This is a genomic window from Caballeronia mineralivorans PML1(12) (assembly GCF_001028175.1).
GTDB lineage: Bacteria > Pseudomonadota > Gammaproteobacteria > Burkholderiales > Burkholderiaceae > Caballeronia > Caballeronia mineralivorans.
Window position 1 is genome coordinate 1 of the sequence record NZ_AEJF01000063.1, and the last position, 57,671, is coordinate 57,671.

Consider the following 57,671-nt stretch of genomic DNA (forward strand, 5'->3'; position numbering starts at 1 on the left):
CGCGGCCGCGGTATCGCGCGCGGCGCCTTGCAGCTTGCCCATGTGCGCGGTCGGTGCGAACGGTGCATTTGCTAGCGGCGGCACCCGGTCGGGTTGCGTCGCGATAAAACCAATCTCGCGATCGTTCCAGGTTTCAAGCAGCTTCGGGTCCGGCAGGCAACCGATCAAACCCGGATGGATCAGCCCCGCAAAACTGACGCCGGGAATGTGGCGTGAGTCGGTGAAAAGTCCGTGAAAGTCCCAGATACTTTTCTGCGCATGCGGGAAATGCTCGGTGAGAAAACCGCCGCCGTTCTGCTTTGAGAAAAAACCGTTGAACCCCCACTGGCTGTCCGCCTTGGTGCCAATGTCGAGCAGGTCCACCACCAGCAGATCGCCTGCCTCGGCACCGTGAACGCCTACGGGTCCAGAGAGAAAGTGGACGATCGACAAGTCGATGTCGCGCACGTCATCGGCGGAATCGTCGTTCTTGATGAAACCGCCGGTCCAGTCGTAGGTCTCGAGCACGAAGTCGTCGCCGGGTTTGACCCAGCATGCCATCGGAACGTCCGGATGCCAGCGGTTGTGAACCTGCTCGTTGTCGAAAGCAGACTGGTTCAGGTCGACCTTGATAAGCGTATCGGGCATGTAACTCTCCTTTTATAAGTACCGGCTGTACCGGCGAACAAATGGCCTGATCGTCAAACCCGCGTCAAACGGACAGGAATTGCCGGATGCGGGCGGTATCGGTGGCGTCGCGTGGGCTTTCATGGACCAGCCGGCCGCCTTCGATCACGAAGAGCCGGTCCGCCACGTCCATTGCAAAACTCAGCACCTGCTCGGACACAACAATGGTGATCTCGCGCAGCTTGCGGATCTCGTGCAGCGCCCGCGCGATGTCCTTGATGACCGAAGGTTGAATACCTTCGGTGGGCTCGTCGAGCAGCAAGACCTTGGGCTCGCTGACGAGCGCCCGGGCGATGGCAAGCTGTTGTTGTTGCCCGCCGGACAAGTTGCCGCCCTTGCGGTTGCGCATTTCGTAGAGCACTGGAAAGAGGGCATAGATTTCGTCTGGAATCCTTCTCGATTTAATCTGCTCCATGCCGGTTCGAATATTTTCCTCCACGCTCAACGACGAAAATATCTGCCGTCCCTGGGGCACGTAAGCAAGTCCTTTGGCCACGCGCCGGAAGCTTTCATCCTTCGATACATCCGCGCCGTCCAGTTCTATCGCACCGCCTTTTACGGGCAGCACGCCCATCAGCGCCTTGAAGAGCGTGGTCTTGCCCATGCCGTTGCGGCCCATGATCGCCACGATCTCGTTGCGGGCTGCTTCGAACGAGACCCCATGCAGCGCCTCGCTTTGTCCGTAGCTCACGAACACATCCTTTACGTGCAACATGGCCGTCGTCTCCTCAATGTCCCAGATACACGTCGATCACGCGCGGGTCGTTCTGCACCTGGTCCATCGGACCTTCGGCAAGGATCTTCCCCTGATGCATCACGGTGACCTTGTGCGCGATCCGCGCGACGAACTCCATGTCGTGTTCGATGACGATCATCGATCGGTTCTGGCAGATCTTCGTCAGCAGCTCGGCGGTGATTTCCCGTTCGCGCACGCTCATGCCGGCAATGGGTTCATCGAGCATCAACAGCTCAGGGTCCTGCATCAGCAACATGCCGATTTCGAGCCACTGCTTCTGCCCATGCGACAGCAGGCCGGCTTCGGTCGGCAACAGCGCAGCGAGCCCGATCTCATCGGCGACCTCCTGCACCCGCTCGCGAACATCGGCTGTACAGCGGAACGCCAGCGCCCCGAACACACCGCGTCCACGCGGAAACGACACCTCCAGATTCTGGAACACGCTCAGGTTTTCATAGATGGACGGCGTCTGGAACTTGCGCCCGATACCCGCCCGCACGATGCGAAACTCGGCCATCGATGTCATCTCTACGTTCTTGAACTTGATCGAGCCGCTGCTTGCCGCTGTGCGTCCGCAGATCAGGTCGAGCAAGGTCGTCTTGCCCGCACCGTTGGGTCCGATCACGACGCGCAGTTCGCCGCGGTCCACGTAGAGATTGAGGGCATCGATGGCTTTAAAACCGTCGAAAGACACACTCAGGTCTTCGACCGCCAGTAGGAAGTCGGTATTGCTCATCACGGGCTCCCGAGGGTCGAACGGCTGCGGCTATTCCGGCTGACACGGCGCAAGACAGAAGCGACACGCGGCTTCACATGCGTCTCGTACAAGCCCGCAAGGCCATCGGGGAATGCCATCACCACGCCTATATACAACGCGGCCATCAACAGCAGCCACAGGTTCGGAAAGCTCTCGGAGAAATACGTCCGGCCAAAGTTCACGAGCAGCGTGCCGTACACCGCACCCACCAGCGACATGCGCCCGCCGACGGCTGCATAGATCACCATCTCGACCGACGGAACAATGCCGACGAAGGACGGCGACATGAACCCGACCTGCAGCGTGAACATCGCGCCGCCGATAGCCGAGAGCAGCGCAGCAAGGCAGAACGCGAAGACCTTGAACATGGCGACGTCGTAGCCGGAGAAACGCACGCGGTCTTCCTTGTCGCGCATGGCGAGCAGCAGCGTGCCGAGTTTGCTTGTCTGCACCAGCCGGCAGAACAGGATGGCGAGCAGCAGGAGCACTGCATTGACGAAGTACAGGACGATCTTCGCGGAGTCGGGACGGATGTCCCAGCCGAGCATCGTCTTCAGGTCGGTGATGCCGTTCACGCCGCCCGTGTACCCCTGCTGACCGATGATCAGCACCGAGAGAATCAGCGCGATGGCTTGCGTGATGATCGCGAAGTAGACACCGCCCACGCGCCGCTTGAACATCGCAAAGCCGATCACGAAGGCGAGCGCCGTCGGGATGATCAGCACCGCCGCGATCGCGAAAGGCAAGTGCTCGAAGGGCTTCCAAAACCACGGCAGCGCCTTGAGCTGGTTCCAGTCCATGAAGTCGGGAATGCCGGGCGTCGACTGGATTTTCGTGCTGACCGGGTCCGATGCTTCGAGCTTGAGAAACATCGCCATGCAGTAGCCGCCGAGCCCGAAGAACACCCCCTGGCCGAGACTCAGCACCCCCGCATAACCCCAGGCCATGACGAGGCCGATGGCGACGAATGCATAGGTCAGGTACTTGCCTACCAGGTTGAGACGGAACACGTCGAGCATCAACGGCATGACCACCAGTAAAACAAGCGCGAGCAGCACGAAGCTGCCGAAGCCTCTGTAAGCGAGCCAGTCGCGCAGCGCTGCCAGTCGCGATGGAGCGGGAGCGGGAGGCGAATCGGTAACGCGGTTCATGGCGAACTCCGGTGTGAGGGGGACGGATTCAGCAGGCTCAGACACGCCGCACCTTCGACGCGAAGAGTCCCTGCGGACGCGCCATCAGGATCAGCACGACGGTCAGCAACGTAATCACGCGCGCTGACGAGCCGGTAAGAAAGAACTCGCTGATCGACTGGGTTTGCGCAATGCCGAAGGCAGAAGCGACGGTGCCGAGCAAGCTGGCCGCGCCGCCGAACGTGACAACGAGGAACGAGTCGACGATATACAGCGACCCGCTCGTTGGGCCGGTCGAACCGATGGTCGTGAACGCTGCGCCCGCCACACCTGCCATGCCGCAGCCGATCGCAAACGTGAGCCGGTCAGTGCGCTTTGTATCGATGCCGGCGGCGTTGGCCATCGTCCGGTTATTGACGGTGGCACGCACCCGCAGGCCCCAGCGTGAGCGATACATCGCTGCCAGCACACCGGCCGTGAGTACGATGGCAAGGCACATCACAAACAGGCCGTTGATCGGGATGTCGAGACCCGGCGCGGGCGACCACGATCCCATCAGCCAGTCGGGCAGCGTCGGGCTGACCTCCTTCGGGCCGAAGGTCGAGCGGAACATCTGCTGCATCGCGAGGCTCAGGCCCCAGGTAGCCAGCAGCGTGTCCAGCTGGCGCCGGTATAAGTGGCGGATCAGCAGCCATTCCACGATCCAGCCGAACACGAATGCGATCCCGAATGCGGCCACGATGGCAATCGGCAGGAACATATTGGTGGCGACAGCGCCCATCGACTCGGCCCACTTCGAGAAGACATACACCGTGTACGCCCCGATGGTCATGAACTCGCCGTGCGCCATGTTGATGACGCCCATCTGTCCAAAAATCACCGCGAGGCCGAGGCCCATCAACAGCAACACGCTAAAGAGGCTCAGGCCGGCAAAGCCTTGCATCAGCGTAATGTTCAGAATATCGGTGGCCGACATGGCGGGTTCCTTCAAGCAAAGTGCCGGGCGTGGCACACGTTCGTGCACCACGCGGAGGACTGACGGATTACTGATAACCCTTCGGGAACGGATTCGGCTCGATCAGATCCGGCGACTCCGCGACCACCTTGAACTGCCCATCGGCTTGCGCCATGCCAATGCGCGTCCGGCTCCACAAGTGATGGTTCGGGTGGATCTTCACGTAACCTTCGGGCGCTGTTTTCAACTCGATGCCGGGGGAGGCCGCCACGACCTTGTCGACGTCGAAGCTGCCTGCTTTCTCGACCCCGGCTTTCCACAACCAGGGTCCGAGATAGGCTGCCTGCGTCACGTCGCCGATCACGGATTTCGGCCCGTACTTCGCCTTGAACGCGACGACAAACGCCTTGTTGTTGGCGTTATCGAGCGACTCGAAATACTTCATCGCGGAATAGAAACCCGCGAAGTTTTCCCCGCCGATGCCAAGCACTTCGTCCTCGGTCACCGAGATGGTCAGCAGGAATTGTTTGTCGGCGGTAATGCCGGCTGCTTTCAATTGTTTGTAGAACGCGACGTTCGAACCGCCGACGATGATCGCGTAGATGCAATCGGGCTTCGCGATCTTGATCTTGTTGATCAGCGAGTTGAAATTTGTCTGACCGAGCGGGTAATACTCTTCGCCGACCACCTTCAGGTGCAGGTGTTCTTCAATATGTTTGCGCGCAATCTTGTTCGAGGTGCGCGGCCAGATGTAGTCCGAGCCAATCAGGAAAAACGACTTGGCTTTCTTCGTCTCGGATGCCCAGTTCAGTCCCCACAGAATTTGCTGGGTCGCCTCCTGGCCGGTATAGAACACGTTCTTCGATTGCTCCAGCCCTTCGTAGAAGGTCGGGTAATACAGCAGGCCGTTGTCACGCTCGAAGATCGGCAGTACGGCTTTGCGCGACGCCGAGGTCCAGCAGCCGAACACGCAAGCCACGTGATCGTTTTCCAGCAGCTTCTTCGACTTCTCGGCGAAGGTCGGCCAGTCGGACGCGCCGTCTTCCTGAATGATCTTGATCTTGCGGCCGAGCACGCCGCCCGCTGCGTTGATTTGGTCGATGGCGAGACGCTCGGCCTGGATCGAACCCGTCTCGGAGATCGCCATGGTGCCCGTGGCGGAATGGAGCTGGCCGACGGTGACTTCGGTATCCGTGACCGCGAGCTTGGTCGTGTTCACCTGGGCGGTCGACATCGACTGGCCGAAGGCGAAAGCGGGCGCGGCGAGCGCCGGCACGGCAGCAATTCCCAGCAGCAGCTTGCGGCGGCGTTGGGAGATCGCCTCTCGGCTGTCGGAGGATCCGGCTGTGTCGGGCGCGTCGTGCTGGTCGTCAAAAGGCATGGAACATTCTCCTGGGAGGCTCGTAGTTGGCTGCGTGGGCTAGGGTTCCGGCGCTATGGCGTTGCGCTGGCATGGGGCAGAAGTTAAGTGGCCGATACGCGCGCCGAAATACGTCTTTTGACGTACAGCGCGGGTATTTATGGATCGCTAGACTCACGACGCGACGCGTGCAATGTTTGCTTCGGAGGAGGACCACCGCTCCAGCAGCCGCGACGTGTTTTGTGCCCATTCGGCCCCAACCGGCATCCGCGAGAGCCATGGACCCATCCGATTCCCCCGCCGCGGCGCCTGCGCTCGGCACCCAGCGCATCGTCAAGATCCGGCGTGACTACAACGCCTGGGTCGCCGACGAAACGCTCGAGGACTACGCGCTGCGTTTCACGCCCCGGTCGTTCCGAAAGTGGAGCGAATTCCGCGTCGCGAACACGGCGTTGGGCGCAATCTCGTTCCTCGCGCTGGAAGCTATCGGCGGATCGCTAGCCCTGAACTACGGCTTCGCCAATACGGTGTGGGCGATCGTGGTGACCTCGGTGCTGATTTTTTTGACCGGCTTACCCATCAGCTATTACGCGGCGAATTGCGGGGTCGATATGGACCTGCTGACGCGCGGCGCGGGGTTTGGCTATCTCGGTTCGACGGTCACGTCGTTGATTTATGCAGGCTTTACATTTATTTTCTTCGCGCTCGAAGCGGCCATCATGTCGCTTGCGCTGGAGATGTATTTCCACATGCCGATCGCGGTCGCGTACCTGATCAGCGCGTTCGCGATCGTGCCGTTCGTGACGTTTGGCATCACGCTGATCAACCGCTTGCAGAGCTGGACGCAGCCTGTATGGATCGTGCTGCTGATTGCTCCGTATATCGCCATCCTGATCCGCGAGCCACATCTGTTCTCGGACTGGGCGACCTTCGCGGGCTATACGCAAGGCGGGCGGGAATTCAGCCTGATGCCGTTCGGCGCGGCCTGCACGGTGATCTTTGCGCTGGTGGTGCAGATCGGCGAGCAGGTCGACTTCCTGCGTTTCCTGCCGCCGCGCACCGCGAAGAACCGGGTGCGCTGGTGGTGCGCGATGCTGGCCGCCGGTCCCGGATGGATCGTGCCGGGCGCATTGAAAATGCTGGGTGGCGCGTTCCTGATGTTCCTCGCGTTGCAGAACCAGATCGATCCGTCGCATGCCACCGAGCCGACGCAAATGTATCTGGTCGCGTTCCGCTATGTCTTCGATTCCCCCGGCTTCGCACTGGCCGCCACGACGCTTTTCGTGATCGTCTCGCAGGTCAAGATCAACGTGACGAATGCGTATGCGGGCTCGCTCGCGTGGTCGAACTTTTTTGCGCGGCTCACGCACAGCCATCCCGGCCGGGTCGTCTGGCTCGTGTTCAATGTGTTGATCGCGTTGATGCTGGTCGAGCTCGGTGTGTTCGGCGCGATCGGCAAGGTGCTCGCGCTGTATTCGAATGTCGCGATTGCGTGGATCGGTGCGCTCGTCGGCGATCTCGTGATCAACAAGCCGCTCGGCTACAGCCCGAAGGACGTCGAGTTCAAGCGCGCTCATCTCTATGACGTCAACCCGGTTGGCGTCGGCGCGATGCTGGTTGCGTCGATTGCAGCGGCACTCTCGCAAGCGGGTTATCTCGGCGAAATCGCGCAGGCGTTGGCACCCTTTATCGCGTTGGCGGTTGCGTTCGTCTGTGCGCCGTTGATCGCGTTTGCTACCCGTGGACGCTTTTATATCGCTCGCGGCAGCGCCGATCTCGAAGCGGGTTCAGTGCTGCGCTGCGTGATCTGCGAGAACCAGTTCGAGCGTGAGGACATGGCGTCATGCCCGGCCTATGCGGGCGCTATCTGTTCGCTGTGCTGCTCGCTCGATTCGCGTTGCGGCGATACGTGCAAGCCTCACGCGCGCTTCTCGTCGCAATTGACGGTCGCATTGAAGCGGGCATTTCCGACGCTTGCGCCCACGTCGCAGACGCTGCGCGTGGGGCGTTATCTGATCTATCTGACCGTCACGTTGTCGCTGCTTGGCGCGATGCTTTACCTCTCGTATAGCCAGACCGCAATGACTCTCGCGACCAGCAACGAAAGCGCGCTGGATACGCTGCTGCGCGGTTATCTCAAGGCATTCTTTGCGCTGGCGCTGGTCGGTTGCATCGGCGTGTGGTGGCTCGTGCTCGCCAAGGAAAGCCGTGCGGTGACGCAGGAGGAATCGAAACGGCAAACGCTGCTGCTGATGCAGGAAATCGAGGCGCACCGCCTGACCGATGCCCGCCTGCAACAGGCCAGTGCCGCCGCCGATGCCGCCAATCGAGCCAAAAGCCGCTACGTGACCGGCCTGAGCCACGAACTGCGCACGCCGCTCAACAGCATCCTGGGCTACGCACAGTTGCTGCTGCGCGGCTCAGGCGCTGTCGATGCACCACAACGCGATGCGCTCGCGACCATCTATCGCAGCGGTGAACATCTGCTGGCGCTGGTGGATGGCCTCCTGGATGTTGCGCGAATCGAGGCCGGCAAGTTGCAGCTTGACGTCTCCGAGGTGGCGCTGCCCGACCTGTTGACGCAACTCGGCGCAATGATGGAACCGCAAGCGGCGGAGAAGGGACTGGCATTTCATCTGGAGACAAGTGGCCGCATACCGGACGTGGTTCGCGCCGATGAAAAACGCGTCCGCCAGATCCTGATCAACCTGCTGGGCAATGCTGTCCGCTTCACGTCGCATGGATCGGTCAGATTGCGCACGAGTCATGCGTGGGGTCTCGCGACGTTCGAGATAGAAGACACCGGTTCGGGCATTCCCGACGAACAACTGGAAGCGATCTTCCTGCCTTTCGAACGCGGCGAGGCGGCGCGGCCCAACGATCACGGTACCGGCCTTGGGTTAACCATCTGCCGCTTGCTGACGGAAATGATGGGCGGCCGTCTGGACGTGCAGAGCCGCGTAGGGTCCGGCACGCGCTTCGTTTTGCAACTGTTCTTGCCGGAAGTACGCGATCCACGTGTGCTCGTCACGCGTCCGAGCAACGTGCTGGGGTACCCGGGGCCGCGCCGCTCCATCCTTGTAGCGGACGACCTCACGGACCAGCGTCGCATTGTCACCAGCGTGCTCGAACCGCTCGGCTTCACTATGATCGAAGCAAGCAGCGGGCCGCAGGCGCTACAACTTCTCGCAACGCATAGCGTCGACCTGATCGTGATGGACGTCGCGATGCCATCGATGGACGGCTTCGAAGTAAGCAAGCTCATTCGTGAGCATCGGCTGAGCGAAGCGCCCATTCTCATCTTGTCAGCGAACGCGTTTGCGGGGGATCTGGAAAAGGGCGCTGCTGCCGGCTGCGACGATTACCTTGCGAAGCCGCTGCACTTGCCCTTGCTGCTCGACAAGGTCGCAGCCTTGCTCGGGTTCGAGTGGCTGACCGATACGTCCGAGCATGCCGCCGCCGCGGCGCCCGCGCAAACCATGCTGCCGCTGCCCACGCCGCTCGCCCATGAGCTTCGCCGCTTCCTTGAACTCGGGTACATGGAAGGCTTCGCGGCGCAACTCGATGAAGCCGGGCAAAGCCATCCCGAACTCGCCGATACCCTTGCGCCGCTGCGCGAATCGGCACGCCGTTTCATGCTTGACGACCTTGACCGGCAATTGCGCGCGGTCGATGGGGTGACACCCAATGGAGCGACACCCGATGCAGCCTGATATTCCACTGGGACGCCCAGTGGTGCTTATTGTCGATGACACGCCGGACAACCTCGCAATGCTCTCGAGCGCGCTAGTAACCGCGGGTTACGCGGTGCTGGTCGCGCTCGATGGCGCCTCGGCGCTCGAACGCATCGCGCGCCTCACGCCCGACGTCATCCTGCTCGATGCAATCATGCCGGGGATGGATGGATTCGAAACCTGCGAGCAGATCAAGAATAACGATCTCTACAAGCACATTCCGGTGATCTTCATGACCGCGCTGGCCGACACGCAGCATGTGGTGCAGGGCTTCAGGGTTGGCGGCATCGATTATGTGACCAAGCCGATTCGCCCCGATGAAGTCGTCGCACGGATCGCCGCGCACGTGCGCCGGGCGGCGAGTCAACGTCACGCGGACATCGTGCTCGAACTGAATTCGCGCGCGGCGGTGATTGCGACGGCTCAGGGCGAGGTCCACTGGCATAGCGCGCTGGCGCCGTCACGGCTCGCGCATTTCTATGGCAGCGACAGCAACACGGCGATGGCGGCAACGAGCCCGCTGACGCGCTTGCCCGGACCGTTGACGAACTGGCTGCTGGATTATTCCGCCGCTCCGGACGAGGACCGGGCACAGACCGTCGAGATTCTCCCGGGCGGCGAGCGGTTGGTCGCGCGCGTCGCGGGCGCGGCGAATCGCGAGACGTGGATCGTGGTTTTCGAGGAGCACGCCGACGGCCGAGACACAGTAGACCTGGCGATGCGTTTCGGGCTGACGCAGCGCGAGGCGGAGGTGTTGTTGTGGTTGTCGCGAGGCAAGACGAATCGGGATATCGGCGAAATTCTGGGGATGAAACCCCGGACAGTGAACAAGCATCTTGAGCACATTTTCGAGAAGCTGGGTGTGGAAACACGTACCGCGGCAGCGGCTACGGCGCTGAGTGGAGGGCGGTAAGTGGATGAGGCAGTATAGACAGGGGTGGATTGTGGTTTCGGGTTCTCATCGGGATACTGACAAACCAGGGTTAACCCAAATATAACTCGCCTATAAGCTTGATTGTCTCAAAGGAGCCTGTGTTCATCGGGTAAGATCATGCCAAACCCGTTTCCAGCCCCTTCCTTCGTCCACACCAAAAAAACTCTTGTATATACCGATTTTGTTGTCCTAGACTCGAGGCTATTCTCTTGTATAGACAAGATGCAGCCGAAGCCCAAAAAGGACGACCGATGATCAAGCTCACCCCCGGCAAACTGACGCTGCCCCAACTGCGCCGTATAGCGCGGGAACGCGTCCAACTGGAACTGGACCCGACGAGTCACGCCGCCATCGATTCCTGCGCGAAAGCGGTGGAAGACATCGCTGCGAAGGGGCTGCCGGCCTACGGCATCAACACGGGTTTCGGGCGGCTGGCGAACACGCACATCCCCGCCGATCAGCTTGAACTCCTGCAACGCAATCTGGTGCTGTCTCATGCGGTGGGAGTGGGTGAGCCTATGGTGCCGCCGGTGGTGCGGTTACTGCTGGCGCTGAAACTGTCGAGCCTCGGGCGCGGCCACTCGGGCATCCGGCGCGTTGTGATGGACGCGATGATCACGCTGTTCAACGCGAATATCCTGCCGGTAATTCCGGTGAAAGGCTCAGTCGGCGCATCGGGTGATCTCGCACCGCTCGCGCATATGTCGGGCGTGTTGCTGGGCATCGGCGAAGTGTTTATCGAAGGCAAGCAAGCCCCGGCACTCGATGGCCTGAAGGCGGCCGGTCTCGAACCGCTCACGTTGCAGGCCAAGGAAGGGCTCGCGCTGCTCAACGGCACGCAGGCTTCCGCCGCGCTGGCGCTGTACAACATGTTCGCTATCGAAGACCTGTACCGTACAGGGTTGGTATCGGGCGCACTGTCGGTCGATGCGGCTGAAGGTTCGGTGAAACCCTTCGATGCCCGCATCCACGCGCTGCGCGGCCACGCCGGACAGATCGATGCCGCCGCTGCGTATCGCACCTTGCTGGAAGGCTCTGGCATTAACATCTCGCATGCTGGTTGCGACAAAGTGCAGGACCCGTACAGCCTGCGATGCCAGCCGCAAGTGATGGGCGCGTGCCTCGACCAGATGCGTCATGCGGCTGATGTCTTGCTGATCGAAGCGAACGCCGTATCGGATAACCCGCTGATCTTCCCGGACACCGGCGAAGTGCTTTCGGGCGGCAACTTCCACGCGGAACCCGTTGCGTTCGCCGCCGATAACCTCGCCATCGCCGCTGCGGAAATTGGTGCGCTGGCGGAGCGTCGGATTGCGTTGCTGATCGACGCGACACTCTCCGGTTTGCCGCCGTTTCTCGTCCGCGATGGCGGCGTGAACTCGGGCTTCATGATTGCTCACGTGACGGCTGCGGCGCTTGCTTCAGAGAACAAGACCTACGCGCATCCGGCGTCGGTCGACTCATTGCCTACGTCGGCGAATCAGGAAGATCACGTTTCCATGGCAACGTTCGCGGCCCGCAAGCTGGGTTATATCGCGGAGAACGTGGCGCATATTCTCGCGATCGAGTTGCTCGCTGCCGCTCAAGGTGTAGACCTGCGCGCACCGCATCAGACGAGTCCGCGTCTGCAGCCGGTCATGCAATCGATTCGCGCGGACGTCGAACATTACGCGCTCGATCATTACTTTGCACCGGATATCGTGGCGATTGCGAAGCAGGTAACGAACGGGACGATCGCGGGCTTCTGCCCACTGCACTTCGAATCTGAAGGAGCGGTTTAAACGCGCTTTGCAGCGGTGGTCAACTCTGCCGCTGCATGCTGTCGCCGCCGAACCGGCATCCCAGCCGATACCGCGTCCCCGGATGCACGAAGCGCGCGAACGTCACCGCGACATGGTTCGCCCAGGTTCGTCGCACGAGCGTCAGGCAAGGCTGGTCCGGACCGATCTCAAGCAGTCGCGCATCCGCACGCGAGGGCAGCACCGCGTCCACCACGTGCTCGACCTCGTGCGCCGGCACGGTGTTGAACAGATACTCCGAGGGTCGCACCGTCGCGAAATCCTGCTCGAGAAAATGCGGCGCGACTTCGGGATTCACGTAGCGGTCTTCAAGCTGCACCGGCACGCCATTCTCGCGATGCACGCACACCACATGGAACACCGATGCTCCCGGTGCGAGGCCGAGTGCGGCGGAGACATCGCTGGCTGCTGCCTCGCGCGCGGCCAGCACGATCGCATAACTATACTCGTGTCCGCGAGCGCGAATTTCGTCGCCTATATGCGCGATCATCAGCAGCGTGGACTGCGGTTTTTCTTCCGCGATAAACGTTCCCACGCCTGAAAAACGCGTCAATACGCCTTGCTCGGTGAGTTCACGCAACGCGCGGTTGATCGTCATGCGCGACACGCCGAGTTCGCCGACCAGCGTCATCTCAGATGGAATCCGGTCGCCGGGCCGCCATTCGCCAGAGAGAATGCGCGTGCGGATATGTTCCTTCACGCGCTCGTAGCGCGCGAGCGGCGCGGCTGAAGATGCTGGGTTCGAAAGACCGGTTGTATTCATGTCTCGCTCAGGTTTCGTTAAGTCGCGCAGGTTCGGTGGCCGCCGGAACCGTGCTCGCCGGCGGTTCCTCACGACGCGCCCAGAACGCGTTCCGGTCGAGATAATTCTGCAGGAACTGTCGAAGCCTCGGTTGCTGCGCGTTATGAAACACGTCCTCGGGCGATCCTTGCGCGGCGATCTTGCCATGGTCGATGAACACGACTGTATCGGCGACTTGCGCGGCGAACCCCATTTCATGCGTGACGATGACCATCGTCATGCCGTCGTTCGCGAGGTTCTTCATCACCTGCAGCACTTCGCCGACCAGCTCTGGATCGAGCGCGGAGGTGGGTTCGTCGAAGAGCATGATGTGCGGTTCCATCGCCAGCGCGCGGGCGATCGCCACACGTTGCTGCTGGCCGCCGGAAAGCCGCGCCGGATGATTGTCCGCACGGTCGGCGAGGCCGACCTTGTCGAGCATGGCGAGCGCCCGCTTGCGGGCTTCGGCCTTGGGCAGCTTGCGCACGCACACCAGCGCCTCGGCCACGTTTTCAACGGCCGTCATGTGCGGCCACAGATTGAACTGCTGGAACACCATGCCCACGTTACGCCGAACGCGGTTGATCTCGGCTTGCGGCGCACGCATGCGCTGGCCGTTGCGGTCGGTGACATAACCGATCAATTCGCCTTCAATATAGATCTCGCCTTCGCTGTATTCCTCGAGGAACGCGAGCGAGCGCAGCAAGGTGCTTTTCCCCGATCCCGACGGTCCGATGATGCAGGTCACCTCCGACTTGCGCACGGCGAGCGAGACGTCGTCGAGGACTTTTAGCGCACCGAAATGCTTGCCGACATGCCGGGCATCGACAAGATATTCAGCCGGCGAAGGCGTGTTGCCAGAATTCGGTTTCTTCATGATTCCACGCTCAGGTTGATTGGGACCAAGGCACGTTCACCGCGTGAGAAAGCGGCCTACGCGGACCTCGACCCACTGTCCGGCTCGCGACGCCAGTTCCACGAGCACGAGATAACACACGCACAGCGCGAGCAGGGTTTCGACGAACGCAAAACGCTCCGAGCCGATACCGGTCAGCACAAACGTCAGTTCCGGCACGGTGACGACCGACAGCACCGCGGTTTCCTTGCTCAGCACAATAATCAGGTTCGTCAGCGCCGGCACGATAATCACCAGCATCTGCGGCAACTGTACGCGCATGATGACTTGCAGCCGCGTGAAGCCGAGGCACTCGGCGGCTTCTATGTGACCGCGCGGCACCGACGTAAAGCCGGAGCGGAACGCTTCAGCAAAATAAGCGCTGCCATAAAGCCCCAGGCCGACGATGCCGGCCGTCAGCGGCTCAAGCGAAAGCCCAAGCGACGGGCCGCCGTAATACAGCACGAAAAGCTGCACGAGAAACGGCGTCCCGCGGAAGATCTCGATGTACGCGCGCAAGAACCGGCGCACCCATGTGCCGCAGAATATCTGCAGTAACGCGATGGCGAAACCGATCACCATGCCGATCATCACACCGCCGATCCATACGGCGATGGTCGTCGCAAAACCTTCGGCGAGCGCGGGGAGCGAGTCGGTAAGAACAGTGGGGTCGAATTGAATGGCCATGCTTATGTCTGCCTATGCCTGCTTATGCCCGTGCCATGCGGCGTTCGGCGCGATGACCGGCCAGCGACAACGCACCGTTGATGACCAGGTACACCAGCCCCGCGGCAACATATGCCTCCAGCGGCCGATACGTACTGGCCGCAATATTCTGCGCGGTGCGCGTGATGTCGGCGACACCGACCACCGAGATCAGCGACGACGCTTTCACCAGCATCACCATCTCATTGACGAGCGACGGTGTTGTCATGCGCAACGCCTGAGGCACTTGAATACGCAGCACGGCGTGCAGGCGCGACAAACCGAGCAATTGCGCTGCTTCGAGTTGCCCATGCGGAATGCCGATAAATCCGCCGCGCAGGATTTCGGCGAGATAAGCGGCTTCGCATAGCGATACAGCGGCCGCAGCAGCCACGAGTGGCGGCACGTTGATGCCGATGAACGGCAGGAAATAGTAGGTAAGCAGAAGCTGCACGAGCAGCGGCACGCCGCGAAAGAAGCCGACATACGCGCCCCCCAGCTTCGAGGCGAAGGAGTTCTTCGAGAGCCGCGCGCTGCATACCGCGATCGCGACGATAAAACCGACCACCAGCCCGACGAGCGAAATCAGGACCGTGGCTTGCGCGGCCTTGATCAGGTAGGGAAGAGCATCCAGCAAGGCATGAAGGCTGAACATGGGCTGTCCGGCAAAGTGCAAGGCGCCGGAGCGCCTTGCGGGGCATCAATGGTTCAACGGTCAATAGACGGTTAATAGTTGGGCGTCGGCATGGTGGTGGGTGTGTCCATCGTCACGCCGAACCACTTCTTCTGCAACGCGGCGAGACGCCCATCGCCATGCATCTTGACGATTGCCTGATCGATAGCGTCGATAAGCGGCTTGCTGTCCGCGTCCTTGCGGCCGAGGTAACCGAAGTACACCTTGGTGCCGAACGGCGGCTGCACGACAGCAAACGTGTCGGGACGCTGACGCGCCACATACGCAATGTTCGGCAGCGAATTGCCCACAGCGACAATCCGCCCGGCAGCGAGGTCCGCATAGGCCTGGTTGTTGTCGATGTACTCACGCACGCTCGTCTTGCCCGGCAGCGTGGCAACGTACTGCTTCAACTGGTCGAGCTGCGCGGAACCCTTGCCGCCGCCGACTGCCTTGCCGGCGACGTCGGCGTTGGTCTTGATGCTCGTGTCGTTGGCGCGCTTAAGCAGCGCAACGGTGCCATCTGCAATAGGCAGCGTGAAGTCATAACGCTCCATGCGTGCTTTGGTGATTGTGACCGGGCCGCTGACAATGTCGAACTTGCCGGCTTCGAGTCCGGGCAGCACGCTCGGCCACGGCAAGTCGATGGAGCGCACCTTGACGCCCAGGTCCTTCGAGAGCTCGGCGAAGAAGTCCTTGTTGAAACCTTGTTGCTGGCCGTTTTCCAGGAAGTCGAACGGTGCGAACTGCATCTCGGTTCCGACTACCAGTTCACCAGCCTTCTTGACCTTCGCCAGCTGGTCCTCCGCGTGAGCTGAAACCGCTGTCGCGACCAGCGCGGCCACGAGCAGACGACCCTTCCACTTCGAGAACAAATTCATTGTTGGACTCCCCTGGTTAAAAGTGCACCCGGCTTGGGCAAAGGTGCGAACCGGTGCGCCGACCTGCATGTGGTGCGCTTCAGTATATACCGTCAATTCGCGTTGCCAAGCGTGTCAAAAATACTTCGCGCCGCTAATTTTCAAGGCCAATGAAGTTCGCGAAAACGCCGGGTTGCATTCGTCTAATTGGCGGTATATACAGACACTGGATCTGGATTTCAGCAGGCGTTCATGGCTTGTCCGCAGACGATTGCGGCTGAGTCGAGACGCTGGATTTCCGGTCGTGGCGGGTCCCGTGTATGTACAGCATGGCGGCGCGCAGTGAAACCATTTTGATTGTCGGCCGCACGTCTTGCACCGGTCCGGCATGGTGCCCGTCGAATCACGCAGAGGCTCGTCCGGACCTCGCGGTATAGACGGTTATGGAACTTCGGAGCAACCTGGATGACCTCGACTTCTCACATCCCCGTCGTCGACCTGGCGGCCGTTCGTGCGTTGGATCCCGTGGGGCTACGCGAAGCCGCGGCCGCGATCCGCGACGCCTGCACGAGCATCGGATTCTTCTATGTCAGCCATCACGGCGTGCCGACCGATGTGCTTGAAGGCGCGGTGAAAGCCGCGCGTGAATTCTTTGCCTATCCGCCGGAGGTGAAGCGGCGTGTCGCGGTGAATCATCGGCATCGCGGTTTTAATGCGCTTGGCGACGCCGTCATGTATCAGGCCACCAAGCCCGATTACAAGGAATTTTTCAGCATCGGACTGGAACTGCCGGAAGACGATCCCAGCGTGCTCGCGGGCGAGGCGTTGCGCGGTCCGAACAATTGGCCTGACTTCATGCCGTCGCTGCAACCGGCGCTGTATAGCTACTACGAAGCGATCGGCGCGTGCGGTGCGGACTTGTTGCGTGCGGTAGCGGTGAGCCTGGATATCGATGAAGCGTTCTTTGTAAGCAAATACACGAAACGCATGCAGCGCACGCAGATGGTCTATTACCCGCCGCAAGCGCCCAAGTCGGATGCCGACCAGTTCGGCGTTGCACCGCATACGGACTACGGGTGCATCACGCTGCTGTGGCAGGACAACGTGGGCGGTTTGCAGGTGAAGGAGCTTACGACCGATAGCTGGATCGACGCGCCGCCTATTCCGGGAACGTTGGTCGTGAACGTCGGCGACCTGCTTGCCCGCTGGTCGAACGACCGTTTCCGCTCGACGCTGCATCGCGTGATCAATCGCTCCGGGCAGGAACGTTATTCGATAGCGACCTTCTACGATCCGACCTACGGCGCAAGCGTGGACCCGCGCGATCTCGGTCTTGGCGGTGCGCAGCCGCTATATGAACCGGTGGCAGCGGGTGACTACATCCTCGGGCGGATCAACGACTCGATGGGTTACAGAAAGAAGCGCGCGAATGGCTGAGCACACCATGAAAGCGATTGTGCAAATGCTTATCGATGCGCTCGGCGCCGAGTCCGTGCGTTGCGGCGATGCCATCGAACCACGTTATCTCGGTGACTGGAGCGGTCGCTCGACGGTGGCGCCCTTAGCGGTTGTATTGCCGCGTTCGACCGGCGAAGTCGCCACCGTGTTGCGCCTGTGCAATGGAGCGCGTCAGAGCGTCGTCCCGCAGGGCGGCATGACCGGGCTGGCGGGCGGTGCGATTCCTTCCGGCGCCGATATCTGCTTGTCGCTTGAGCGGCTTGTCGGTATCGAAGAAATCGATCGTGCGGCGGCGACCATGACGGTGCTCGCCGGCACGACATTGCAGACCGTGCAGGAAGCCGCGCAGGAAGCGGGCTTCGAATTCGCACTCGATCTCGGCGCGCGCGGCTCGTGCCAGATCGGCGGCAACCTCGCCACGAACGCCGGCGGCGTTCGCGTGCTGCAGTCCGGCACGGCCCGCGATCAGGTGCTTGGGCTCGAAGCCGTGCTCGCCGACGGCAGCGTGCTGAGCTCGATGAACAAGATGGTGAAGAACAACACGGGTTACGACTTGCGCAACCTGTTCATCGGTTCGGAGGGAACGCTTGGGGTCATCACGCGTGCGGTATTACGGTTGAAACCACGCCGTGCTGCGCGCAATACCGCGCTGTGCGCGCTGAAGGATTACGACGGCGCGGTCGCGTTGCTGCGCTCGCTGCAATCCACTTTCGGCGATGAAATCGGCGCGTTCGAAATCATGTGGCCGGAGTTCTACGACTTCGGTGTTTCGCTGACACGCTTGCGGCAATCGCCGCTCGGTCAGGCCTATCCGCTCTATGCGCTGATCGAACAGGCCGGTTTCTCCGACGATCACGGCGAGCGTTTCGCCGCGGCACTCAATGCACAGCTTGAAGCGGGCGTGGTGCTGGATGCGGTTGTTGCACAGTCGCAAGCGGAGACCCAGGCGCTGTGGGCGATCCGCGAGGCGACGGCCGAGTTGCCGGTCAAGCTCGAGCCGATCAATTTCGATGTGAGCTTGCCGATAGGCGAGATCGGCCATTTCGTCCATGCCTGCCGCAAGGCCTTCGCTGCACGCTGGCCGACGCATTACGGTTTGTATTTTGGGCATATCGGTGACTCGAATCTGCATGTCACGCTCGATGCACGTTCGATTCCCGGCGTGACGGTGGAAGAGGTCGACCTCGCGCTGTACGGCATGGTTCGCGACTACAGCGGATCGATATCGGCGGAACACGGCATTGGCGTGCTTAAACGGCCGTTCCTCGGCTACTCGCGTAGCCCCGCCGAACTCGCCTGCATGCAGGCGATTAAACATGCTCTCGATCCGCACGGCATTCTCAACCCCGGCAAGGTGCTGCCTGCTGCGGGTGATCGAAACGCTCGCAGCGAACAAGGAACTCAATGAGCGTGACCGCTTTTATAGAAAGCCTGCGTGCTGAAGTGCGCGGCCTGCCTGCGTACAACGCGGGTTTATCGGGGGAATTCGTGCGGGCGCGTTATGGCGTTTCGCATGTCGCCAAGCTCGGCAGCAATGAAAACCCACGGGGCGCGAGCGCGGCCGTGCTTGCGCACCTTGCCGAGTTCACTACTACCGGTACGCTTGCGCTCTATCCCGATCCTTCATGCAGCGCGCTGCGTTCGCTGATTGCGGAACGACTCGCGGTCGATCCCGAGCAGTTGCTGTTCGGCAACGGCTCCGAAGATTTGCTCGCCATTGCCGCGCACACGTTTCTCGCGCCCGGCGATGAAGTGATTACCGTGATCCCGTCGTTCGGTTTGCACATCATCTATCCGCAGAGTGTTGGCGCGAAGGTCGTTACGGTGCCGATGCGTGCCGACTTCGAATTCGATGTCGATGCCCTGATTGCCGCTGTTTCGCCTCGTACGCGGATGTTGATCGTTAGTAATCCGAGTAATCCGGTCGGTTGTGCAATGGACGCCACTGAGATGCGTCGGCTGTTGAACGCGGTGTCGCCCGGGACGCTTGTGTTGTGGGACGAGGCCTATTTTGAATACGCCGCCGATGAGGACGGTTACCCGGACAGTCTCGCGATACTGCGTGAATCGGGCTTGCCGTGGTTGTTGCTGCGCACCTTTTCAAAAGCTTATGGGCTGGCGGCGTTGCGGGTGGGATATGGCGTTGCATCGGCACTGGAACTAGCTGATCTGATGAATCGCGTGCGCACGCCGTTCAACATCAACCAGATCGCGCAGCAGGCGGCGGCTGTGGCGTTTAACGATCAGGCGCATGTCGTGGCTAGTGTGGAGGCTGCCCGTGCGGGGCGCGAGTGGATGCGCGCTGCGTTGGTCCGGCTCGGTATAAATCCGGCGCGTTCGTGCGCGAATTTCCTGTTCTTCGATTGCGGCGAGGATGCCACGAAGCTCGCTGGCCGGATGCTGGAGGATGGAGTGATCGTGAAGCCGTGGCGCGAGGCCGGTTATGAAACCTGCATGCGAGTAAGCGTTGGTAGCACGGCGGATAATGCTCTGTTTATCGAGTCGTTCGAGCGGCGACGGGGAAGGTGATTCGTCCGCGCCGGCGGAACCTTGCCCGCCGGCACAAACGAACACTTACTCCACGTTCTCCTCCAACTGCGCTTCAAGTCCAACAATCTTCTCGCGCCGCTCCTTCGAAAGATTGGCTATCGGCGGCCCCGCGAAACTCTTGCGTACGCCTGCGCCGTACCAGATCAGCATCAGCACTGCGAGCAAGCCGAGAATCACATAGATCACTTTCTGATTCGGCGGCTGGATGCCGACGTAAGCAAGAATCAACGCGCCGATCACCGCTGCAACCGCAAACGGCTTCGACCACATTCCCAACTGAAACGGCCCTTTCTCAGTCCACGTCTTGCCTTCGGCAAAGATCCCGGCAGCCACCGGCATGGCATACGAGATGAACAGGAACACCGCGCTGCCCGCGCTCAATACCGAGAATGCATCGCCGTATAAGGTAATGACAATGGCCAGCACCGCCGACACCCAGATCGCAATCCCCGGCGTCCGGTGTGCATTGACCTTGCGCAGGAACTTCGATCCCGGCAGACCGCCATCACGCGCAAACGCGAACATCATCCGCGATGTCGAGGTCACTGCGGCAAGCCCGCAAACGTAGTTGATAAAAAATAGCAGCAGCTCGATCACGATCCGCAACGGTCCTGGAATCGGCGCAAGGATCGCTTCGAAGAATCCCGTACCCTGCTTGATCGCTGCACCAATGTCCGGCATCACAAGCACGAACGAGCAGACCAGCACATAACCGAACAAGGTCGACCAGAGCACCGACTTGACGATCCCGCGCGGCACGTTGCGCGCTGCATCGTGAGTTTCCTCGGACGTGTGTGCGGACGCATCGAAACCGGTGATCGTATAAGCGGTCAGCAACAGGCCGGAGAGGAATGCCATCGCCATGGTTTGCGCGGGCCATTGGCCGCCATCCACGCCGGTGAAATTCGTGAAGGTCACGAGCCGCGAGAAGTCCACCTTGACCGGCGAATAGATCACCAGCGACGCCACCAGGATCACGGTCACGACGAAGATGAGATAGCCGGAGACATCGGTGATCTTGCTTGCGATCCGGATACCACGGTGATTCAGGAAAGCCTGCGACGCCGTGATCAAAGTAAGAAATACGGTCTGATGCCACCAGCCAAGCGACTCGGGCTTGACGCCCAACATCGGTGCGATCAGGGTGCGAAAGAATGGGTCCCATGTGCCGAAGTTGATGGCCGCGACCACGAACACGAGGCCCAATAGATTGAACCACGCAGTGAGCCAGCCCCAGGTTTTGCCACCCAGGATCGAGCTCCAGTGATAGAGCCCGCCGGCCGTCGGATAAGACGAGGCAATCTGCGCCATCGCGGCTGCAACCACCAGCGCGAAGACGGAGCCGAGCGGCCAGCCCAGTCCGATCGATGCGCCGCCGGCCGCGCTCAGCCCGAGCTGGAACGACGTGATCCCGCCGGACAGGATGCAGATGAGCGAGAATGATACGGCGAAATTCGAGAACGCCCCCATGCGGCGGGAGAGCTCCTGCGCATACCCCATTTTGTGCAGCAATGAAACGTCGCTATCCGCGCTTTCTGGCGGTGGAACTACCGTATTGATGTCCATGATGGTCGATCCTTATGGCTGAAGCTGCTGGGTAGACGTTTGATAAAGAAAGTCGCGAACCGGGGTGGCTAACTCACGCGGCCGTAAAGCAGTTATCGACGTAGAGATGCGCGCCGTTGATGAAACTCGCGTCGTCGCTGGCGAGAAAGAGTGCCGCCTTGGCGACTTCCTCGGGCGCGCAAAGACGGCCCTGCTGAAGCGAGAGCGCCGCTTCGCTCGCATCGAAACCGTATTGCGCGAGCGCGGCGATTTCACGCTGCCCATGCGGGGTATCGATGAAACCGGGGCACACCGCGTTGCAGCGAATGCCACGCTCGCGATACTCCACCGCAATGGCCCGCGCAAACATCGCGCATGCGCCCTTGGTCGTGCAATAAAGCACTTCGAGCGGGGTGGCCGCCGTCGACGAGATCGACGCCGTGCAGACGATTGATCCGCCACCGCCGGCGAGCATGTGCGGGAGCACGGCGCGTGTCATCGTGAACATGCTCTTGACGTTGACGTCCATGAGCCACTGATAGTCGTCGTCGGTGGTATGGAGGAACGGCTTGACGACGATGCTGCCCGCATGATTGAACAGCACGTCGATCGTGCCGAAGCGCTCGGCGATCCGCGCCACCGCGGCGTTCACCTGATCGGTCTTCGCGACATCCGTCTTGAAGAACTCAGCCACGGCGCCGTTCTCGCGGATCTGCGCGACGACCTGCGTTCCGGCGTCGGCGTTGATATCGACGACTGCGACCTGCGCGCCTTCCTTGGCGAACAGCAGGGAGGCCGCGCCACCGCACCCGGTGGCCCCGCCCGACACGATCGCGATCTTGCCCGCGAGTTTTCCGCCAACAGACTCGGATTTGCCCATTCCTGACCTCTCGTTATTTATCCTTTTTTTAGGCTAGGCCCGACACAATTTGCGCACTATCCGAAATTGGCAATGGACTGGAATAGCGCCTGAAAAAACCGGAAACGGCGTCTTGCCAAGACCAAGGAGCCGGCCGGGCAGGGTTTTCAGCGATGGGCGTCCACACGCACAGCGCTTACCGTGGCGCTCGGACAGCGGCTGGAATGGTCAGAATGACCGTCAGGGAATTTTGGTCGTTTACACTTTTTTGACGCTACCGTCCGCCAAGGAGTTTTTATGCAAGCGGTCCATCCGGTGCGTCCGGCCGTCGATATCCATTGCTGCCGGAGCATTGACGAGCAAGCCCGGCTGCTCGAAAGCTGGAACCAGACCTACTGCCAGATCTCGCGGGGCGTTTTCGACGGCTCGGTCAGTTCCGTGCGTGCGGGCGCGGTGCGCATACTCGTCGAACGCATGAACCGGACGGTGTATCAGCGCGGTTGCGTGGACCCGTCGAGGATCGCCGTCGGCATTCCGTTTCAACTCGAAGGGCACGCGCTGCTATGCGGGCAGGTGAGTCATCTCGACGGCCTGCATGTCTTCTCCGGGCCAGGCGGATTCGAGTTTCTGTCGCCCGATAAACACGTGGTCGTGAATCTCGAGATCGCGCCGCTCGAGCTGACCGACCCTTTGCTTCGCCTTGCAATGGACCAGGTCCAGCAGGCACTCGGTAACGAACCCGGTGTGCTCAATGCAGATCCCGCCCGGTTGCAGGCGTTCAGGACTACGCTGGCGAGGTTGCTGGACACGGTCACGTCCACACCCTCGATGCTCGCCGACGCAGGCGTGTGCGCGAGTTTCGAGCGGTCTGTGATCATGGGGCTATCCGAGTTGCTGCTCGATGTCGGCGAAGCGGATACGCGGTCCGGACCGTCGCGCAACTGGAAGCTGGTGGGCACTGTTCGCGAACTGGTGGAGGCGTCGGCGGATTGTCCACTGTCGGTCGCTGAACTGTGTTTGCGGCTGGGTGTCAGCCGGCGCACGGTCCAGTACGCATTCGACGAAATCCTTGGCACGAATCCGGCGTCGTACCTGCGCGCCGTGCGGCTCGATCGCGTTCGCAAGGACCTGCTGCATGCCGGCTCGGTCACCGACGCGGCAACCCGCTGGGGTTTCTGGCACTTCGGTCATTTCTCCAACGACTATCGCGAGCAGTTTGGCGAATTGCCGTCGGAGACGTTGCGGCGGTTGCGCAGCGGGGCGGGACGGGCTTGAGGGCGCGTTCGTACCGAAATATGAAATAGCCGCTGAGGAACGGCCTAAACTAAAAGGTCAGACCTCAACTTGCGAGGAGACCATGCGCTCCCTCCTGCTCGCGTTCGCATTGGCGTGGTTCGTTCCTTCTGCCGGCGCACAACAGCCACCGTTATACGAACAATCCGGCGACTTCGTTGCAACCGGCTTCCACTTTGAAGACGGCTCTTCGCTGCCCCAGGTCACGCTCCATTACGTCACGCTCGGCGTTCCCCATTGCGACGGCAAGGGACATTTCACCAACGTCGTCTTGCTGCTGCACGGCGCCACCGACACCGGCCGCGCATTCCTCACGGCAGCCATGCGCCGCGAGCTGTTTGGTCCCGGCCAGCCGCTCGATGCCAGCCGCTATTTCATTATCATTCCGGACGGGCTCGGACGCGGCGGATCGAGCAAACCCAGCGACGGACTGCGTGCGAAGTTTCCCCAATACGGCTACAACGACGTCGTTCAAGCGCAGTACCTCCTAGTCACGCAAGGATTGGGCATCGACCATCTGCGCCTCGTGCTCGGGACGTCGATGGGCGGCATGCAGACGTGGGTGTGGGGCGAACGGTATCCGGACATGATGGACGGCCTCATGCCGATCGCGAGCCAGCCTGTTGCGCTTAGCGGGCGCAACGGCTTCTGGCGGCAAATGATCATCGACGCTATCCGGCGCGACCCGGAGTGGAACGACGGCAACTACACACGCCAACCCATTCAATGGTTGCGCGCCATGCCGGTCTTTACGCTGATCACGAGGAACCCGGCGCGCATGCAGGCGTTATCGCCCACGCCCGGCACGGCCCGATGGTCCTATGACGTGGCCGTCTACAGCGGTCGCCAATACGATGCAAACGACGTACTGTACTGGTTCGAATCGTCGTGGGACTACAACCCCGAAGCCGCACTCGGGCAGATCAAGGCACCGCTCTTCGCGCTCAATTTCTCCGACGACCTGCTGAACCCGACCGATCTCGGCATCATGCAGCGCCTGGTTCCGCGAATGCCGCGCGGGCGCTTTGTCGAGATGCCGGAGAGCGAGAGTTCTTACGGGAATCAGACGATCGAGCATCCCGAGGTCTGGAAAAGCTATCTCGCCGATTTTCTCGAGACCTTACCGCCGGAAGCGCATTGAGCGTGAGGCGGGGGAATGCGGGTTAGCCCATCATTTTCTTTTCCTGCGGACCGATCCATTCGCGATCGAAGCGACCCTCGGCAATGGATCGTAGCGCCGCCGCTTCCTTGTTCGCCTGCAGCTTCGCGCCTTCGATTACCGCCGCCACGTCCTCGGGCGCTATCGCCAGGACACCATCTTCGTCGCCTACGATGATGTCGCCGGGATGCACCACCATGCTGCCGACCGTGACCGGCACATTGACCTCGCCCGGACCGTTCTTGTACGGGCCGCGATGCGTCGCAGCGCGCGCATAGACCGGGAAATCGTGTTCGCGAATCGCGCCCACGTCGCGAATCGCACCGTCGATCACCAGGCCCTGCACGCCGAGGCTTTCGGCAAAGGTCGCCATGATCTCTCCCATCAGCGCTTGCGTGACATCACCGCCGCCGTCGATCACCAGCACGTCGCCGGGCCGGCAAAAATCGAATGCGCGATGAATGGCGAGGTTGTCGCCGGGACGGGTACGCACGGTCACCGCCGTCCCGGCCATGGGCTTGGGCTTGTGATAAGGCACGAGCCCCACCGTGCCGCTGATACGCGCCATGTTGTCGCTGAGCAGCGAAACGGCGAGGCCGCGCAGTGTTTCCAGAATCTCGGGACTGGCTTGCGCGGCGGACGCATGACGGCGCCATCCAGGTTGGTTCATGACAATGATCTCCTTCAGGAAAACTGACGATTAATCTGGTTCGACAAACGCCCGTACACGGCACGCGCATTGTCTTCGTAGATGCGCCGGCGATCGGCCGGCGTGAGCCAGGCAATGGCGTCGATATAGCGGCGGGTGTCGTCGTAGTAGTGACCGCTCTCGGGGTCGATGCCCTGGACCGCGCCGATCGTCTCCGATGCAAACAGGATGTTCTCCACTGGGATCACTTTCGCCAGCAGGTCAGTGCCGGGCTGGTGGTACACGCAGGTATCGAAGAACACGTTCTTGAGCAGGTAATCTTTCAGCAGTGGCCGCTTCATGTCTTGAGCAAGCCCGCGATATCGGCCCCAGTGATAAGGAACGGCGCCGCCGCCGTGGGGGATGATGAAACGCAAGTCCGGGAAGTCGGCGAACAAGTCCGCCGTTAGCAATTGCATGAACGCCGAGGTATCGCCATTGATGTAATGCGCGCCGGTTGCGTGGAAATTGGGGTTGCACGACGAGGACACGTGAATCATGGCCGGCACGTCGAGTTCCACCATCGTTTCATACAAGGGGTACCAGGAGCGATCGGTCAGCGGCGGCCCGGTCCAGTAACCGCCCGATGGATCCGGATTGAGATTGCAGCCGATGAAACCAAGCTCTTCAACACAACGGCGCAACTCGGGAATGCAGTTCGCAGGCGCCACGCCGGGCGCTTGCGGCAACTGGCAGACACCCACGAAGTTGCGAGGAAACATCTGGCACACGCGATGAATCAGGTCATTGCTTTCCTGCGACCAGTGCGCGTTTGCGTCGGCGATGGCCAGGTGATGGCCCATGCCGGCGGCGCGTGGCGAGAAGATCGTGAGATCGGTGCCGCGCTCGCGTTGAATGCGCAACTGCCCTGTTTCGATGCTGTCGCGGATCTGCTCGTCCGTGATGACGGGACGCGGCGGCGGGGACGTGCCGTCTTTCAGCGCCGCTATCTGGGCGGCGCGCCAGGCTTCATGCTCGCGCGGAGAGGTCGTGTAGTGACCGTGACAATCGATAATCATTGCTGGGTTCCAGGTCAGGGCTCAGTGAAAGTTTCCGGCACGGGAGTCGCCCGCCGGCAGCGCGTCGATCTCCTCTTCCGAAGGGGTGACGCGCATGACCAGCGCGATGATGGTTGCCACCACCAGGAAGGCGGCGATAGTCAGGAGCGCGAGCTTGAAGTTGCCCGTGGCAGTGCGAACGAGCCCGATGCTCCAGGGACCGACCAGACCACCGAACTGGGCGACAGTGTTGATGAGAGCGATCGTCGCGGCACCGGCAGCGCCGGTTCTGAACGAAGAAGCGAGGCTCCAGAAAAGCGGATTGCCGGCGTAGATGAAAAGCCCCGTCACGCACAGGAGCGCATACGCGACCACCGGGTTCGGCGCATAGGCGCTGCCCGCGATAGCGAGTGCGCTCATGCCGTACACGAACGCAAGATGTTTCTTCCGGTCGCCGGTCCGGTCGGAGCTGCGGCTGATCAACAGTGTGCCAAGAACACCCAGGAGCGGCGGGGCGGCGGACAGGAAACCCACTTCGAGGTTGCTCAGGTTGCCCAGGCTCTTGACGATCTGCGGCAACCAAAGGAACAGGCCGTAGATGCCCACGAGCGCGCAGCCGAACAAACACGCGAGGCTCCATACGCGGATGTCGCTGGCTACGCGCAGCATCGGAAAATGCTTGTCGGCGCCAAGGGCCTCGCGTTCCTTCGTCAGGGTGGACTCGAGCCACGCCTTTTGTGCTTCGGTCAGCCATGCGGAGTCGGCGGGACGCTCCGTCATCAGGCGCAGCGTGAGCAGGCCAAGGAGCATGGCCGGGACGCCCTCTAGGATGAACATCCACTGCCATCCCTGCAGGCCGAGCGGTCCATTCGCGTAGGTCATGAGCGCGGTCGAAATGGGACCGCCGAGTACCGCGGAGAACGATCCGGCAATGATGTAGCCACCCACCGCGCGCGCCCGGTAGCGCACCGGGAACCACTTCGTCAGATACACCGCCACGCCTGGAAGAAAACCGGCCTCCATGACACCCAGCAGGAAGCGCAACACATAGAAGCTCGACTCGTTGAAGACGAAGGCTGTCGCGGCGGCAACGGCTCCCCAGGTCAGCAGGATGCGCGCGATCCAGCGCCGCGCGCCAACGCGATGAAGGAGCAGGTTGCTGGGCACTTCGAGCAACATGTAGCCGAAGAAGAAAATGCTTCCGGCGAAGCCGAACACAGCTGGGCTGAAGCCAAGCTGCTTGTTCATGTCGAGCGCGGCAAACCCGATGTTTATTCGATCAAGATAGTTGAAGAACATCATGGCGAAGAGCAACGGCATGAGGCGGCCGTAGACTCGGCGCATGGTCGCGGTTTCTATTGGATCGATCATCAACGTCTCCTCTTGTAAAGCGCCCGTAGGGTCGGGCGTCGTTCCGGCTTGTCTTGCTTTGCAGGATGAATCGAATGCCCGGTCGTCGCCCGCTCGCAGGCTGCCGTCGGCATGACCGGTTTTCAACAGGGTATGCGTGCAGACATGCTGCGTTGTTCAGGCATTTGTAAGCATCGCTAAGGGTTGCCGCCAGTTGCATCCAGAGAGCGACGGGAATAGGACGAACCAAGGGCCGGATAAGCGATGTCCCGGCAGCGAACCGAAAGTCGGCAGTAGTAGAAAACCCTAATCCCGGTGCCGGATGACCCGGCACTTACCGTTGAATGTCAGCGCGGTGGACGAACGCGGTAAGAACAGCCGGAACCTATCTGGCATGACTTATTCCTGCACACGACTAATCCTGAATGAGTCATGTTACGAACCGGCATGCCGCACGTCCAAGACCGTCTTTTTATCTTTTTATAATAATTGTCTTATAGTTCTGGCAAGTCTTGCGGCAAGTCTTGCGCGATGGGCGACAAACATGTGAGGAAGGCTTGCAGATGGGGCGAACTGTCGTCGCTGCGAAAGCTTGCCGCAAGCGTCGTGGTTTGCGACGCCAACGGTCCGCTCAGGCGGCGGTACACCACGTCGGAGCGGCCATGCCGCGCCACCGATTCGCCAACGAACGTCACGCCCAATCCCGCAGCAACCAATGCGATGGCCGTCTGGATCTCATAAGCCTGATGCGCGATGTGCGGCGTAATGCCCGCATTGCGATAGAGCGATTCAACGAAGCGCGAGAACTGCGCATTCTGATGCTTCGGGTAAAGCACGAGGGGTGTGTCGGCAAGCTGCGTGATGCGTATCTTCTTCTCGCCCGCGAGCGGGTGGTCAGGCGGGAGAACGGCCATCACGCGTTCGCGCAGCAGCGGCAGCGTGGTACAGCCCGCTATGGCCGGGATCTGCCGCCCGATGCCGATGTGAATTCGCGTCTCGTGCAGCGCATCGGCTTGCTCTTCGGTGAGCATTTCGAAGAGCTTCAGTTCTACCTTGGGGTAAGCCCGATGAAACGACTTGAGCGCGGGAGGCAGCACGCTGTACATCGCCGAACGGGTGAAACCGATACCGAGCCAGCCACGCATGCCAAGACCGATCTCGCGGGTGCCAAGCGCGGCCTGGTCGAAAGAAGCGAGAATCTGGCGGGCCTCGATGCAAAGATAGCTGCCGGCCTCAGTGAGGCGCAGAGGGCGGGTCCCACGGTCCACGAGTTGCGTGCCAAGCCGCTGCTCTAGCGCGCGGATCTGCTGGCTCAAGGCGGGCTGCGCAACGTGCAGCCGCTCTGCGGCGCGGCTGAAGTTGAGTTCTTCGGCGAGGACGACAAAAGCCTGCAGGTGTCGGAGGTTCATAGCGGCGTGAATGACAGGCGAGGCAACGTACAAACGAAGAACGCGTCTAAAGGCAAGAACGACGTCACGGAACCCGCGGAGGTTATCAAAAGACGCACACACGATACGCAGTTTGGCGCTTTGTCGGGTGTGTGGGCTTTCGATGGTGCTGGCATCAACGCGCGCGAAAAACGCCTGCCCTAAAGCACATTCAGCATGGCCAATGCCGTCTCTTGCAAGTGGTGCACGACCCGATTGATAGCCGCCTCTGTCGTTTCCTTGCCCATCGGCATATTCGTACTGAGCGCAGCGACGACCTCGCCGTGCCGGTCCTTCATCGGCACCGCGATACCGCGCACGCCCACTTGCAACTGCTGTTCGATGACCGCAAAACCGTCGGCCCGGGCTTGTCGGATCTTCTCTTGCAGACGTACTTTGTTCGTCAAGGTATGAGGCGTGAACGGCGCCAATACAGTCGTGTTCAACCACTCATGAACCGCTTCTTCGTCGGGCTTGTACGCGAGCAAAACAACCCCGGGCGACGTAAGCGGCGCAGGCACTCGGGCGCCCAGCACGAACCCCGTCGTCATGACTCGCGAAGTCCCATTGCGTGCGATAAAAACCAGTTCCCATTCATCGAGCACGCTGATATAAACCGACTCGTTGAGCGTCGCGCTCAGTTGCTGCAAATACGGCTGAACCAGCTTCGGCAACCGTGCCGAATCGAAATACGACCAGCCCACCCGCAGCACGCGCGGCGTCAGTCCGAACAACTTGCCATCGCTTTCGACATAACCAAGGCTCTCAAGCGTCAGCAGATGCCGGCGCGCCGCCGTCCGCGTCATGCCCGTGCGGGCAGCGGCTTGCGTCGGTGTCATCCGGGCATGTTCGCTGTCGAAGGCCTCGAGCACCGCAAGCCCTTTCTCAAGTCCCGCGATCCAGTCGCGCTTGTCCAAAGGCGGTCGTTTGGTCATAAGCAATAACCCTCATTCCGTGCGATCAATGATGATGTGTGAGCGATTATCGCCCACTTGCCGGAAACATTCCTTCGTATCAACCGGGCCAATCCTTATCCTTTATTCCACTAGCTTAATGAACGAATGGAGACATCATGAGAATTACCGGCACGACCCGGGTGTTTTATTGCATCGCCGATCCAGTGGATCAGGTGCGTGCGCCGGAGGTCTTCAACGAGGTGTTTTTGCGGCATGAAGTCGATGCCGTGATGGTGCCTTTGCGAGTCACGGCGGCGCATCTCGCTGCAACGCTGCGTAACCTGCTCGCCTCACCGACGGTCGGCGGCGTGTCGCTGTCCATCCCGCACAAAGCGGCTGCGGCGGCAACCGTGGACCGCTGTTCAGCGGCTGCGCTGGCCGCGAATGCGGTCAATGCCGTCAGGCGCAATACGGGCGGCGAGCTCGAAGGAGATTTGTTCGATGGCGCGGGTTTTATCCGCTCGCTGGATCGCGCAGGACTGGCTTATGCGGGCAAGAGGATCCTCATGCTGGGCGCAGGCGGCGCTGCGTCGGCCGTGGCGACTGCGCTGGCGGCAGCGGGTGTTGCCGAGCTCGCGCTCTTCGACCCCGACCTTTCCAAGGCGCAACATCTTGCTCGCGTGCTGAGGCGCGATTTCGGCATCGCCGCGAGCGATGTGCCGACCAACGATCCGCAGGGTTACGACGTGATCGTCAATGCCTCGCCGCTCGGTTTGAAGGAGAGCGATCCGCTTCCTGTCGATGTCGGCGCGATTCGCGAGCATGCCGTCGTGTGCGACATCCTGATGAAGAACCAGCCCACGCCGCTGTTGCGTGCGGCCCGTGCACGGGGCCTGGTAGCGGAACCCGGCTTTGACATGCTCATCCAGCAAACGCCGCTTTATCTCGAGTTCTTCGGTTACCCGGAGCTCGCGCGAGCCGTGCGTTCGGACGATGCCTATCTGCTGGACCTGATCACGCCGGCCGCGCTGCGGCGTCGCCCAGATGCCGCGCTTTGCCCTCAAAACACCGGTGTCATGGCTTAGTGCTAACCCGAAAAACGATCGTTAATCGCACATTCTCGTTCGATAATCGTTTTAATTTTCACGGCAAACATTGATCGGGCGCGGCCGTCGCCCTATGCTCCACTCACTGCAGCGCGGCATGCGCTTTTGCCTGCAGGACTCACGTCCCGCAGCCCAACATCAATACACATTAGAGACAACGAATGACTATCGCTATCCAGCCCTCAGACGTCGCGACCGTCGACCGGGAGAGGAGTCGCGCACGCAAGGCGGCGCTCGGCAGTTTTGTCGGTGCAGTGGTCGACTGGTATGACTTCCTGCTCTACGGCATCATCGCCGCGATTGTTTTCAACACCGAGTTCTTTCCGAAAGTCAGCCCTGCAATGGGCACGCTCGCGGCGTTCGGAACCTTCGGCGTGGGCTTCTTGTTTCGCCCGCTGGGTGGTTTTGTGTTCGGTCACTACGGCGACCGGCTCGGCCGCAAACGCATGCTTGTGCTGACCGTGATGATGATGGGCCTGTCGACTGCGCTGATCGGCTTGCTGCCCACCTTCGCATCCATCGGCTGGTGGGCACCGGTCTTGCTGGTCGCCCTGCGCGCAATCCAGGGGTTTGCCGTCGGTGGTGAATGGGGCGGTGCGGCACTGATGGCGGTTGAGAGTGCGCCTAGTAAAAAGAAAGCGTTCTATAGCAGCGGCGTGCAGGTCGGTTACGGCGTGGGACTGGTGCTGGCAACGGGCATTGTCTCGATCCTCAGCCAGACCATGGACGACGCGACCTTCAAGACCTGGGGCTGGCGCATCCCGTTTGTGTTTAGCGTGGTGCTCGTGCTGATCGGCCTGTGGGTCCGGTCGAGCATGGAGGAGTCGCAGGAGTTCGTTAAGAAGGTGATCGAGAAAGGCCAGCAGACCAAACGCCTGCCTATCTTCGAAGCGTTGCGCCAGCATCCGAAAGCCTTCTTGCTGATTATCGCGTTGCGCCTCGCTGAACTCTTCACGATGTACATCGTCACGGCGTTCGCTCTCAGCTATTCAACGACCAACCTCGGCATGCCGCGTCAGTTCTTCCTGAACATCGGTTTGCTCGTGGGTGCGGTCAGCATCGTGACCATTCCGTTCTTCGCACTACTCGCCGACCGTTTCGGCCGTCGCCGGATCTACATGATCGGCGCGGTCGTCGGCATGTTGAGCGCCGTGCCGTTCTTCCTCGCACTCGACGCCCGTTCGACAGTCTGGATCGTAGTCTTCGCCGTGATGCTCGCGAACATCGCGCATGACATGGTAGTGAGCGTCCAGCAGCCGATGTTCACCGAGCTGTTCGGCACGGAGTATCGATACAGCGGCGCAGGCGTCGGTTATCAGGTGGCGAGCGTGGTCGGCGGCGGGTTCACGCCGTTCGTCGCGGTGGCGCTGGTGAGTTTCGCTGGCGGCTCGTGGCATCCGGTTGCGGCGTATCTGGCCATCGGCTGCTTGTTGTCCGTGCTGGTCGCCAGCCGGATGAAAAAGACGTAAGGGCAGGGGCGCGTTGTTGCCCCGCATGGCCGCACTGGCAGACGAACACCTCGTTCAATGGAATGACAATCATGACTGATCCCTGCATCATCTCGGTCGCGATCACGGGCTCCGTGCCGCGCAAGAAGGACAACCCGGCGGTGCCTATTTCGATAGCCGAGCAGATCGAAAGCACACACGCGGCCTATGAAGCGGGTGCCTCGCTCGTGCACCTGCATGTTCGCGACGAGCAAGAGAATTCAAGTTCGGACCGCTCGCGTTTCGAAGCGCTTCAGAACGGTATTCGCAAACGTTGCCCGGACATCATCATCCAGTTCTCGACGGGTGGCCGCGGACGCTCGTTCGAACAGCGCGGCGCGATGCTCGACCTGCGCCCGGACATGGCCTCGCTCGCCACGGGCTCGGTTAATTTCCCGACTACGGTCTATGAAAATCCTCCCGACTTCGTGCGCTCGCTCGCGAAGTCGATGCTCGATCACCACGTCAAGCCCGAGATCGAGATCTTCGATCTGGCCATGCTCTACAGCACCGTCGACCTGGTCCAGCAGGGCTTGCTGACATCGCCTGTGCATGTCCAGTTCGTGATGGGCGTCAAGAACGCGTTGCCGGCCAAGCGCGAGATTCTCGAATTCGAAGTCGAGCGGTTGCGCGCCGAGTTGCCCGATGCAACCTGGACGGCTGCGGGCATCGGCCGGCACCAGCTAGAGGTGAACCACTGGACGCTGGAGCTGGGCGGCCACTGCCGCACCGGTCTTGAAGACAACATTCGCTGGGACAAGGACACGCTTGCCACGAGCAACGCGCAACTGGTGAGCCGTGTGGCGTCGTTGTGCGGCGACTACGGCCGTCCGGTTGCAACGGCGGCGCAAGCGCGCGAACTGCTGCATTTGCCGGCGCTTTAGCGGGTCCCTTACCGGCCATGGAACTACCGCGACGTTGCCATGCCGGTGACGCTTCGCATGTTGAAAGAGAACTTACGATGCTACGTTCAATCGCCACCGTCTCAGTCAGCGGCACATTGGTCGAGAAGCTCAAGGCCATCAGCCGCGCCGGGTTCGACGGCGTCGAGATCTTCGAAAACGACTTGCTCTACTTCGACGGCTCACCCGCCGACGTCAAGCGTATCTGCGCCGACCTCGGCCTGAAGATCATGTTGTTCCAGCCTTTCCGCGATTTCGAGGGTGTCTCGGCCGACCGACTGGCACGCAACCTCGAGCGGGCACGGCGCAAGTTCGAACTGATGCACGAGCTGGGTACGGATCGCGTGTTGGTCTGCAGCAATGCATCGGCGGATTCCATCGGCGGCGACGCATTGATCGTCGATCAGCTCGGGCAGTTCGCCGAACTCGCGCGCGCTGAAGGCGTGATGGCGGGTTATGAAGCGCTCGCCTGGGGGCGGCACGTCAATTCGTACAAACATGCGTGGCGGCTGGTCGATACCCTCAATCACTCGAACCTCGGGTTGATCCTCGACAGCTTCCATACGCTTTCCATCGGCGATTCAGTCGATGAGATCGCACGTATTCCAGCGGACCGGATCACGTTTGTGCAGATCGCGGACGCGCCGAAGATGGCAATGGACGTGCTCGAATGGAGCCGGCATTACCGCTGTTTTCCGGGGCAAGGCGATCTGGATGTGGCCGGCTTCACGCGTCAGGTGCTGGCGTCGGGCTACGCGGGGCCGCTCTCGCTGGAGATCTTCAACGACGGTTTTCGAGCGGCGCCCAACGCGGCGACGGCGGTGGACGGTTATCGTTCGCTGCTGTTCCTGGAGGAACAATGTGCGGGCGCTTTGAAGGAAACGTCGAAGGAGACGTTGTTCCATCCGCCCGCTGCGCCCGCACACACCGGTTTCCAGTTCCTCGAATTCGCCGTCGATCCGGCCGGTAGTCCGACGCTTGCGCAATGGCTCGAACGCTTGGGCTTTCGCGCGGCAGGCCGGCATCGCTCGAAGAATGTCACGCTGTACGCCCAGGGCGACGCGTGCATTCTCCTGAACGAAGAAGCCGATTCCTTCGCGAGCGCTTTTCATCAGGCGCATGGCTTGTCGGTCTGCGCGTCGGCGTATCGCGTCGATAACGCCGCGCAAGCCTTCGAGCGCGCGGCCGCTTTCGGCTACGCGCCTTTTTCCGGCAAGGTCGGGCCTAACGAGCGCGTGGTGCCCGGCGTGCAGGCGCCGGACAACAGCTTGCAGTACTTCGTGGACGAGGCGCCGGGCGAGCCCACGCTCTATGAAACCGATTTCAACCTTGTCCATACGCCGAAGCAGGACCGGCCCGACAACCTGCGCCGCATCGACCATGTGTGCCTGAACCTGCCCGCTGACACGCTCGATACCTGGGTGCTTTTTTTCAAGGCGACGTTCGGTTTCGATGCCGAGCCGTCGGTACTCTTGCCGGACCCGTACGGCCTCGTCAGGAGCCGCGCGGTGCGTAGCCGCGACGGTTCCGTGCGGATCGTGCTTAACGCGTCGGCGGACCGGCACACGGCGGTAGTGGAGTCTTTGTCGACCTATCGCGGCTCGGGGTTGAACCACGTTGCTTTCGCGACCGATGACATCTTTGCGGCGGTTGCCGGGTTGCGCGAGCGGGGCGTGCCGCTCCTGCACATTCCGCGCAACTACTACGACGATCTCGAGGCGCGCTACGATCTCGACCCGGCGCAGCTCGCGCAAATGCGTGAAAGTGGCATCCTGTACGATCGGGACAACGCTGGCGGAGAGTTTTTCCACGTCTACACGGAGCAGTTCGCCGATCGGTTCTTTTTGGAAGTGGTGGAGCGCAGGGGCACTTATGACGGTTATGGTGCGGTGAACGCACCGGTTCGGCTCGCGGCGCATGCCCAGCGACGTCATCAGGAGCGTCCGGCCGCAGCGCAGTGAGAGGACAGGTGGTCCGAGACGGTGCCGGACAGTTTGACGCGCTGATGCCTGAGACGATAATCTGTTTCGGCGCACGCACGCGTGGCTTGCACGTGGGGCTTGCTACTTGCGGCGACCGGCGCACGGGCGCGCAGACGAATATGGACCGGACTTTCTCAGAGGTGATTTTCAATGAACAACGATGCTTCCCTGCCTGGCGCTGCCTCGGCGCAATCCCCGCAGGACAGCGACAATCCGCTGGGCGTCGCCGGTCTTGAATTCGTTGAATTTTCGAGCCCGGACCCCGCCCGGTTGCGGACGCTTTTCGAGCAACTTGGCTTCACGCTGGTGGCGCGCCATGTCAGCAAGGACGTCACGCTGTTCCGGCAGGGGAGCATGAATTTCCTCATCAATGCCGACGACGATTCGTTCGCGTCACGGTTTGCGGAAACGCATGGCGTGGGCATCTGCGCCATCGGGCTGCGAGTGTTCGATGCGCAGACCTCGCACGAGCGTGCCGTCGAATTTGGGGCGTGGGATTTCGAGGGTGAGCGGATCGGGCCGAACGAGTTGTTGATTCCTGCGATCCAGGGGATCGGGGATTCGCACATTTACTTCGTGGACCATTGGGAAGGCCGGCAGGAGCCGAGCGAAAAAGCCTTGTCGATCTACGATATCGATTTCGCGTGGCTCGACCCGAAGGAAACGCGCGCGATGCTCAACACCAACGATTCGGGTTTGAGCAAGGTGGACCATTTCACGCAGACGGTCGGTGCGGGGCGGCTTGCGGACTGGCTCGAATTTTATCTGCAGGTTCTTCATTTCAAGGAGATCCATGCGGTGCATCCGGACTGGAAGGTGGCGCAGGATCTGCCTGTGATTGTGTCACCTTGCCAGACGCTGAGCATTCCCGTTTATGAGGAAGGGACTTACCGCACGAGTCTGATGCAGGACTATTTGCCCGATCACACGGGCGAGGGCGTCCAGCATATTGCGCTGACGGCAACGGATATCTTTGCGTCGGTGGATATCTTGCGGTCGCGGGGTATTCGTTTTGTGCAGCCGCCTGCGCGGTATTACGAGCAACTCGATGAACGTTTGCCCGGGCATGGGCTGGACGTGGACGCGTTGCGGTCGAGGGGCATTCTGGTGGACGGGACGATTGCCGCGGATGGGGCCGCGCGGCTCTTTCTGCAAACCTTTATTCAACGCGATCGCGGCGATATGTTTTTCGAAATCGTCGAGAGGCGTGGGCACCATGGATTTGGGGAAGGGAATCTGATCGCGCTGGGCAAGGCCCGGGATTAAGCATTTCGTTCGCGCCGGCGGACGGGGCCGCCCCCGCACAGCGGCTAATAGTGATAACTCCCGCCGGATGTGCCCTCCAGTCTGAAAGTGCCTAACCGTCGGCTGACGGAACCCGTCGATCTGGACGAGCGTTTGCGCAGGACGCCGACTGCTGCGAGAGAACTCGTACACAGCCAGCCGATCGGCTTCGATCAGGTGTGGCGGCATACCGACAAAGCGGACATGTCCGGATAAGTGCAAACCCCAATAATGCGCGATTATCGAACGAATGCGTTCGATAATCGATTTCTTTCAGTAGCAAGACGTTGCCCTTAACCGAACATGACTTTATTGTGTGGACATGCTGATCCAATAAGCCAAGCGCGGCATGTTCCGTCGGTACGGAGCCTTATTTTCGGCTGAAAAATTCCCGCAGTAGCAGAATCGTTCCGACCGTCATCAGGAAGTAGCGTAACAGGTTAGGAAAGCTTATTAATGAATGTTGCAAGTGTTTCCCGGGTTCACCCAGGTAACCGCTTGCAGCAACGACCCCACGAAAAATCGAAGGAGGAGACGCAGATGAAGCAATCCCGACAGGCAGGAGCCGCGGTCGTCATCACGGTAGCGATGGCGACGTCCGCACATGCGCAGACCAGCGTGACGCTGTACGGCATCGTCGATAACTCGCTGACTTATCAAAGCAGCCAGACGACCCTCGGTTCCACCAAGGGCGGTCGTTCGAACATCAAGATGTCGTCGGGCGTATGGGCGGGCAGCCGCTTCGGCCTGAAGGGCGCCGAGGATCTCGGCGGCGGCACCAAGGCGATCTTCCAACTGGAGTCGGGCTTCAGCAGCACTACCGGCGCACAGCAGTACACCAATGCAGAATTCGGCCGGCAAGCATGGGTGGGCATGACGAACCCCACATACGGAACGTTGACGGCCGGACGCCAGTATACGTCTTACTATTCGCTGCTCTCGCCGTATAGTCCGACCACTTGGCTCACCGGTTTCTACGGCGCGCATCCGGGCGACGTCGACGGACTGGACACCATCTATCGCGCGAATAACTCGCTGGTGTATACGTCGCCCAAGCTGTATGGCATCACGTTCAGTGGCTCGTATTCGTTCGCAGGCGTACCGGGCAGCGTGAACCAGGGTTCGACCTGGAGTGGCGCGGTCCAGTACACCAACGGTCCGTTCGGGATTGCAGCGGGCATCTCGCGCATCAACAACTCGACTTCGGGCGGCGGCGCATTCGGCACGGATTCGACCACGAACTCGGGCGGGCAGTCGGGCGTGTCGGCACTGACCAACGGCTACCAGACAGCGCAGGCGCAACAGCGTATCGCCGTCGGCACGGGTTATGCGTTCAACAGTTCGTGGGATGTGTCGGCGACCTACTCGAATGTGCAGTACATCCCCGGTATCCACTCGCTGTACCGCGATACCGCGATCTTCAACACGGCCGGCGCCGTGCTTCACTGGCACGCTACGTCCACGCTTGATCTCGCGACGGGATACAGCTATACCCGCGCGACGAAAGCGAACGGCATCCAGGACGTCGCTCAATATCATCAGTTCAACTTGTCCCAGTATTACTCGCTGTCGAAACGAACCGGCCTGTATGCGCTGGAGGCGTACCAGCGCGCCAAGGGCAAGACGCTCGGCACGGCGGGCGCATCTAGCATTATCGATGCGACCGCTACATTGGGTGACGGCTTCCAGTCGGCTCCGTCGTCGTCGCAAAGCCAGTTCGCTGCCGGCGTGGGCATCATCCACCGGTTCTGAGGACCGGGTGTGCGGCGGGCTCGCCGCTCGTCGCACGTAGCGTTGCGGTGATAGCGCATACACAGCCCGCCCGGGTGAATACCCGGGTTGGCCGCAGCACAATTCAGCGTTGATCCCCGGTTATACGCTAGGATCGCCACCCCCAATAACATCGCTCGCTGACCAGGTTCGCAGGGCGGGAATATCATCACTTTGAGTCAGGAGACGCCTCATGCAAGACGTTCATAACTCCCCGGCGGTGCACACCGGCGCCGCGGTCCGCACGCGCTCGCGTACGCGGTTCGTGATCCTCGCGCTGCTCGCCGTGGGCACGATGATCAACTATCTGGACCGCACGGTCCTGGGCATTGCGGCACCGACGATGACCAAGGAACTCGGTATTGACGCGGCCGTGATGGGGATCGTCTTCTCGGCGTTCTCATGGACCTATGCGCTGGCCCAGATTCCAGGTGGCATCTTTCTCGATCGCTTCGGTAGCAAGGTCACGTACTTCCTTGCATTGACGTTCTGGTCGTTCTTCACGTTGATGCAGGGTTTTGCGGTGGGCCTCAAGTCATTGCTGCTGTTTCGCTTTGGCCTGGGTGTCAGCGAGGCGCCCTGTTTCCCGGTCAACAGCCGCGTGGTCGCCACGTGGTTTCCGCAACACGAGCGCGCCCGGGCGACTGGCATCTACACGGTAGGCGAATACCTCGGCCTCGCGTGTTTCGCGCCTGCGTTGTTCTGGATCATGGGGAGCTTCGGCTGGCGTGCGTTGTTCTTGGTGGTCGGTGTTGTCGGCATTGCGTTCGGGCTTGTGTGGTGGATCTTCTATCGCGAACCGCATGACTCGAAGACGGTGAATCAGGCGGAGCTCGATTACATCTCCGCAGGCGGCGGGCTCGAGCCGCCCGGCGGCCAGCAGACGCTGGCGTTCTCGTGGAGCAGCGTCGGCAAGTTGCTCAAGCGCCGCCAGATCGCAGGCGCATGTCTCGGCCAGTTCGCGGGCAACACCACGCTGGTCTTCTTCCTCACCTGGTTCCCGACCTATCTTGCAACCGAGCGCCACATGGGCTGGATCAAGGTCGGTTTCTTCGCCGTGATGCCGTTTCTCGCGGCAGCGATCGGCGTGATGTTCGGCGGCTGGGTGTCCGACCTCCTGCTCAAGCGGACCGGCTCGGCCAACATTGCGCGCAAGCTTCCGATCATCTTCGGTTTGTTGGGGGCGTCCACCATCATCTCCGCGAACTTCGTCAGCAGCGACATCATGGTCATCGCCATTCTCTCGTTCGCGTTCTTCGGGCAAGGCATGGTCGGGCTCGGCTGGACACTGATCTCGGATATCGCGCCGAAGAACCTGATGGGGCTGACCGGCGGCATCTTCAACTTTTGCGCGAACCTGGCCGGCATTGTGACGCCGCTGGTGATCGGCGTTATCGTGGCCAAGACCGGCTCGTTTTTCTACGCGCTGGCCTACGTCGGGGCGGCTGCGCTGGTGGGTGCGTTGTCGTATGTGTTTATCGTCGGCGATGTACGCCGCGTCGAGTTGGCGGACTGAGCGCCAAACTTTTTGAGGCACGCAGCAATGATTAGCGGAAAAACCACCCTGATTGCCCACATCGGTTATCCGACGGAGGCATTCAAAGCGCCCATGATCTACAACCCATGGTTCGAGCAGAACGGCATCGACGCGGTGGTGGTGCCGATGGGCGTGAAGGCCGAGGACTACGCGAGTGTCTTGCCATCCCTGTTCCGGCTCGCCAACATTCGCGGCGCGCTGGTGACCATGCCGCATAAGGTGACGACCACGAGTCTCGTCGATGAACTGACGCCCACGGCCCGCATTGCCGGTGCATGCAACGCGATTCTCCTGCGCCCCGACGGTACGCTGCTCGGCGATCAGTTCGACGGCGCGGGTTTCACGCGAGGCGTCGAACGCAAGGGCAGGCCGCTCAAGGGTGCGCGTGCGTTCGTGCTCGGCAGTGGCGGCGTGGGCTCTGCGATCGCGGCGTCGCTTGCTGCAGCGGGCGTAGCAGGACTCGCACTCTTCGATACCAGCACCGCAGCGGTCGAGGCGCTTGCCGACCGCTTGCGCAAGCACTATCCGCAGCTTGTGGTTACGACGGGCTCCAGGGACCCCGCAGGCTACGACGTGGTCGTCAATGCAACGCCGCTTGGCATGAACGACGGCGACCCGCTGCCGTTCGACATCGACCGCATTTCGCCTGGCACGTTCGTTGGCGAAGTCGTCATGAAAGCCGAATACACCCCGTTGTTACGCGCAGCCAAAGAGAAGGGCTGCGCGGTGCAGGTCGGCACCGACATGCTCTTCGAAATGATTCCGGCGTATCTCGAGTTCTTTGGTTTCGGCACGGCTACGCCCGAGCAATTGCGCGCGGTTGCGCAGATCAAATACTCATGAGGTGATGCCATGAAAAAGGTGCTCGTTCTCAACGGACCCAATCTCAACCTGCTAGGCCAACGCGAACCTGCGCAGTACGGCTACGACACGCTCGCGACCGTCGAGACGCTGTGCAAGGAAGCCGGCGAGCGGCTCGGTGTGGAGGTGGAGTGCCGGCAGTCGAATCATGAGGGTGTGCTGATCGACTGGATTCACGAGGCCGGCCGGGAGATGGCGGCGGGCAACATGCTGGGTGTCGTGATGAATCCGGGAGCCTTCACGCACACATCGATTGCCCTTCACGACGCTATCAAGGGCGCAAGCGTCACGCTGATCGAGCTTCATATCTCCAACGTTCACGCGCGGGAATCGTTTCGTCACCACTCGTATATTTCGCCGGCGGCGCGCGGGATTATCGTCGGCCTGGGCGTCAAGGGTTATGCCCTTGCCATCGATGCGTTGGTGCAGGTGTCGCCAAGCTAAGTAAGCGGTTGTGATTGTTAGAGAGGGGCTGAAACAGGAGGTTTATTTTTGCCTTAGTTAGACGAAAAGGAAGCCTAAAGGTCAATATTGGCGGGCCGATATACGAGTTGTAGCGTTCACTTCGACAAGGATGCGCCGTGCGCGCTTCAACACCCATGAAAGTATCGACCAAACTGCTTTTACTTGTTATTACAGCGCTGGCGGGCGTCATCTGCATAGCCGCGATCGCGCTGTCGCAACTCGACCATGCGCTCATCGAAAGCCGTCAAGGGCAAATCGTTACGCTGCTGAACAAGGCCGAACATCTGACGCTGTACTACCAGTCGCTGGAAGCAAGCGGCAAGATGAGTCGCGACGACGCGCAGTCCGCCGCTAAAACAGCACTCAACCAGTTGAATGCAGATAGCAAAAGTTACTATTGGGTAACCAACACCGAGAGTATCAACCTCGTTCATCCGAACGCGAAGCTGATCGGTACCAAGACGGGCGGCAACAAGACCACGAACGGCAATCTGACCGATACGCAGGCGTATCAGCAAGGTCTCGCGAACGACCATATCGCGCTGGTGGATGTGCTGATCAAGCGCACGCAAGACGGTCCGCTCGAAGCGAAGTTGCAAGGCGTGGTCACGATTCCGGCGTGGGGCTGGTGGATTGGCACGGGCTTCTTCCACGACGACATCAATGCCGCCTACTGGAAGCTCGCCAAGACACTGGTCGGTATCGCGATCGCGATCTTCCTGGCAGTCGGCGCCATGGCCTGGTTCATGACGCGGAGCGTAACTCGCGCGCTTGGTGGCGAGCCGGCGGACGCAGCTGCATTTGCCGCACAAATTGCGGCGGGCAATTTGGGCGCTTACATCAAGCTCGCGCCGTCGGACCGTTCGAGCCTGCTGTTTGCGTTGAGCGAAATGCGCCTGAAGCTGTGCGATCTGGTGCAGGGTATTCAGCGTTCGAGCGATTCAATCGCGACCGGCTCCGGTGAAATTGCGCAAGGCAACACCGACCTGTCGCAACGTACGGAAGAACAGGCGGCGTCTTTGCAGGAGACCGCTGCGAGCATGGAGCAATTGACCGCGACGGTGAAGCAGAACGCGGACAACGCGCGTCAGGCGAGCCAGCTCGCTATGCTCGCGTCGAATGCAACCGAACGCGGCGGTAGCGCGGTGGACGAAGTGATCGGCACGATGCAGAGCATCGCTGACGAGTCGCGGAAAATCGGCCAGATTATCAGCGTGATCGAAGGCATCGCATTTCAGACCAATATTCTTGCGCTGAACGCAGCGGTCGAAGCGGCGCGAGCCGGCGACGAAGGTCGCGGCTTCGCGGTCGTCGCCGGCGAAGTGCGGACACTGGCGCAGCGCAGCGCGTCGGCGGCGAAGGACATTAAGGAACTGATCGGATCGTCGGTAGCACGCGTCGACGACGGCACGGGCCAGGTCGCGGTTGCGGGAGAACGGATGCGCGAGATCGTGCAGTCGATCAAGCGCGTCAGCGACATCATGGGGGAGATTGCAGCGGCATCGATCGAGCAGAGCACCGGCATAGAACAGGTCAATCGCGCGGTGTCGCAGATGGACGAAACCACGCAACAGAATGCGGCACTGGTCGAAGAAGCGGCGGCAGCCGCGGCTTCGCTGGATGAACAGGCCGGAAGGCTGCGCGCGATGGTGGGGGTGTTCCGGTTGGAGGGCTAATTGCACGCAGTAGAACAAGCAGGCGAGAAAGCGATGCGGCCATTCTGATGTCAGTGTGCATGGAGACCCATGCACACTGCAGACGTGAAAACTCAGGCCAGCTTCTTCCTGCCGCGGTTCGCCGAGTTTAGTCTTCAGCCTCAGAACGCGTTAGCCTTCCAGCTCCACGTCGAAGCGATGGTGAACGTTCTGTCAGCGGCGGAGAGAAGACCGCATCCAGCACGCTTCCCGACGCGAACTGCCTGCGATACGCGGCAGGCGTCGTCTCCTTCATTGCCTTGAACTGCCGATTGAAGTTTGCAATGTTCGCGAAACCGGACCGTGTCGCGATTACTGAAACGGGCAATGACGTATCGGCAAGCATCCGGCACGCGTGGCCGATCCTGACGCGGGTGATGTATCGGCTCACGCTCTCGCCAATGTGCTGAGCAAAATAACGCGTGAGCGTGCGTTCCGACAGACTTGCAGCCGCGCAAAGCTCCGGCAGCCGCAACGGCTCGGCGAACCGCGCGTCGATCATCGAGAGCACACGGTTGATCCGTTCGGGCTCATGTCCCGATGGCCCCTCGGTCCTTTCGTTGAATGTGCTGGGCGATGCGAGTGGAGCTCCTGGCGCATCAGCGAGCGCACACAGGATATCGAGCGTCGCGGCAAGACGCTCACGCGGCGCGCTCGAAAGCAGGTCGTTCGCGCGCAATCGCATCGCCGCTCCCGCGTCCTGTCCGAATGCCAGACCACAGGCTGCCCTGCGCAGCAGCCTGTGCAGCGCTTCATATTCCGGACAACAATCCGCGAGCCGCCGCGCCCAGTCGCCATCAAACCAGATCACGATCGCCACCTGTGGTGACGACGGATCGATCGAGCGGTTCGATGCCCACGTATGCGGAAGATCTGGCGGAACCAGTACTAGATCCTCTGCCTCGTAGTCCACCACCGAATCACCGATGTACCGCTTTCCCTGACTGTTCATGGTCAGGGTCAACTCGTACTCCGGGTGGTGATGCCACTCAAACGGAATGCGTGGCAGGCGCCTGTGATAGATGCGGACTGAACATCTGTCGCCGAACTCGACGTGCTCATACGCTGGTTTCATGGCCGAAATTGCAAAATAATTGTCTGTATAGTATCACTGCTCGGCGTACTCACGGCCTATGCTCCGGTGGTAGTCAACGCAAACGGAGACAGACATGGCAGCACTGCAAATTGATGATCTGCCCGCCGCTATCCGGCAGGCAAAACGCGAGCTCCGCGAGAGATTGCCTAACTATCGCGAGGTATTCGCTGAAGTCGAAAAAGCGATCAGTGAAGAAGCACGGCTTATCGCAGAGCGACGCGACCGGGGCGAAGCCGTCATTCCCGTGATCCAGTTTTCCGACATCGCCGAACAGCGCGTCGGGCCGGCGCAGATCGAACTCGTGAAGGTGCGCGGGGCATGCGTGATCCGCAATGTATTCGACCGTAAGCTCGTCGAAGCTTGGGACAGGGAGATTGCTGACTATGTAGAGCGCAACGATCTCGATAGGCGGCTGCAGCATCGCGCGGAGGATAAATATTTCGGCGAACTCCAGTCCAGCAAGCCGCAAATCTACGGCATCTACTGGTCCAGGCCACAAGTACTGGCTCGGCAGGCACCATCGCTCACGGCCGCGCGCGTGTTCCTGAACCGGCTGTGGCGCAACGAAAGCGAGGGTCGCGTGCACTTCGCTCCTGACCACGTGCCGGTCTATGCCGACCGTCTGCGTCGCCGGCCGCCCGGCTCGGAATCTCTCGGTCTGTCCGCGCACTGCGATGGTGGCTCCGTCGAACGCTGGATCGAAAGCAATTTTCGTAAAGTGTACCGACATGTGTTCGACGGCAACTGGCGACGCTACGATGCGTTCGACGCCGCGTTCCGGCCAGACGTGCTGGAGATTGCGTCGCCGGCGGTCTGTTCCATGTTTCGCACATTCCAGGGCTGGACGGCGCTGACTCCCCAAGGGCCAGGCGACGGCACGTTACAACTCGTTCCGATTGCCAACTCGATGGTTTATATCCTGCTGCGCGCCCTTCAGGACGACGTTGCCGAAGATGACCTTTGCGGCGCAATGCCGGGACGCGCGTTGTCGATCAAGCCGGAATGGCATGGACCCTTATTCGACGCGCTGTCACCTATACCGAAGATGGAAGCCGGCGACACGGTGTTCTGGCACAGCGATGTGATCCATGCGGTGGAAGACGCACATCATGGCACCGGGTACAGCAACGTGATGTATATCGCGTCGGCGCCGGCGTGTGCCAAGAACAACGACTATCTGGAGCGTCAATTGCCCGCCTTTCTTGAAGGGAAGAGTCCGCCCGACTTTCCGTCTGACCACTTCGAAGTCGATTTCGTCGGACGAGCTACCACCGACGACCTGACGCCGCTGGGTAGAGCGCAACTCGGTCTCAATCTGTAAGCGGTCAACGCATCCTGAGACCGGACATAACGTACGCCCATAGAGGCGTACGCGTGTCTGCATAGTCGATTGCTCGCGTTGCTAATCCATCAAGCGGCGCGCAGAAAAATCTGCGTCGACGCGCCACGTCTTCCCCTGATCCTGGGAACGTTCGCCAATCCAGCGAAAGGAGTTCGGCGTGATTTCCGTGAAGCTCCAGCGCACGGCGTCGCCTGCGCTGTTGTGGCCTTCCTGGACGATGTCGTTACCCGAAGCACGGCCCAGTTGCCGTGAATAGTACTGGCGGAGCGGGTCGCTCCACAGGATGTGCCAGGCGTCCAAAGCAGGGTCGTAGACCCGCAGCGTCGTGCCGTGGAAGATCCCGGGAAGAATCCATACATCCTGGATCGCACGGCCCTCGAGCACCCAACCGAAATGAATTTCGCCGCGGCCAGGTTGCGGCGTGCCGTCGTCGCCGTAGACGATCGTGTCCATCTCCCAGCGGCCGCCGCGGTCAATCAACCAGCCGTAAAGTTTCATTTTTTCGGCGCGATCGGCAGCGGGCTCATTGGTATGAAGAGCATCAATCAAGGATTTCGATGTGGGCATGGTAAGAACTCCGTCAGGCATTGGATTTCCTATCCTAAGCAGCAACGGCTCACACGGCTTGGGGAAAATTGCTATATCTTTGGATATGGCTCCCACTCCCGATCTCCTTGCAGCCGGCTCCGGATGGCGCGTCCATGACGTCGTCTGCACCGCCAGTTCGCACGACCGGCCTTTCGAAGAGCAGCACGAGGCCCTGTGCATTGCAGCAGTGATGTCGGGCACCTTCCGCTATCGTTCAACTCAAGGGTCGGCCACGCTTGCGCCGGGGGCAGTTCTGCTCGGCAATGAGCAACATTGTTATGAATGCAGCCACGAGCACAGCGCCGGAGACCGCTGCCTCTCCTTTCATTTCACACCTGAGTTCTTCGAGCAAATAATCTCCGCCGTGCCGGGTGCGCGGCACATTTCATTCGATGTGCCGAATCTGCCACCATTACCGGCGTTGATACCCATCGTCGCGGCAGCGGAAGCTGCGCGCGCCGATGGCGACTTTGCAGCGTTTGAAGAGTTGGCGTTGTGTCTGGCTGGCACGGTGTCGTCAGCGTTAGCCGGCGCAAAGCGGCCCAGGCGCACACCAAGCCCGCGCGATGAACTACGGGTCGCCGCCGTTTTGCGCAGGATCGAGCGAGAGTCGCATCAGCCGCTTGCGCTGGCGGATCTGGCGAGTGAAGCCGCGACCAGCCAATATCACTTTCTGCGTCTGTTTTTGCAGGTCGTAGGCGTGACGCCTTACCAGTACCTCATGCGTACGCGATTGCACGAGGCGGCCGTGCGTCTTCGCGGGTCCAACGAGAGCGTCTTGAGCGTAGCGCTGGAGACAGGCTTCAATGACGTGTCGACATTCAATAGCCACTTCCGGCGAATCATGGGAATGAGCCCGAGCGCTTATCGTCGGTTGAAAGGGGGAGTGGAATAGCGTTCGCAGGGTTATTGAAAGAAGTGAACCGATAACGTCGCACCAAGTGCTTATCGGTTTAAGCCGGGTTCATTAAATCTGGAAAAGCCATTTCGGCTCACCTATTCTTAATCGATGCGGATGACTGAATAATTAGTGCGCCGCACAACAAAAAGAACTATCGGGAGACCCTCATGTCCAGATCCCGTACGTCGCTTTTCTCCCTGTTTGCCTGCTCCGCACTTGGCATGCTCGCGCCGGGCGTAACAGCGCTTGCCGCCGACGAGATACAAGGTGCCGCGACCACTCAAGCGGCATCCATGCCGGACGCACTGCGACCGGTGACACAGCAGCAACTCGATTTGGCCGGCGGTAACCAGGCCGCGTGGCTGCAGCCCAACGGCTCTTACACCGAGACGCGGTTCGCTCCCGCCACGCAAATCACTCCGGCAAACGTGTCGAAGCTCAGACCGGTATTCGTGTTTCAGACGGCTGTGATGGAATCGATGGAAACGGCGCCCATTGTGTCGAACGGCGTGATGTTCCTCACCACGTCGTATAACCACGTCTACGCCATCGACGCCGTGACCGGCAAGGAATACTGGCATTACAAACACAAGATGGGCTCGGTCACGACCTATTGCTGCGGGCCGAATAACCGCGGTGTCGCGATCTTCGGCGATCGCTTGTACATGGGCACGCTCGACTCCAAGCTCGTCGCACTCGATACCAAGACCGGCAAGCTCTTGTGGGAAACCCAGATTGCGGACCCTGAACTTGGCTACTCGGAAACCATGGCGCCGGTCGTGGTCGACGGCAAGGTGCTGATTGGCACGAACGGCGGCGAATACGGCATTCGCGGTTTTGTGAAAGCGTTCGATGCCGACTCCGGCCAACTGTTGTGGACCTTCTACACCATCCCGGATACGGGGCAGGAAGGCATCTGGGCAGAAAACGATGCGGTCGGCCGCAACATGAAGCGCGACGTCGCGAACGAAAAGCAGCAACTGGCGGCGAAGGGCGGGGACTTCTACAAGACGCTCGGCGGCGGTGTCTGGATGACGCCGGCCATCGACCGGAAAGAACACACGGTGTATTTCGTGGTCGGCAATCCTTCGCCTGACCTGTATGGCGCGGTGCGTCCAGGAGACAATCTTTATACTGATTCGCTCGTTGCAATCGATCTCGATACCGGCAAATACAAGTGGCATTACCAATACATCGCGCATGATCTATGGGACCTCGATGCGGCAAGCCCGCCGATCCTGGTCGACGTGCGGGACAAGAACGGCCATATGATTCCGGGTATCATCCACGGCGGCAAGACGGGGTTTATCTATGTGCATGACCGTCGCGACGGACACCTGATCCGCTTCTCCGAGGCCATGATTCCGCAAGAGGGTGTGTGGACGCTGCCGACACCAACCGGTGCACGCATGCTGCCGGGTGCGAATGGCGGCGTCGAATGGTCGCCGATGGCCTTCGATCCGAAAACCCGCATGGCATATGCGGCAAACCTGCATCAGCCGATGACGTACCAGGTGGAAGATGTAGCTTACCCGGGCGGCAAGCTGTGGCTTGGCGGTGCCTTCAAGACCATTCCTTCGGAAGAGCAATGGGGCAAGCTGGTCGCGGTCAACATCGATACCGGCAAGATCGCGTGGTCCTTTAAGACAGCGCAGCCGCTGATCGGCGGCGTGCTGGCGACCGCCGGCGGCCTGGTCTTCAACGGCGAGGGCAACGGGCTGTTCCGCGCCTTCGACGCAGCCACCGGCAAGAAGCTCTGGGAGTTCCAGTGCGGTGCGGGCGTCAACGCGCCGGCAGTCTCCTACACCGTTCGCGGCAAGCAATACATCGCGGTCGCGGCCGGCGGCAATACGCAACTCGACTTCAAGCGCGGCAACAGCGTGCTTGTGTTCGCGTTGCCTTAGGACGTGGGGATGAGGGGTCCCTGGCAGCGTCTTCGAGCTGGACAACGGCATGCGCTTGCGTTGAGTGTGTGCGTGAGTTTCTGGGCGCTTCCTGTTGCCGTTCATGCCGACGCCGATGCGGGCAAAACCAAGGCGGTAGCCTGCGTTGCGTGCCACGGTGCGATGGGAAATTCGACCAGTCCGGACTATCCGGTTCTCGCCGGCCAGACGGCGCGTTACCTCTATCTCGAGCTCCGGGATTTCAAGGCCGGACGCCGTAATGATCCGCGCATGAGCCCGATGGCGGCCAACCTCTCGCCCGAGGACATGCATGACCTCGCCGACTATTTCGCGGCGCAACAGCCGGTGCCGGTTGTTTTCAAGGCTGATCCCATCAAGGTCGACGCCGGCCGCAAGAAGGCCGCTGAAGTCTTGTGCACGATGTGTCATCTCGGCGGTTTCATCGGGCAGAACGAGATGCCGCGAGTGGCTGGGCAGCACTATCAATATATCGTCAAGCAGCTCGAGGATTTCCGCGCGCGCAGGCGTACCAACGACGCAGGCAGCATGACAAGCGTGACAACCGGCCTGTCCGATGCGGATATCGAGAACCTCGCTAATTACATCGTCAATCTTCAATAGGCCGAGCAAGCTTCTTTTGCGAGTGTGTGAGATGAAGAGAATGTCTGGCTGGTGCGTGACCGCTCTCGCGCTCGGTGCTCTCAGCGGCGTCGTTTGGGCGAACGACCTGAGCGTCAATGAACAACTGCTCGCGGCGGCGCGAAGCAATGACGAAGCGGGCGTGACGCGAGCGCTCGACGCAGGCGCCGCTGTTGATTCGCGTAACCGTATCGGCGATACGGCGTTGATCAGCGCCTGCAAGAAGGGCCTGGCGCCGATGGCGCGCGTCCTGATCGATCATGGCGCGAACGTCAGCCAGGCCGACGTGCAGGGCGTGACGCCGCTGATGGCGGCGGCGTTCGGCGGCTACGAGGAGCTTGTCGCGTTGTTGCTTGCCCATCATGCAGACCTGGCCAGTACGGATCGCGTGGGCAAGACCGCGATCGAATATGCGGCCGGACTCGGACACACCGCTGTGGTCGAGCAACTGCTTGATGCGGGCGTGGATGTGAACGCGGTTTATCACAACCACCTGACGGCGCTCATGTGGGCGGCCGGCTACGATCAGATACAGACGGTGTCGCTGCTGCTTGCACGAGGGGCCAAACGCGACATGCGCGACGATCGCGGCTTGACGGCGAGGGACATCGCGGACCAGACCGGATCGAAGCAGGTCGCGCTGGTTTTATCGAAGCAGTGAGTGCGGCTTGCGTCGCTTCTGCTCACGCGTCAACGCATGTTGCCCGTGTGACCCAGCGAATAACGCCCGGGTTGCGGCCAGACGGTGAGGCCGTGCGGTTCCATGCCGACCGGAATAGACGTGACCGCACCGGTCGACGTGTTGATGGCGTACACCACATCGTCGTACCGGCCCGAGAGCCACAGCATGGTGCCGTCGGCGCTGACGTTGCCCATGTCCGGGCTGCCGCCGCCAGGAATCGGCCAGGTTGTCAGGACTTTTCGCGTGGCAAAGTCGATGACCGACACACTGCCTTTGCCGTGAGGCGCTCCGTGAACGCGGTTCGATCCGCGATTCGAAACATACAAGCGCTTGCCGTCGCGGCTCGGATAGAGTCCGTGCGTACCGATGCCCGTCGGGATGAATCCGATCTTCGTGAAGCTGTCGCCATCGATCACGTAGACGCCATCGGCCATCATGTCGGCGACGTAAAACACGCGGCCGTCGGGCGCCACGCGGATGTCCTGCGGCATACCTTTCTTGTCGAGTTGAAGATAACCGACGACGGCCCGCTTCACCATGTCGATCTTCGCAAGACGGCCACCGAACTCACAGGTAAAAAGCGCGTATTTTCCGTCGATGGAAAAGTCCGCGTGATTAATCCCTCTGCACTGGGGCACGGACAGGCTGGAGGTCAGCGTCATGGTATGCGGGTCGCGAAAGTCGAGCCGCGCACGCGCTTCGGCCACGACAATGGCCTCCTTGCCATCCGGCGTGAAATACATGTTGTACGGGTCGTCGACCATCACTGCGTGGCCGGGCTTGCCCGTCTTCGGATCGATCGGTGTCAGGCTGCCGTCGGTGCGGCCCTCGGCGTTGTTCGCCACCCATAGGGTTTTCAGATCCCATGACGGAACCACGTGCTGCGGGCTCAAGCCGACGCGGTATTTGTCGACTACCTTGAGCGTGGCCGGGTCGATCACAACCACATCGTTTGAGCGCAGGTTCGGCACGTAGACCCGCGGCAGAGCATCGGCTACCGACGCACTGAGATGGCCCGCACCCGCTTCACTATAAAGATTGGCGGCGTCGACCACGGGTGGCATGCCGGGCACCGTGGCAACGGCGGGCGCGGCGAACGCAGCGCTCGTTGACCATAAACCGGCGGTCGCGAAACTGATCGAAGAGGCGAGGCGCAAGAGGCGGCGAGCACACGAATGCATGGCAAATCCCGTAATTGATTGAAGCACCAGCTCGACGCCGGCGAGGAAGATAGCGTCAGTGTCCGGCAGTTTCTTTTTTGATCGCAACGATGGTTCGCGACACGATCGCGTCTATGCCGGCTTGTCCGAGTTGCGCGGTCGAGTGCCGCGGATCGCCGCCATAAACACCCACGGAAGGCCCCGGCTTGGGCGCGTTTTTCATGTCGTCGAGCCGCACCATTTGCGGTGCGACTGCGAGCAGCAGGGAGGTATCGGCGAGGCCGGCGTGCGTGCCGATCTCGTCGTCCCGAACGCCGTGCTCACGAAGGATCTGGTTGTACCCGGTGGAACTGGTGCCGTAGTACTCGGCCGGGACGAACGCGCGCGCATCCGAACCCGCCCAGCTCTTGTTGAGCCGTGCAACGACGCGCCGGACATCGTCCTGATAACCACCGTGATCGCCGAGGAAAACGATGTTGCGAAAGCCGTGGACCTTGAAGCCGCTAGCCGCCGATTCAAGCGTCTTTTCGAATACATCGTCCGGTACGGTGATCGTGCCGGGGAAGCGCATATGCGAAGTCGGAGGAGCGGTGTTGCCTTCGGGCACATACGCGATCACAGGTGCAACGATTGCATTGCCCAGTCCTTCGGCAATGCGTTGCGACAGGATCTTGACCCGCACGTTGTGCTTGCCGAGCGCGACATAAGGACCGGTCTGCTCGGTCCCGCCGATCGGGATGAGGATGGTTGTCTTGCCCGCATGGATCTCGTCGCGCAGCTCGGTCCACGTCAGGTCCTCGAGCTCGACAGTCTTGGGCGGAATCGCAAGGGCGATTTGCGCGGCGACGAGAAGAAGGGCGGCGACGACAGTCTGTCGTAAGGGAAAACGCATAAATGATCCTCGTGGAAAACTCGGGCTGGGTCTCGACCCGCGAAGCGTCTTTGCGAGCTCTGCGACAGGCTCGCGACGCGGAATGCCCTCTAGATTATCTGCATCGTTCGCCGCCGTGGATGAAAACGCGAGATCGAATTCGCAACACCAAACCAGCCGTTCGCATCAGCGGCACCCCCCATTGCCACGTGTTTTTTTCTGTGAAAGACTTCGTTCATCTGCTGTGCCGGACATCATTCCGGTATATCGGACAACTAGTTCAGGTGCTCTATTAAGTGCTCTATCCGGCATCGGCGATCGTTCATGCGAGGCGGGCCGGACCGCAACATCGATTTATGCAGGCCCATGCCCGGGCATGGGAAGGGCGTTGAGCCCAGGGGCTTCTCTGGCCGCCGCCGTCTGTTCCTAAGCGGTCCCTAAGCGGACATTTTCACTTTCAAGGCTGAGATCCAAATGAGACTTGTCAAAGAAAGCGCACGTATTGCCTGTTTATTCGCGGTGGCCGGTCTGTTGACGCTGGCCGGCTGCACGAAGGTTGCCGCACCCGCCCAGGACGGAGCGACAGAGTCCGCGCTGAAGGCGGTGTTGCAGCGCGGCACGCTGCGCGTAGGTGACTGTCTGAGCTTCGCTCCCTTCGGTTTCTATAACAAGGATGGTGCGCCTGACGGTTACGACGTCGACCTCGCGAAAGAACTGGCGAAACAAATGGGCGTGAAGCTCGAGGTCGTCAATACAACGAGCGCCAACCGTATTCCGAACCTGCAAACCAGCAAGGTCGATGTGGTTTTCTGCAATTTCACGCGCAATCTTGAGCGGGCCAAGGAAATTGGCTTCACCAATCCCTATGTCGTGGCCAGTGAAGCGCTGCTCGTCAAGAAGAGCGGCGGCATCAAGTCAATCAAGGACATGTCCAACCGTACGATCGCGACGGTAAAGGGTTCCACGAACGGCGACGAAGTGCGCGCACTGAACATGCAAGTGAAGATCCAGGAATTCGACAGTTCGCAGGCCGCCATCCTCGCGGTGAAGCAAGGCCAGGCCGACGCGATGATCGAAGACAACAACTTCCTCGCTTATCAGGCGTCGCTCGATCCCGAGTTGACCGTGACCGACGAAGCACTCGTTCCGCTGGAATACAACGCGTTCGGTGTGAAGGCGGGCGATCAGGTCTGGCTCGATTACCTCAATCTGTTCCTGTTCCAGATCAACGCGTCGAAGATGAACGCTCAGCTGTACAAGAAGTGGTTCGGAGCCGATCCGCGTTTCGCGTTGAATCCGCAGTACTGAAGTACTGAAGTACTGAAGCGCCGGCGCCGGTTGCATCGCGCAAGTCTGAAGACGGAGGAGCAATGAGCTATCAATGGGTGACCCTGTCGGGCTATCTGAACGATTTTGTGCGAGCGGCGTGGCTGACGCTCCAGGTCACGCTGCTGGCCTTCGTCGTCGCGATGCTGCTCGGCTTGCTGGCCGCACTGGCGAGCACGTCGCGGGTTGCAGTGCTGCGTGCGATCGCCAGTTGTTATATCGAGGTGATTCGCAACACGCCGGTGCTGCTGCAGATCTTCATTGTTTTTTTCGGCCTGCCGTCGATGGGCATCACGCTCAATGCGTATACCGCGGGTGTTATCGCACTCGGCGTGAATGTCGGTGCGTATCTTGCGGAAGTGTTCAGAGCCGGGATTCAGTCGGTGCCGCGCGGTCAACTGGAGGCGGCTTCCATCCTGGGCCTGGAGCGTTCGCAGATCTTCATTGAAGTGGTCATGCCGCAGGCCGCGCGCGCCGTTTATCCCGCGATCGTCAACAACCTGATCCAGCTTCTGCTCGGGACTTCGTTGCTGTCGGCCATCGCGTTGCCGGAACTGACCGGCATGGCGACCGTCATAAACTCGCGCACGTTGCTGTATATCCAGACTTTTACCGTGACGTTGATTGCATATCTTGCGCTGAGCAACTTCCTGTCGTGGGTCGCCGGGGTGATTGGGGCGCGCTTGTTTCATCCACCGCTCGTGCTGCCAAAACGCACGCGCATGCCGTTCATGATCAGGCGGCGCGTGAGTCCTGGAACCGGAGAGTGAACATGACAAGCGATCTGTTGATGACCAGCCTGCCCATCCTGCTTCAGGGCCTGCTGACCACACTCATTCTCTCGGTAGCGGCAATCGTGGGCGGGACGCTCGTGGGGCTGCTGGCAGCCGTATTACGGACCTTCGGGCCGTGGGGCACGCCACGCCTCGCCCGGCTGTACACCGAGCTGTTTCGCGGCACGCCGGTCCTGATCACGTTGATGTTCATCTATTTCGGTGTGTCGTATTTCGGTTATGCCATCGACGTCTTCGCAGCCGGCGTGATAGGGCTCAGCGTCTACCAAGGTGCCTATATTGCAGAGGTTTTCCGCTCGGGGATTGAGTCGGTCCAGAAGGGGCAGTGGGAAGTCTCTCAAATCCTTGGACTAAGCAAGGCGCAGGCGTTCTTTTCGGTGATCCTGCCGCAGACCGGCAAGATCGTACTGCCGCCGTTGATCGGCCAGTATTTGTCCCTTATCAAGGATACGTCGATTGTCAGCATGATCGGCATGTCCGAGTTGATGCACCAGGGCCAGGCGATTGTCGACCGGATCGGCAAGCCGGTGGAGATCTATGGTCTCGTCGCCGTGCTGTATTTCGTTGTCTGCTTTCCCCTGTCGCGGTGGGTGCGCCGCCATGATCGAAGAAGGAGCCTGTTGTCATGAACACTGCCATCGCGCCTAAACCCATCATCAACCTGAGCGGCGTCACCAAGTCGTTCGGTACCACCCAGGTGCTCAAGGAGATCAACCTCGACGTGCGCCAGGGCGAAGTGCTCGTCCTGATAGGCGCCTCCGGTTCAGGCAAGAGCACCGTATTGCGCATCATGAGCGGTCTTGAAACCGCGGATGCCGGCGAGGTCTGGGTCAACGAAGTGCCGCTTCACGACGCACGCCGCGCACGCGAGATTCGCGGGCACGTGGGCATGGTGTTCCAGCAGTTCAACCTGTTCCCGCACAAGAACGCGTTGGGCAATGTCTCGCTGGCCTTGATCAAGGCGCGCAAGATGAATCCCGCCGATGCCCGCAAGCGTGCAATGGACGCGCTTGATCGCGTGGGTCTCGCCGATCGTGCTGATCACTATCCAAGCCAGTTGTCGGGCGGCCAGCAACAACGGGTGGCAATCGCGCGCGCACTGGCCGTGGAGCCGGGCATCATGTTCTTCGATGAAGCCACCTCGGCGCTCGATCCTGAACTGGTCGGCGAAGTCACCGAGGTGATGCGTGGCCTTGCACGCGACGGTATGACGATGGTGGTCGTCACGCATGAGATGGGGTTTGCGCGCAAGACCGCCGACCGCGTGGTGTTCATGGACAAGGGCGTGATTGCAGAGCAGGGCGCACCCGAGCAGATCTTCGTGAATCCGCAGAATGTGCGCACGCAGCAGTTCCTGCACCGGGTCCTCGATCATTGAGCGCAACCGGTATGCAACTGTTCACGCGCTAAACTCGCGTCAGTCAAAGATCGAAAAAGCAAATCATATTGCCGACGGAGTTCGAGTCATGTCTGTAGCGGAATCTTCAAGGGCGAGGGGAGTCGACCGGGTCGTCTCCATCCTCAAGCAATTGCATAGCGTGCGGCGTCCGATGACAATGCGCGAACTGATCGAAGCGACCGGCGCACCGCGCTCCAGCATCTACGAACTCGTGACGATCCTGACCGAGGCAGGGTGGCTGGAAGCAGGCGCCGACGGCAGTGTGTTCTTCGGCCGCGAGATGCACTACTACGGGTCTGACTATGCCGTGCACAACGACTTGATCAGCCGGGCTCACCAGGTCATTCTCGGCCTTGTCCGGCGCCACGACGAAACTGCCCAGCTATGCATGCTGGAGGGCAACAAGTACACCGTGGTCCTGTCGGAAAACAGTTCCCGTCCGTTCAACATCAGCTCGGACATAGGCGTGAAAGTGCCCATTCCCTGGACCGCGTCCGGCCGTTTGTTGCTAGGGCATTTGAGGGCGGACGCGATTCGTTCGTTGATTCCGGAGGAAGATTTTATCCTCGACAACGGCAAGCGGATCGAAGTACCGGAATTTCTGGGAGATGTCGAACGTGCCGCAGAGCAAGGGTTTTTCTGCACGGAAGGCCTGTCCCACACGTTTCGATATTGCATGGCCGCGCCCGTCAGGGACAAGAACGGGCAAGCCGTTGCCGCGCTATGCTTCATGACCAGCCGCGACACAGACCCGAACAAGCGCGCGGCCATGCTGGAAGACCTCATAGGCTCGGCTAAAACACTATCGCAGCCATATTACGGAACGAGTTTCGGAATGGCGAGCTGATTGCCGCACGAGGCATTGCTTGCATAGCGCCGCGAGACTTGAACGAACCGGTGTGCTGCAGATGCTCGCACTCCAGGTAGAGGTCGCATCGAGGCCGCCGGCGTCATGTTTACACCCGGCAGTGCGTTCGATATGGAAGGGTATATCCGGATCGGATTCGCCAACCCGCTCGATGTTCTCCAAGAGGGGCTGGCGAAGGTTTCCGGCTTCCTCGGAGACATCGGACGCGGGTAAACGCCACCGGTAGCTCTACTTATTACTACCCGCGCCGGTTCCATATAAGCCGTTATTGAACCCGCCCCCAGTGGAGCCGCGACGGGGAGTAGTCGGGATATTCGTGGCGGAGCTGGAGATTAAGAAACCATAAACTATGAGGGCGTAAAATAAAATCAGTGGTCACGCTCCTCCGCAGGAATAATGTTCGCTGCGTAATTTTCAGCGCGATTCTATAATTGTTTCAGTCTCCCAAAAACCGCCGAGGCGCACGATGTTACAAATGTCCCGGCGACAGTTCCTGAAGGTTTCAGCAAGCACGCTTGCCGGATCGAGTTTGGCCCTGATGGGCTTCTCGCCGGCACCTGCACTAGCGGAAGTCCGTCAATACAAGCTGTCGCGAACCACTGAAACCCGCAACACCTGCCCCTACTGTTCGGTAGGTTGCGGCATCCTGATGTATGGCTTGGGCGACAACGCCAAGAACGCCAAATCCAGCATTATTCATATTGAGGGCGATCCGGATCATCCGGTCAATCGCGGCACTTTGTGCCCGAAGGGCGCAAGCCTGATCGACTTCATTCATAGCCCGAGCCGCCTTAAGTACCCGGAA

At 60.7% G+C, this 57,671-nt stretch carries 52 protein-coding genes (1 of these 52 running past the window's edge); 30 read left to right on the forward strand and 22 right to left on the reverse strand.

All coding sequences use genetic code 11. From position 1 onward, the window contains the following. The 6 genes from EOS_RS08520 to urtA all read right to left on the reverse strand — a co-directional run. Nucleotides 1–627, reverse strand: a 627-nt coding sequence (locus EOS_RS08520) for an acetamidase/formamidase family protein (RefSeq protein WP_047846186.1), incomplete at its 3' end; no start/stop codon positions are given. A gap of 64 nt (nt 628–691) precedes the next feature. Beyond that, complete coding sequence (urtE, locus tag EOS_RS08525) at nt 692–1,381, reverse strand: urea ABC transporter ATP-binding subunit UrtE (RefSeq protein WP_047846187.1); 690 nt, start codon at nt 1,379–1,381, stop codon at nt 692–694. Between the two features lie 13 nt (nt 1,382–1,394). Continuing rightward, nucleotides 1,395–2,138, reverse strand: coding sequence for an urea ABC transporter ATP-binding protein UrtD (urtD, locus tag EOS_RS08530; RefSeq protein ID WP_047846188.1), 744 nt, complete (start codon nt 2,136–2,138; stop codon nt 1,395–1,397). Continuing rightward, entirely contained in the window at nt 2,138–3,310 is a 1,173-nt protein-coding gene (gene urtC, locus EOS_RS08535; RefSeq protein WP_047846189.1) for an urea ABC transporter permease subunit UrtC, read from the reverse strand. The genes urtD and urtC overlap by 1 nt, the downstream gene beginning before the upstream one ends. Nucleotides 3,311–3,347: 37 nt before the next feature. After that, nucleotides 3,348–4,265, reverse strand: coding sequence for an urea ABC transporter permease subunit UrtB (gene urtB, locus EOS_RS08540; protein ID WP_047846190.1), 918 nt, complete (start codon nt 4,263–4,265; stop codon nt 3,348–3,350). A 67-nt stretch (nt 4,266–4,332) separates the two neighbouring features. Further along, nucleotides 4,333–5,625: an urea ABC transporter substrate-binding protein gene (gene urtA / locus EOS_RS08545; protein WP_235442742.1), complete on the reverse strand. Its 1,293-nt coding sequence runs from the start codon at nt 5,623–5,625 to the stop codon at nt 4,333–4,335. A 257-nt stretch (nt 5,626–5,882) separates the two neighbouring features. Here urtA and EOS_RS08550 point away from each other — a divergent pair, with 257 nt between their 5' ends. The 3 genes from EOS_RS08550 (at nt 5,883) to hutH (ending at nt 12,053) form a co-directional block, all read left to right on the forward strand. Next, nucleotides 5,883–9,317 (forward strand): hybrid sensor histidine kinase/response regulator, encoded by a 3,435-nt coding sequence (locus EOS_RS08550; protein ID WP_047846191.1) that lies wholly within the window; start codon nt 5,883–5,885, stop codon nt 9,315–9,317. Then, nucleotides 9,307–10,251, forward strand: coding sequence for a response regulator transcription factor (locus tag EOS_RS08555; protein ID WP_235442743.1), 945 nt, complete (start codon nt 9,307–9,309; stop codon nt 10,249–10,251). Before EOS_RS08550 ends, EOS_RS08555 begins: the two co-directional genes overlap by 11 nt. 272 nt (nt 10,252–10,523) lie before the next feature. Continuing rightward, nucleotides 10,524–12,053, forward strand: coding sequence for a histidine ammonia-lyase (gene hutH / locus EOS_RS08560; RefSeq protein WP_047846192.1), 1,530 nt, complete (start codon nt 10,524–10,526; stop codon nt 12,051–12,053). A 19-nt stretch (nt 12,054–12,072) separates the two neighbouring features. Here the strand turns inward: hutH and hutC are convergent, their stop codons facing one another. The 5 genes from hutC to EOS_RS08585 all read right to left on the reverse strand — a co-directional run bounded on the left by hutC (nt 12,073) and on the right by EOS_RS08585 (nt 16,006). Further along, entirely contained in the window at nt 12,073–12,834 is a 762-nt protein-coding gene (hutC, locus tag EOS_RS08565) for a histidine utilization repressor (RefSeq protein ID WP_047846193.1), read from the reverse strand. 7 nt (nt 12,835–12,841) lie between these two features. Beyond that, nucleotides 12,842–13,729, reverse strand: coding sequence for an amino acid ABC transporter ATP-binding protein (locus EOS_RS08570; RefSeq protein WP_047846194.1), 888 nt, complete (start codon nt 13,727–13,729; stop codon nt 12,842–12,844). Nucleotides 13,730–13,765: 36 nt separating this feature from the next. Then, nucleotides 13,766–14,434, reverse strand: a complete 669-nt coding sequence (locus EOS_RS08575) for an amino acid ABC transporter permease (RefSeq protein WP_047846195.1) — start codon at nt 14,432–14,434, stop codon at nt 13,766–13,768. A gap of 22 nt (nt 14,435–14,456) precedes the next feature. Continuing rightward, nucleotides 14,457–15,107: an amino acid ABC transporter permease gene (locus EOS_RS08580; RefSeq protein WP_047846196.1), complete on the reverse strand. Its 651-nt coding sequence runs from the start codon at nt 15,105–15,107 to the stop codon at nt 14,457–14,459. A 71-nt stretch (nt 15,108–15,178) separates the two neighbouring features. After that, nucleotides 15,179–16,006 carry a transporter substrate-binding domain-containing protein gene (locus tag EOS_RS08585; RefSeq protein ID WP_047846197.1) on the reverse strand — a complete coding sequence of 276 codons (828 nt, stop codon included), beginning with the start codon at nt 16,004–16,006 and terminating at the stop codon, nt 15,179–15,181. A 444-nt stretch (nt 16,007–16,450) separates the two neighbouring features. Between EOS_RS08585 and EOS_RS08590 the strand changes: the two genes are divergently transcribed. Genes EOS_RS08590 through hisC form a run of 3 tightly spaced genes read left to right on the forward strand, consistent with a single transcriptional unit; the run spans nt 16,451 to nt 19,972 of the window. Beyond that, the gene (locus tag EOS_RS08590; RefSeq protein ID WP_047846198.1) at nt 16,451–17,422 is read left to right on the forward strand and encodes an isopenicillin N synthase family dioxygenase; all 972 of its coding nucleotides are present in this window, start codon (nt 16,451–16,453) and stop codon (nt 17,420–17,422) included. Between the two features lie 7 nt (nt 17,423–17,429). Next, nucleotides 17,430–18,851, forward strand: a complete 1,422-nt coding sequence (locus EOS_RS08595) for an FAD-binding oxidoreductase (RefSeq protein ID WP_235442744.1) — start codon at nt 17,430–17,432, stop codon at nt 18,849–18,851. Beyond that, on the forward strand, nt 18,848–19,972 hold the full coding sequence (hisC, locus tag EOS_RS08600) for a histidinol-phosphate transaminase (protein ID WP_047846200.1): 1,125 nt from the start codon (nt 18,848–18,850) through the stop codon (nt 19,970–19,972). Before EOS_RS08595 ends, hisC begins: the two co-directional genes overlap by 4 nt. Before the next feature lie 45 nt (nt 19,973–20,017). Here the strand turns inward: hisC and EOS_RS08605 are convergent, their stop codons facing one another. Next, entirely contained in the window at nt 20,018–21,559 is a 1,542-nt protein-coding gene (locus EOS_RS08605; RefSeq protein WP_047846201.1) for an amino acid permease, read from the reverse strand. 73 nt (nt 21,560–21,632) lie between these two features. Then, nucleotides 21,633–22,418 carry an SDR family NAD(P)-dependent oxidoreductase gene (locus EOS_RS08610; RefSeq protein WP_047846202.1) on the reverse strand — a complete coding sequence of 262 codons (786 nt, stop codon included), beginning with the start codon at nt 22,416–22,418 and terminating at the stop codon, nt 21,633–21,635. 276 nt (nt 22,419–22,694) lie between these two features. On the opposite strand from EOS_RS08610, the gene EOS_RS08615 reads away from it, so the two are divergent. Further along, nucleotides 22,695–23,672 (forward strand): helix-turn-helix domain-containing protein, encoded by a 978-nt coding sequence (locus tag EOS_RS08615; protein WP_047846203.1) that lies wholly within the window; start codon nt 22,695–22,697, stop codon nt 23,670–23,672. Nucleotides 23,673–23,754: 82 nt separating this feature from the next. After that, nucleotides 23,755–24,831 carry an alpha/beta fold hydrolase gene (locus EOS_RS08620; RefSeq protein WP_047846204.1) on the forward strand — a complete coding sequence of 359 codons (1,077 nt, stop codon included), beginning with the start codon at nt 23,755–23,757 and terminating at the stop codon, nt 24,829–24,831. A gap of 22 nt (nt 24,832–24,853) precedes the next feature. Here EOS_RS08620 and EOS_RS08625 read toward each other — a convergent pair whose 3' ends face one another. The 5 genes from EOS_RS08625 to EOS_RS08645 form a co-directional block, all read right to left on the reverse strand. Beyond that, nucleotides 24,854–25,519 carry an RraA family protein gene (locus EOS_RS08625; RefSeq protein ID WP_047846205.1) on the reverse strand — a complete coding sequence of 222 codons (666 nt, stop codon included), beginning with the start codon at nt 25,517–25,519 and terminating at the stop codon, nt 24,854–24,856. 14 nt (nt 25,520–25,533) lie between these two features. Further along, nucleotides 25,534–26,556 carry an amidohydrolase family protein gene (locus EOS_RS08630; RefSeq protein WP_047846206.1) on the reverse strand — a complete coding sequence of 341 codons (1,023 nt, stop codon included), beginning with the start codon at nt 26,554–26,556 and terminating at the stop codon, nt 25,534–25,536. 21 nt (nt 26,557–26,577) lie between these two features. Next, nucleotides 26,578–27,906: an MFS transporter gene (locus EOS_RS08635; RefSeq protein WP_047846207.1), complete on the reverse strand. Its 1,329-nt coding sequence runs from the start codon at nt 27,904–27,906 to the stop codon at nt 26,578–26,580. A 473-nt stretch (nt 27,907–28,379) separates the two neighbouring features. After that, nucleotides 28,380–29,294: a LysR family transcriptional regulator gene (locus tag EOS_RS08640; protein ID WP_047846208.1), complete on the reverse strand. Its 915-nt coding sequence runs from the start codon at nt 29,292–29,294 to the stop codon at nt 28,380–28,382. Nucleotides 29,295–29,473: 179 nt separating this feature from the next. After that, nucleotides 29,474–30,247 (reverse strand): IclR family transcriptional regulator domain-containing protein, encoded by a 774-nt coding sequence (locus EOS_RS08645; protein ID WP_047846209.1) that lies wholly within the window; start codon nt 30,245–30,247, stop codon nt 29,474–29,476. A 137-nt stretch (nt 30,248–30,384) separates the two neighbouring features. Here EOS_RS08645 and EOS_RS08650 point away from each other — a divergent pair, with 137 nt between their 5' ends. The 10 genes from EOS_RS08650 to EOS_RS08695 all read left to right on the forward strand — a co-directional run bounded on the left by EOS_RS08650 (nt 30,385) and on the right by EOS_RS08695 (nt 43,278). Beyond that, nucleotides 30,385–31,293 (forward strand): shikimate dehydrogenase family protein, encoded by a 909-nt coding sequence (locus EOS_RS08650; protein ID WP_047846210.1) that lies wholly within the window; start codon nt 30,385–30,387, stop codon nt 31,291–31,293. A 182-nt stretch (nt 31,294–31,475) separates the two neighbouring features. Further along, entirely contained in the window at nt 31,476–32,783 is a 1,308-nt protein-coding gene (shiA, locus tag EOS_RS08655; RefSeq protein ID WP_047846211.1) for a shikimate transporter, read from the forward strand. A 71-nt stretch (nt 32,784–32,854) separates the two neighbouring features. After that, nucleotides 32,855–33,685 carry a BKACE family enzyme gene (locus EOS_RS08660; RefSeq protein WP_047846212.1) on the forward strand — a complete coding sequence of 277 codons (831 nt, stop codon included), beginning with the start codon at nt 32,855–32,857 and terminating at the stop codon, nt 33,683–33,685. Nucleotides 33,686–33,762: 77 nt separating this feature from the next. Then, nucleotides 33,763–35,664 carry a bifunctional sugar phosphate isomerase/epimerase/4-hydroxyphenylpyruvate dioxygenase family protein gene (locus EOS_RS08665; protein WP_047846213.1) on the forward strand — a complete coding sequence of 634 codons (1,902 nt, stop codon included), beginning with the start codon at nt 33,763–33,765 and terminating at the stop codon, nt 35,662–35,664. A 171-nt stretch (nt 35,665–35,835) separates the two neighbouring features. Continuing rightward, nucleotides 35,836–36,951, forward strand: coding sequence for a 4-hydroxyphenylpyruvate dioxygenase family protein (locus tag EOS_RS08670; protein WP_047846214.1), 1,116 nt, complete (start codon nt 35,836–35,838; stop codon nt 36,949–36,951). A gap of 558 nt (nt 36,952–37,509) precedes the next feature. Continuing rightward, the gene (locus EOS_RS08675; protein ID WP_047846215.1) at nt 37,510–38,721 is read left to right on the forward strand and encodes a porin; all 1,212 of its coding nucleotides are present in this window, start codon (nt 37,510–37,512) and stop codon (nt 38,719–38,721) included. Between the two features lie 211 nt (nt 38,722–38,932). Beyond that, nucleotides 38,933–40,255, forward strand: a complete 1,323-nt coding sequence (locus EOS_RS08680) for an MFS transporter (RefSeq protein ID WP_047846216.1) — start codon at nt 38,933–38,935, stop codon at nt 40,253–40,255. Nucleotides 40,256–40,282: 27 nt separating this feature from the next. Further along, nucleotides 40,283–41,119 carry a shikimate dehydrogenase family protein gene (locus EOS_RS08685; RefSeq protein ID WP_047846217.1) on the forward strand — a complete coding sequence of 279 codons (837 nt, stop codon included), beginning with the start codon at nt 40,283–40,285 and terminating at the stop codon, nt 41,117–41,119. Between the two features lie 9 nt (nt 41,120–41,128). Continuing rightward, entirely contained in the window at nt 41,129–41,581 is a 453-nt protein-coding gene (aroQ, locus tag EOS_RS08690; RefSeq protein WP_047846218.1) for a type II 3-dehydroquinate dehydratase, read from the forward strand. 155 nt (nt 41,582–41,736) lie between these two features. Further along, nucleotides 41,737–43,278: a methyl-accepting chemotaxis protein gene (locus EOS_RS08695; RefSeq protein WP_047846219.1), complete on the forward strand. Its 1,542-nt coding sequence runs from the start codon at nt 41,737–41,739 to the stop codon at nt 43,276–43,278. A gap of 127 nt (nt 43,279–43,405) precedes the next feature. Here the strand turns inward: EOS_RS08695 and EOS_RS08700 are convergent, their stop codons facing one another. Continuing rightward, nucleotides 43,406–44,371 (reverse strand): helix-turn-helix domain-containing protein, encoded by a 966-nt coding sequence (locus EOS_RS08700; protein ID WP_047846220.1) that lies wholly within the window; start codon nt 44,369–44,371, stop codon nt 43,406–43,408. 94 nt (nt 44,372–44,465) lie between these two features. On the opposite strand from EOS_RS08700, the gene EOS_RS08705 reads away from it, so the two are divergent. After that, nucleotides 44,466–45,713 (forward strand): DUF1479 domain-containing protein, encoded by a 1,248-nt coding sequence (locus EOS_RS08705; protein WP_047846221.1) that lies wholly within the window; start codon nt 44,466–44,468, stop codon nt 45,711–45,713. 81 nt (nt 45,714–45,794) lie between these two features. Here the strand turns inward: EOS_RS08705 and EOS_RS08710 are convergent, their stop codons facing one another. Continuing rightward, nucleotides 45,795–46,301, reverse strand: a complete 507-nt coding sequence (locus EOS_RS08710; RefSeq protein ID WP_047846222.1) for a hypothetical protein — start codon at nt 46,299–46,301, stop codon at nt 45,795–45,797. A gap of 85 nt (nt 46,302–46,386) precedes the next feature. Here EOS_RS08710 and EOS_RS08715 point away from each other — a divergent pair, with 85 nt between their 5' ends. The 4 genes from EOS_RS08715 (at nt 46,387) to EOS_RS08730 (ending at nt 50,427) form a co-directional block, all read left to right on the forward strand. Next, complete coding sequence (locus EOS_RS08715; protein ID WP_047846223.1) at nt 46,387–47,217, forward strand: helix-turn-helix transcriptional regulator; 831 nt, start codon at nt 46,387–46,389, stop codon at nt 47,215–47,217. A gap of 227 nt (nt 47,218–47,444) precedes the next feature. Next, entirely contained in the window at nt 47,445–49,127 is a 1,683-nt protein-coding gene (locus EOS_RS08720) for a pyrroloquinoline quinone-dependent dehydrogenase (RefSeq protein WP_047846224.1), read from the forward strand. A 9-nt stretch (nt 49,128–49,136) separates the two neighbouring features. Beyond that, nucleotides 49,137–49,748, forward strand: a complete 612-nt coding sequence (locus EOS_RS08725) for a c-type cytochrome (RefSeq protein ID WP_047846225.1) — start codon at nt 49,137–49,139, stop codon at nt 49,746–49,748. Between the two features lie 40 nt (nt 49,749–49,788). Then, entirely contained in the window at nt 49,789–50,427 is a 639-nt protein-coding gene (locus tag EOS_RS08730) for an ankyrin repeat domain-containing protein (protein ID WP_087881906.1), read from the forward strand. 29 nt (nt 50,428–50,456) lie between these two features. Here EOS_RS08730 and EOS_RS08735 read toward each other — a convergent pair whose 3' ends face one another. After that, the gene (locus EOS_RS08735; protein ID WP_047846227.1) at nt 50,457–51,629 is read right to left on the reverse strand and encodes a YncE family protein; all 1,173 of its coding nucleotides are present in this window, start codon (nt 51,627–51,629) and stop codon (nt 50,457–50,459) included. A gap of 55 nt (nt 51,630–51,684) precedes the next feature. Next, on the reverse strand, nt 51,685–52,500 hold the full coding sequence (locus EOS_RS08740; RefSeq protein ID WP_047846228.1) for a creatininase family protein: 816 nt from the start codon (nt 52,498–52,500) through the stop codon (nt 51,685–51,687). Nucleotides 52,501–52,953: 453 nt separating this feature from the next. Here EOS_RS08740 and EOS_RS08745 point away from each other — a divergent pair, with 453 nt between their 5' ends. The 7 genes from EOS_RS08745 to fdnG form a co-directional block, all read left to right on the forward strand. Then, nucleotides 52,954–53,787, forward strand: a complete 834-nt coding sequence (locus tag EOS_RS08745; RefSeq protein WP_047846229.1) for an ABC transporter substrate-binding protein — start codon at nt 52,954–52,956, stop codon at nt 53,785–53,787. A gap of 62 nt (nt 53,788–53,849) precedes the next feature. After that, nucleotides 53,850–54,575, forward strand: a complete 726-nt coding sequence (locus EOS_RS08750) for an amino acid ABC transporter permease (protein ID WP_047846230.1) — start codon at nt 53,850–53,852, stop codon at nt 54,573–54,575. 2 nt (nt 54,576–54,577) lie between these two features. Continuing rightward, nucleotides 54,578–55,228, forward strand: a complete 651-nt coding sequence (locus tag EOS_RS08755) for an amino acid ABC transporter permease (RefSeq protein ID WP_047846231.1) — start codon at nt 54,578–54,580, stop codon at nt 55,226–55,228. Then, nucleotides 55,225–55,977 (forward strand): amino acid ABC transporter ATP-binding protein, encoded by a 753-nt coding sequence (locus EOS_RS08760; protein ID WP_047846232.1) that lies wholly within the window; start codon nt 55,225–55,227, stop codon nt 55,975–55,977. The genes EOS_RS08755 and EOS_RS08760 overlap by 4 nt, the downstream gene beginning before the upstream one ends. An 88-nt stretch (nt 55,978–56,065) precedes the next feature. Further along, complete coding sequence (locus tag EOS_RS08765; protein ID WP_047846233.1) at nt 56,066–56,845, forward strand: IclR family transcriptional regulator; 780 nt, start codon at nt 56,066–56,068, stop codon at nt 56,843–56,845. A 105-nt stretch (nt 56,846–56,950) separates the two neighbouring features. Next, nucleotides 56,951–57,079, forward strand: coding sequence for a hypothetical protein (locus EOS_RS48725; RefSeq protein WP_268760301.1), 129 nt, complete (start codon nt 56,951–56,953; stop codon nt 57,077–57,079). A 253-nt stretch (nt 57,080–57,332) separates the two neighbouring features. After that, nucleotides 57,333–57,671: the 5' portion of a formate dehydrogenase-N subunit alpha gene (gene fdnG / locus EOS_RS08775; RefSeq protein ID WP_152693096.1), read on the forward strand. It continues 2,730 nt past the right edge of the window; 339 of the gene's 3,069 nt are visible here — the first part of the coding sequence; the start codon lies at nt 57,333–57,335; the stop codon falls past the right edge of the window.

Bases quoted from the DNA above. Each gene is read 5' to 3' on its own strand.
- EOS_RS08635 (WP_047846207.1), bottom strand. From the start codon at position 27,906: ATGATCGATCCAATAGAAACCGCGACCATGCGCCGAGTCTACGGCCGC.
- EOS_RS08740 (WP_047846228.1), bottom strand. From the start codon at position 52,500: ATGCGTTTTCCCTTACGACAGACTGTCGTCGCCGCCCTTCTTCTCGTC.
- urtC (WP_047846189.1), bottom strand. From the start codon at position 3,310: ATGAACCGCGTTACCGATTCGCCTCCCGCTCCCGCTCCATCGCGACTG.
- EOS_RS08665 (WP_047846213.1), top strand. From the start codon at position 33,763: ATGCTACGTTCAATCGCCACCGTCTCAGTCAGCGGCACATTGGTCGAG.
- EOS_RS08605 (WP_047846201.1), bottom strand. From the start codon at position 21,559: ATGGACATCAATACGGTAGTTCCACCGCCAGAAAGCGCGGATAGCGAC.
- EOS_RS08680 (WP_047846216.1), top strand. From the start codon at position 38,933: ATGCAAGACGTTCATAACTCCCCGGCGGTGCACACCGGCGCCGCGGTC.
- EOS_RS08685 (WP_047846217.1), top strand. From the start codon at position 40,283: ATGATTAGCGGAAAAACCACCCTGATTGCCCACATCGGTTATCCGACG.
- EOS_RS08735 (WP_047846227.1), bottom strand. From the start codon at position 51,629: ATGCATTCGTGTGCTCGCCGCCTCTTGCGCCTCGCCTCTTCGATCAGT.
- EOS_RS08725 (WP_047846225.1), top strand. From the start codon at position 49,137: ATGAGGGGTCCCTGGCAGCGTCTTCGAGCTGGACAACGGCATGCGCTT.
- EOS_RS08715 (WP_047846223.1), top strand. From the start codon at position 46,387: ATGGCTCCCACTCCCGATCTCCTTGCAGCCGGCTCCGGATGGCGCGTC.
- EOS_RS08660 (WP_047846212.1), top strand. From the start codon at position 32,855: ATGACTGATCCCTGCATCATCTCGGTCGCGATCACGGGCTCCGTGCCG.
- EOS_RS08630 (WP_047846206.1), bottom strand. From the start codon at position 26,556: ATGATTATCGATTGTCACGGTCACTACACGACCTCTCCGCGCGAGCAT.
- urtB (WP_047846190.1), bottom strand. From the start codon at position 4,265: ATGTCGGCCACCGATATTCTGAACATTACGCTGATGCAAGGCTTTGCC.
- EOS_RS08550 (WP_047846191.1), top strand. From the start codon at position 5,883: ATGGACCCATCCGATTCCCCCGCCGCGGCGCCTGCGCTCGGCACCCAG.
- EOS_RS08595 (WP_235442744.1), top strand. From the start codon at position 17,430: ATGAAAGCGATTGTGCAAATGCTTATCGATGCGCTCGGCGCCGAGTCC.
- EOS_RS08720 (WP_047846224.1), top strand. From the start codon at position 47,445: ATGCTCGCGCCGGGCGTAACAGCGCTTGCCGCCGACGAGATACAAGGT.
- EOS_RS08710 (WP_047846222.1), bottom strand. From the start codon at position 46,301: ATGCCCACATCGAAATCCTTGATTGATGCTCTTCATACCAATGAGCCC.
- EOS_RS08575 (WP_047846195.1), bottom strand. From the start codon at position 14,434: ATGGCCATTCAATTCGACCCCACTGTTCTTACCGACTCGCTCCCCGCG.
- EOS_RS08640 (WP_047846208.1), bottom strand. From the start codon at position 29,294: ATGAACCTCCGACACCTGCAGGCTTTTGTCGTCCTCGCCGAAGAACTC.
- EOS_RS08700 (WP_047846220.1), bottom strand. From the start codon at position 44,371: ATGAAACCAGCGTATGAGCACGTCGAGTTCGGCGACAGATGTTCAGTC.
- EOS_RS08730 (WP_087881906.1), top strand. From the start codon at position 49,789: ATGTCTGGCTGGTGCGTGACCGCTCTCGCGCTCGGTGCTCTCAGCGGC.
- hutC (WP_047846193.1), bottom strand. From the start codon at position 12,834: ATGAATACAACCGGTCTTTCGAACCCAGCATCTTCAGCCGCGCCGCTC.
- EOS_RS08625 (WP_047846205.1), bottom strand. From the start codon at position 25,519: ATGAACCAACCTGGATGGCGCCGTCATGCGTCCGCCGCGCAAGCCAGT.
- EOS_RS08745 (WP_047846229.1), top strand. From the start codon at position 52,954: ATGAGACTTGTCAAAGAAAGCGCACGTATTGCCTGTTTATTCGCGGTG.
- EOS_RS08760 (WP_047846232.1), top strand. From the start codon at position 55,225: ATGAACACTGCCATCGCGCCTAAACCCATCATCAACCTGAGCGGCGTC.
- EOS_RS08645 (WP_047846209.1), bottom strand. From the start codon at position 30,247: ATGACCAAACGACCGCCTTTGGACAAGCGCGACTGGATCGCGGGACTT.
- EOS_RS08555 (WP_235442743.1), top strand. From the start codon at position 9,307: ATGCAGCCTGATATTCCACTGGGACGCCCAGTGGTGCTTATTGTCGAT.
- EOS_RS08765 (WP_047846233.1), top strand. From the start codon at position 56,066: ATGTCTGTAGCGGAATCTTCAAGGGCGAGGGGAGTCGACCGGGTCGTC.
- EOS_RS08610 (WP_047846202.1), bottom strand. From the start codon at position 22,418: ATGGGCAAATCCGAGTCTGTTGGCGGAAAACTCGCGGGCAAGATCGCG.
- urtE (WP_047846187.1), bottom strand. From the start codon at position 1,381: ATGTTGCACGTAAAGGATGTGTTCGTGAGCTACGGACAAAGCGAGGCG.
- hisC (WP_047846200.1), top strand. From the start codon at position 18,848: ATGAGCGTGACCGCTTTTATAGAAAGCCTGCGTGCTGAAGTGCGCGGC.
- EOS_RS08570 (WP_047846194.1), bottom strand. From the start codon at position 13,729: ATGAAGAAACCGAATTCTGGCAACACGCCTTCGCCGGCTGAATATCTT.
- EOS_RS08620 (WP_047846204.1), top strand. From the start codon at position 23,755: ATGCGCTCCCTCCTGCTCGCGTTCGCATTGGCGTGGTTCGTTCCTTCT.
- urtA (WP_235442742.1), bottom strand. From the start codon at position 5,625: ATGCCTTTTGACGACCAGCACGACGCGCCCGACACAGCCGGATCCTCC.
- EOS_RS08755 (WP_047846231.1), top strand. From the start codon at position 54,578: ATGACAAGCGATCTGTTGATGACCAGCCTGCCCATCCTGCTTCAGGGC.
- EOS_RS08615 (WP_047846203.1), top strand. From the start codon at position 22,695: ATGCAAGCGGTCCATCCGGTGCGTCCGGCCGTCGATATCCATTGCTGC.
- EOS_RS08750 (WP_047846230.1), top strand. From the start codon at position 53,850: ATGAGCTATCAATGGGTGACCCTGTCGGGCTATCTGAACGATTTTGTG.
- urtD (WP_047846188.1), bottom strand. From the start codon at position 2,138: ATGAGCAATACCGACTTCCTACTGGCGGTCGAAGACCTGAGTGTGTCT.
- EOS_RS08675 (WP_047846215.1), top strand. From the start codon at position 37,510: ATGAAGCAATCCCGACAGGCAGGAGCCGCGGTCGTCATCACGGTAGCG.
- aroQ (WP_047846218.1), top strand. From the start codon at position 41,129: ATGAAAAAGGTGCTCGTTCTCAACGGACCCAATCTCAACCTGCTAGGC.
- shiA (WP_047846211.1), top strand. From the start codon at position 31,476: ATGACTATCGCTATCCAGCCCTCAGACGTCGCGACCGTCGACCGGGAG.
- EOS_RS08670 (WP_047846214.1), top strand. From the start codon at position 35,836: ATGAACAACGATGCTTCCCTGCCTGGCGCTGCCTCGGCGCAATCCCCG.
- EOS_RS08580 (WP_047846196.1), bottom strand. From the start codon at position 15,107: ATGTTCAGCCTTCATGCCTTGCTGGATGCTCTTCCCTACCTGATCAAG.
- hutH (WP_047846192.1), top strand. From the start codon at position 10,524: ATGATCAAGCTCACCCCCGGCAAACTGACGCTGCCCCAACTGCGCCGT.
- EOS_RS08590 (WP_047846198.1), top strand. From the start codon at position 16,451: ATGACCTCGACTTCTCACATCCCCGTCGTCGACCTGGCGGCCGTTCGT.
- EOS_RS08650 (WP_047846210.1), top strand. From the start codon at position 30,385: ATGAGAATTACCGGCACGACCCGGGTGTTTTATTGCATCGCCGATCCA.
- EOS_RS48725 (WP_268760301.1), top strand. From the start codon at position 56,951: ATGTTTACACCCGGCAGTGCGTTCGATATGGAAGGGTATATCCGGATC.
- EOS_RS08695 (WP_047846219.1), top strand. From the start codon at position 41,737: ATGAAAGTATCGACCAAACTGCTTTTACTTGTTATTACAGCGCTGGCG.
- EOS_RS08705 (WP_047846221.1), top strand. From the start codon at position 44,466: ATGGCAGCACTGCAAATTGATGATCTGCCCGCCGCTATCCGGCAGGCA.
- EOS_RS08585 (WP_047846197.1), bottom strand. From the start codon at position 16,006: ATGAATTTGTTCTCGAAGTGGAAGGGTCGTCTGCTCGTGGCCGCGCTG.